Raw genomic sequence first — 56,984 nt, forward strand, 5'->3', positions numbered from 1 at the left:
TTTACTTCCCCCTGCGTTTCATTCCCCGGATGACCGCTTTGGTCCGGTCGTCCACACGGAAGGATTCCACGATTTTCTGCAGCGTTTTGTTATAGGTCCAGTCGTCCAGGCCGTCCGTGCGCAGATAAGCCATGGTCTTTTCCGGATATTTCACAAAACAGACGGACAGCGCCCACGCCACGCCCATTTTGACATAATAGCCGTCGTGGCGCACCCCGTAGTAGATTTTCAGGACCGGGTCGATGGTTTCATCCGTAATAAAATAATCCATCAGCATGATGACGGCAAAGCGCAGCTCGTATTCCCCGCCGCTTTGCAGATACGGCTGTAAAAACGCGAACAGCCTTTCCCGGTCCTTCGCGGCCGCTTTCAGGGTGGAGCAAAAGCCGTCGCACACCGCCCAGCTGTTGATTCTCGGGACAAAGTCCGCGATCCGGGCGAAAAGCTCGTCCTGCCCCATTTTGGCATAGCCGATGAGAAACCCGCGCAGCATGATTTCTTCCATGGAGGCGTCCCGCAGCCCCGTAAGGCAGGCGCGCCAGTCGCCCTTCCCGATCTGCCTTGCGAGCGCCCGCAGCTTCGGGACCCGCACGCCGAGGATATGCTCCACCCCGGGGACAATTTTATACTGCATTTTGCGGTATGGCTCGTCGGCCAGCGACAGAAGATGCTCCGAAAGCGCGGGATAACCGGTGTATACAAAATCGTTCATATCGTTTCCCCTGTTATGATTTGGTAATTCCATTATATATTCTTTTGAAGATAAAGACAACAGCCGCCGATCAAAATGGCCGGCGGCTGAAGAATCCTATCCGTTCTGCCTTTGATGAATCATGCTCCTGCTGCCGAAATAGGTCGTGAGGAAATAGCCCCCGTAAATCACAAGGAAAAACACGGCGGTAACGAGGGTGTTTCCCAAAATGTCCAGGTGGCCGAACTGCGACACCACCGAATTGGCGACATAGATGCCGACCGCCGAATGGACGGCCGCCAGAGAAAGCGGAAGCATAAAATAAATGGCGATCTGGACAAACAGGGAGTGATCGATCATGCTCTGCTCCGCGCCGAGCCGTTTCAGCAGCCCATAGCGCTCCAGATTCTCGGAGGCTTCGGAAAGCTGCTGCAGCGCAAGCACGGCGGCGCTGGTAATCAGGAAGACCAGCCCGATATAGATCGCGAGATACGAAATCATCGTCTTGATCCCCGTGCTCTGATCGTAGACCAGCTGTTTGGTAAGCGACGTGCGATAGGGGACGGAAGACTCGTCAGCCGATGCTTCGGGATAAGCCTTTTCGACCGCGACAAGGAACTGCTCGTCGGTGACGCCGTCTTTATACTGGAGGTTGAGAAAAGCGCTCTCTTTTTGCAGACCCTCCACCAGCGCGTCCGGCACGATCAGCGTTCCCGGATCGGCCATCATCATGCTTGTCTGGAAGGCGGTGTCCAGATACCGGCGGCTCTGCGCCTTCAGCGTTTTCCCGTTCAGCACAACCGTACCCTTATGATTCAGAAAATACCCGATCACGGGCTTCATGTCGTCGTAGCTGCAGTTGATCAGAAATTCATCGTCCTTCAGGGAAACCGTGGGCCTCCCCTGCAGCTTCGCGGCCGCATTGTAGTCGCTTTGCGAAACGCAGACCACCGCGGCGTCCCCGCCCTGTTCCATCAGCTTGCCCTGTGACGGCGCGCCCGGAAGAAACAGCTCGGAGTATTTCAGACGATCGGTGTAATAAACAGTCATCTGCGCGTACGATCGGGTCAGTCCGTCCAAATCGACGCCATGGGCAATCATCTGCCCGGCGATATCCTCCGCCAGCGCATTGCGTTTCAGTTCGTCCTCCCCGTACGAATAATAATAGGTGTAGGTCGCGTCATACGGCGTAGCGCCCTTCAGGTCCTTGCTGAGCACGTCGGAAAGCCCGATCCCCGTGGACAGCGTCCCGATAGTGACCAGCAGCATGATGCAGATGACCGACATGGAGACGAAGGTCGTATTGATTTTGGAATTGATCTGGCGCAGCACGAACATGTTCAGGTTTTTGAGATACAGTTTTTTGTTCGCCTTCACCACGCGGAGCAGAAAACCGGACAGGGACATAAAGAACAGCAGCGTGCCGACGCTGCCCAGAACAATGGCCGCCGTAAACTCGGAATTCACCTCCAGCATACCGTTGTCGATAATCAGGTGATAGGCGGTGAGGATACAGACAAGCGACACCAGAAACAGGACCACCGAAAGCCAGAGATGCGTGAACCGCAGCTTCTGATTTTTCTTCGAAGCGTTCAGCAGATCGATCAGCTTATACCGCGAGACCGCAATCGTGTTGAAGACAATCACGATCAGGAAGATGATTCCGAAATACAAAACGGTCTTGTAAAACGCGTGGGCGGAAAACGTAAAGACGAACGCTTTCATGTCCACCTCGAACAGCTTCGCGGTGACGACGGAAAGCCACTGGGAGGCGAACACGCCGACCAAAAGTCCCGCCGCAAGCGAGAACACGCCGATAATCATCGTTTCCAGAATCAAAATGCGCGATATCCTGCCTTTCGCCATGCCGAGCGTCATATAAACGGCCAGCTCTTTTTTCCGGCGCCTGATCAGGAACTGGTTCGCGTAAACAACCAGAAATCCCAGAATCACGGAGATAAAAACGGACACATAGTCGATCATGGTAACCAGCGACGCAAGGATTTCCGCCTGCGCCTTGCTGACCTCCAGCAGCGCGGTCTGGGAATCGATGGAATTGAAAACATAAAACAGGCTGACGCCGAACGTCAGGGTCAGAAAATAGACGGTAAAGTCGCGGATGCTTTTCGTGACATTCTTGAAAGCGAGCTTACAGAACATTGGCGTTGTCACCTCCGAGCAGGGTCACGACCTCAATGATCTTATTGAAGAACTGCCTGCGGGTGTCGCCGCCGCGGACCAGCTCGTTGAAAATCCTGCCGTCCTTGATGAACAGGATCCGATGGCAGTAGCTGGCGGTAAACGCGTCGTGCGTGACCATCAGGATGGTCGCTTCCAGATTGCTGTTGAGCGTTTCAAAGCTTTCCAGCAGCATCCGGGAGGATTTGGAGTCCAGCGCGCCGGTGGGCTCATCCGCCAGAACCAGCGCGGGCTGGGTGACGATGGCGCGGGCCGAGGCGACGCGCTGCTTCTGCCCGCCGGACATCTGGTACGGATACTTTTTCAGGACATCCTCGATCTCCAGCTTTTTCGCGACCTGACGCACGCGCACGTCGATTTCCCCCGCCGGGGTCTTGATAATGGTCAGCGCGAGCGCGATGTTTTCATACGCGGTCAGTGTGTCCAGCAGGTTGAAATCCTGAAAGATAAACCCGAGCTGTTCGCGGCGGAACCGGGACAGCCTTCCGGAATTCAGCCGGGTAATATCCTTTCCGTCGATCAGGATATGGCCGGCCGTCGGGGAGTCGATGGTGGAAATGCAGTTCAGCAGCGTCGTTTTTCCGCTGCCGGAAGCGCCCATGATGCCGACGAATTCCCCTTTTTCCACCTCAAAGCTGATATCGTCCACCGCTTTGGTCAGGTTGCCCTTATTTCCGTAATATTTTTCAACATTCTCAACCGTCAGAATTTTTTGCATCAACTTTTCTCCTTTTCAAATTGTATTAACAGTATAATACAATTTTACGGAACAAACCATTGATTTCCCTTACGGCAGACTTACAGTTTTGTAAGCTTAAGGCGGATCATTCAAACATGTTGCTTCTCGGGAAGACGATGGAAACCAGCGTCCCCTTTCCCTCGGTGGACGCGATCGAGATGCCGAGGTTCAGCTTGTCGCAGAGCTTTTTGCACAGATACAGCCCGATCCCGGTCGATTTTACGGCGGTTCTTCCGTTTTCACCGGTAAAGCCCTTTTCAAACACCCGGCCCCGATCCTTTTTCGAAATTCCGATCCCGTTGTCCGAAATCATCAGCGTGACGCTGTTCGGATTCTGAAGCCCGTAAATCTTGATTTCCGGCTCCCGGCTCCGGTACTTTACGGAGTTCATCAGGATCTGGCCGATAATAAAGTCCGTCCACTTTCCGTCGGTAAACACTGTTTTGTCCAGCGCGGAGGTTTCCACATGGGTCCTGCTTTCGATCAGCGCGGCGGAATTCTTTTTGAGCGCCGAGCCGACAAGCGCTTTCAGCGTGGTGCTTTTGATGACGTAATCCTTTTCCACATGGTTGCTTCTGGAATAGAAAAGCGCCTGCTCCACATAATTCTCTATTTTGGACAGTTCCTCGTTCAGGCTGAGCGTAATCCCGTTTTTGTTGTTTTCAATCATCAGCCTGCTGGAGGAAATCGGCGTTTTGACCTCGTGCACCCATGTTTCAATGTATTCCCGGTATTCGCGGGAAGCGCGGCGGTACCCGGCGATCTCGTCGTTCATCGCCTTGCCTGCCGTCTTCACGCATTCGCAAAGAAGCTTTCCCTCAAGAAAGGACGGCTCGTCCAGCATTTCGGAAATCAGATATTTTTTGTCCAGCTTTTCCAGGTTTTCAAGCATTCCGTTATAAAATTCCCTTTTTCTGAAAAATTCCAATGCCAGCGCAGCCGCTTCCCCCGCCAGAAACACCAGCGGAACAAAAAGGGCGGCATAAGCGCCCACCCTCAGGACGGACAGCAGCACGGCCGCAAAAAAGGCCGTCAGCAGCACAAAGAGCAAATGATAAATCTTATCCGCTAAAAAATTCTTCACACTCATACCAGATACCCCAGTCCCCGTTTGGTCGTCAGATAACCGCGCACGCCGATGCCGTCCAGCTTTTTGCGCAGCCGGTTGATGTTGACCGTCAGCGTGTTGTCGTCCACGAATTCCTCCGACTGCCACAGGTCGTTCATGATTTCCTCCCGGGAAACGATACGGCCCCGGTTGCACAGAAGCATGTGCAGGATGCGCAGTTCGTTTTTGGAAAGCTCCGTCTCGTTTTCCCCGAAACGCGCGGTCCCGCGGGAAAGGTCGAGCTCCAGCCCCCGGTGGGAAAGGACGCTGGCCGGTTCCGACGGATAAGCGCGCTTTAGGACGGAGGCGATCCGCGCGAGCAGAATCTGCGTATTGTAGGGCTTCGTGATAAAATCGTCCGCGCCCAGGCTCATGCTCATCAGTTCGTCGACGTCGCTGTCGCGGCTGGTCACGATGATAATGGGAAGCTGGGAGCTGCGCCGGATTTCCCGGCAGATATGGTACCCGTCGTAGACCGGCAGGTTGATGTCCAGAAGCACGAGTTGTGGATTTTCCTTCAGGATCACCTCCGGCATATGGGCAAAATCATCCGACGAAGCACAGGCATAGCCGTATTTTTCAAGGAGCCTTGTCAGCTCCTGTCTGATTTTCACATCATCTTCCACAATAAAAACAGAGGACACGCAAATCCCGTCCTTTCTACCAAAATATCATTGGTCCCATTTTTCTGGTTTTCATTATAAGGCATTCCGTGTTGGGAAGCAATTGGGCGGTTTTGTAGAAACTGCGCGAAAAAGCTTGGAGAATGCGCCTGATTTTAGAGATCGCTTCATTTACTTTCCATGCTATTAATGATAGTATATTGTAAATTATGTTCATCAATATAACCGGGGTGTTACCATGAATCAATTACTGCTGATTACCACCGGGGGGACCATCGCCTCCGAACCGACGGACGAAGGGCTTGCGCCGTCGCCGAGCAGCCGGCAGCTGGCCGACTTCATCGGCGGGCTGACCACCGAATACGACGTTGACGTTGAAGATTTATTTCAGCTTGACAGCTCCAACATACAGCCCGAGGAGTGGCAGTGCATTGCGCGCACCATTGCCCGAAAATACCGTAATTACGACGGAATCGTTCTGACCCACGGCACGGACACCATGGCGTACACCGCCTCCGTACTTTCGTTTATGCTGCGCAGCATCCCCATTCCGGTTGTTATCACCGGCTCCCAGCTGCCGATCGGCCACCCTCTGACGGACGGCGTGGAAAACCTGCGCTGCGCCTTCGCGATGGCCTGCTCCAAAAAGCCGGGGGTCTTTCTCGCGTTTGACCGCAAGGTCATTCTGGGGACGCGTGCGGTGAAGGTGCGCACCACGGGCTTTGACGCCTTTGAAAGCGTCAACTGTCCCCCCGCCGCGACCGTCGACGCGGGCGGCTTAACGTTCAACGAAAGCATTCTGCCGCAAACGGGGGGCGAATTTTCTCTGGAGGATTCGCTTTGCACCGATGTTTTTCTGATCAAGCTGACCCCCGGCCTGAACCCCGAAATTTTCGACATGCTGCTGAAAATGAACTATAAGGGAATCGTGATTGAAGCGTTCGGAGCGGGCGGGCTGAATTTTATCCGCCGCGATCTGACCGCGCAGCTGCAAAAGATCGTGGAGCGCGGCATTTCCGTTGTCGTATGCAGCCAGTGCCTGTATGAACGAAGCGACTTCACCATTTATCAGGCCGGACAGAAAGCGCTGCGGAGCGGAGTCGTCCAGGGATTCGACATGACGACGGAGGCGGCTGTCACAAAGCTGATGTGGGCGCTGGGCAAAACAGAAGAATCCGGGGAAATCAAGCGGATTTTCGCCACAAATTATGTGGGAGAGATCCGCCTTACATAATATTCTGCACTCTTTGCGTAATAATATTGACATATCACTCATTATGTTATATAGTATTTAATACTATATAACAGATTTACTGTCATTACCAAAGGAGTGCTGTTATGATTCAATCCGTATGCGTATTCGGCGATTCCGTGGCCAAAGGGATTGCTTTTGACAGTGTCCGCAAGAAATATATTCTTCTGAAAGACAGCTTTGTCAGCATGGTTGAAAAGAACGATCATATTGTGATCCGAAATTTTTCAAAATTCGGCTGTACCGTCACCAAAGGCGGCGAGGTGCTCAAAAAGCACATGTCCGAGCTGGGCCGGTACGACTACACAGTGCTGGAATTCGGCGGAAACGACTGCGATTTCAACTGGGCGGAGGTCTCGGCTTCCCCGGAAAGCAACCATGTACCGAACACCCCGGTTTCCGTATTTGAAGAATATTATTCCCGGATGATCGACGAAGTGAAAGCGTGCGGCGGCAAGCCGGTGCTGCTTTCCCTGCCGCCGATCGACGCGAAACGGTACTTTGACTGGATTTCGCGCGGGCTGAACCCGGAAAATATCCTCCGCTGGCTCGGCGACGTGGAATTTATCTACCGCTGGCACGAAATGTATAACCTTGCCGTCAACCGGCTGGCGATCCTGCACCATGTCCCGCTGATCGACATCAGCAGCGCGTTTCTGAAAACCGGAAATTATCAGAACCTGATCTGCGAGGACGGAATCCATCCCAATGAAAACGGACACCGGCTGATCGGCCGGACCATTGAAAAATACGCACTTATAAACGCATAAGACAGAGAAAAACGCCTAATCCCGTTCTCAGGGATAAGGCGTTTTTGTATTGGTCAGGCCAGCCAGATAATCCACGCTCACCCGATAATACCGGGCAAGCCTTACCATCAGGTGCAGTGGAATCTCCCTTTCCTCCCGTTCGTATTTGGAGTACAGGGACTGGTCGCACATTAAGTAGTCGGCTATCTGTTTTTGGGTAAGGTCCCGGTCTTCTCTGATATCACGGATTCTCAATTTCATGATGATCACCAAATGCATTATACTTTAGTACAATCTGGCTGTCTATTGACATTATGGACGATTTTTGAATACCGTATCCCTGATTTTCTTTTCGGCAAGGCCGAGCGCCTCCGCGCTGATTTTGGAAACCATCCCCTTCTGCACTTCGTCGTAATATCGTTTCGCGCGGGCCAGCTGTTTGGTCGCCTTTGCGACTTCCGCCTTATAATCCACCATAACGGCCGTGATCTCCGCGCGGTATTTTTCGTCTGTTTTCTCCGCGACCGCGGCTTTGTAAATATCAATGACCTCGTCGTCCGGTCGGGAGGGGAAATACTCGTGCGGGGAAGTGCTGTCAAACAGGGCCACGCTCAGCTCCCGCAGAATCACCATATCCAGGCTGTTCGGGTCAAACGCGCAGTGGTAAATTTCCGTATCGAATCCCGCCGCGGCGGCATACTCCGCAATTTTCCCCAGGAAAGTCGACTTCCCGGTGCCGGGCCGGCCTTTGATAAAGTAGCGTTTTTCAAGGTCCTCCGTCAGATTGTCAATGTAATCGTAAGCGCCGTTCACGGTTGCCGCGCCGAAGTAACGGTGAACCTGCGCCCCCCTTTTTCCCAGTGTTTTTTCCCCGATCACCTTTTCAATTGTCCGGGCCGTCAGCCTGTTGGCGGCGTCGAAATCCATATTGGAAACATAGATTTGCTCCCATTTGTCGTGGATGGCGCGCGCGGCGGAAAAATGCCGGACCGCGCCCGCCAGGCAGGAATGGGTCTGGCTCAGATTGTCGTCATTGAGAATTGCCGCCACGGGATATTCTTCCTCCCCGTAAAGCGGGAAATTGATCATTCCCGCGTTTCTTTCCGGGATAATGACCCCTTCCATGGAATTGTCCAGACAATTATGGATCAATTGCGCGTGACAGCCGCCGTCACGCGCGGCGGAACAAAGCCCGCTCACAATATCCGACACGACGACGGACGGATAGCCGCTGAGACGGACGACCGTTTTCAGGCGGCCAAAATTCGATTGAAAAAAGCTGACATATCCCCTTGAGCTGTTGGAACCGATAAAATAGTTCAAAGAAAAATCCGGCAATGAAACATCCTCCCTCCACATATTGTTTATCACATTATATGATTGGATTTTTAAGACATTCATAAAAGCGGCAAACCCGCCGGAGGGGTTTGCCGCTTTTCGAGCTTTCAAAGAATTCAGTTCCGCTTGTTCGCGATATCCCTCGCGACCACAACGCCGGTTACGGAAGCCTGCATCAGCCCGCGGGTAATGCCGGCACCGTCGCCGATGGTGTACAGGTTTTCGATTTCGGTCTCAAAATTCTTTTTGACCGATACCTTGGAGGAATAGAACTTGACCTCCACCCCGTAAAGCAGGGTGTTCTTGGAGTAAAGCCCCGGGGCCAGCTTGTCAAACGCGCGGAGCGATTCCACGATACTGGTCAGATGACGGTGGGGCAGCACAAAGGACAAATCGCCCGGCACCGCGTTTTTCAGGGTGGGCACCGTCGTGGACTTTTTCAGTCTGGTGTAATCCGTGCGCCTTCCCATCAGGAGGTCGCCCAGCCGCTGCACCATGATGCCGCCGCCCGTCAGCATGTTCCCCAGCTGCGCGATATACCGGCCGTACTCGATCGGCTGATTGAACGGCTCGGTAAAACGGGTGGAAACCAGCATGGCAAAATTGGTGTTTTCGCTGTGCTTGTCTTCGTCGGCGTAGGAATGGCCGTTCACAACCGCGATGCCCCCGCCGATGCCGCCGTCGTAATGCTCCTCGCTGACAATGCCGCCCGGATTCATGCAGAAGGTACGCACCTTATTTTCAAATGTATCCGAATAATAAACCAGCTTCGCCTCATACAGGTTCTTGGTGAGGTGGTCCATCACCGCGTTCGGCACTTCCACACGCACGCCGATGTCGACCTCGTTGTTGGTGGTTTCAAGCTTGTTTTCCTGGGCAATGCGGGCCAGCCACTCGGCACCGCCGCGTCCCGGCGCGGCCACCACGTAGGGCGCGCGGACAAGGGTGCGCCCGCCGGAACGGTCAACCAGCCACACGCCCTCCGCTTTGCCGTTTTCCACAAAGATGGAATCCGCCGTGGTGTGTTCCCTGAACTCGAAATTCGGCCTGCCGGAAAGGTAACGGTACATACCCCTCAGCACTTCAAAGGAGTATTCCGTACCCATGTGGCGTACCGGGCAGGGGATCAGCTGGATATTTTCCCTGCGCGCCTCGTAGGACACCTTTTCCGCAAATTTGTCGCTTTTCCCGAAAATCTTGTCCGGCGCTCCGAAATGCAGATAAATATCGTCGGCGTAGCGGATGAGCTCCCGCGCCTTTTCCACCGGCATGTAATCCGTGATGTTGCCGCCGACTTCCTCCGAAAGGGACAGCTTTCCGTCCGAAAAGGCTCCGGCGCCGGCCCAGCCGTTCATAATGTTGCAGGTCTTGCAGTGGGCGCACTGCCCGGAGGTTCTTGCCGGGCAGGCGCGCCGGTCAATCGTGCTGCCGCTGTCTACCACCAGCATCTTTTTCCCGGGCGCGAGCTTATCCATCTCCAGAGCCGTAAAAATGCCGGCAGGGCCGGCACCGATGACAATCAAATCATAATCGTACATATTTTCAACCTCACAATATTCGTGTTAATCGCTATTTTTTAACTACAGCATTTCCAGTGGATTCTGCAAACAAGGTTACATTTCTCCCCCGCCTTCGGCGGGGGAGAAATGTATTTTATCTCGCAAACGGAAATGGATTTGCTATATGATTTTTTGCTTCAGGCAAAACAATGGTATTATAACATATCCATTCCGTTTGTCAAATATTTTCTTCCAGCATACGGGAAAGGACCCGCTCAAACGATTCGTCGTCCTGCCTGCTTCTCTTTTTGAACTTTCCGGTCCTTGCGCCCGCGCGGCGCATTTCCTGGCCGAGCGCGCGTTCAAACAAAAGGCGGTCCATATTGGAATCGTCGTAGACCATGCCGTTCTGGTTCAGCGCCTTTGCGCCCTTGGCGAGCGCCATGGCCGCCACGCCGAAATCCTGGGTGACGACAATGTCCCCGCTCCCGGCCAGATTGACCAGGCGGATATCCGCGCTGTCGCGGCCCTTGTCCACCGTGATCACCTTGCTGTACCCGTCGTCGAGCAGATGGCTGGTGTCGGTCAGCATGATGACGGGCACCTTCTGTTTTTTCGCCAGCCGGACAATGATTTCCCTGACCGGACAGGCATCGGCATCCACCAGAATATTCATCAAATAACCGCCGCCTTCTAAAATTCCCCAATTTCGGCGCCCGAAGCTTCGCTCCGGTTTGCGCTACGAGGTTATTATAGCACGAAACCGCAAAAGATGGATGGATGGATTGTATTAAAATATAACAGAATTGTAATGATTTATTACAATTTTTACATCATAATTGACTTTTACAAGCACCCGGAATATGATGTAGCTGTAAAGTTATGCCCGAATGGAGGAGATTTATGAGGAAACTGAAGCTTTTCATACCGCTACTATCGGTTCTGCTGGTTTTGCTGACCGCATGCGCGTCAAAAACGGAGGCTCCCGCCGTCATGTTTGCGGAAACCGCCCCGTCTGAAATCAGAGCCAAAAGCAACGCAAAAAGCAGTGCTGTTCAGAAATTTTATACAAACGACAAACTGAGTTTTTCACTTGCGGTCCCCGACAGCTGGGAGGATAAGAATTATACCCCGGCGGTTTCTGCGGAAACCATGTCGGACGGCGGCACAAAATATACGAAAGTGGATTTTCTTTTTCAAAATGACAAAAACTGCTCGCTGCTTACGATTTTCCTTGTTTCCAAGGACTGGTGGGAGAAAACAAAGGGCGAAACGCTCGATCCCAAACCCACCTATCTGGGAACAAAAGAAGACGTTGTTTATTGCTTTACTCTGCCGAAGAGCTCCCCTTACGAAGTAGGAGAAAAGTCGGACCTGTTCAACAGTATGGTTCTGCCGGACAGCGACGTCCTCAACCGGTTCAAGATTCTGGACGCGAACGCTTCCTCCGGCGGTATTTCCACCTTGGAAGGAACGCTGGAAGAAATCATGACGCAGACCATTACCATCAAGACGGACGACGGCCGCTCGATCACCTTCCTCAGGGACGGAACCGACGCGGATGCTTCCGGCAATAGTCTGCAGCTGGGGCGCAGGCTGAGAGTCTATTATGAAGGCGCCATAGACGGCGCGAACACCAGAAGCGTAACCGTCACCAAAATCGAAAGGCTGAACTGAACACGCGAAAAGGGGCTGTTGCAAAACAAATTTGTAACAGCAAGTTGCACAAAGCAATCGTTTTTAAGCAAAAAAATGCACCTCGAAACGGCTTTGAAGGCCCAATCGCGGCGCATTTTTTGTGCATTATTTTCCTTTTTTCAGGTCCTCCAGCAGCGGAATGACGCCCCGGAGAGTGGGGACGCACGCAAAGAGCATTTTCTCCAGTTCCGGATTCGTGGGAACCGTGTCCGGTATCATCACGGTTTTCATCCCCGCGCGGTAAGCGGAGAGAATTCCGTTCGGCGAATCCTCCAGCGCCATGCACTCCTGCGGCGGAACCTGAAGCGCCTGGGCCGCTTTCAGATAAATATCGGGATCGGGTTTGCTTTTTTCAATCATGTCGCCGCAAATGATCTGATCGAAATAACCGGTTATCTTTGTATTTTCAAAATGGCTCATGGTGCTGCCGCGCGAAGAGGACGTTGCGACCGCGATCCGGTAGCCTTCCCGTTTCAGATAGTCCAGCAGCTCAAACAGCCCCTCTTTTACCGGGACGCCGTTTTTTTTGATATAGTCCCTGCTGTAATCCTCACTGATCTTTCTGAACTCCTCATACGGAAAATCGGGTCCGTATTTTGTTAAAAACAATTCTTCTATGGCGGCGGTGGTAATTCCCGTCGCCTGCTCCGTCAATTCCATCACATCACCGCGCCCGAGCGCTTCTCCGGCCTTCTTCCAGCCGTCGATCGAAAGGCGTTCGGTGTCGAACATGGTTCCGTCCATATCCAGTACCACTGCTTTCATCATGCGTAAACCTCACTTATTCCTTACTGATTCATTTCATTGGGGGAAAAAGCGCTTCCCCGCCCTGTACCTTTGCGTAATTCGTCAACACACCGTCATCCGGATCAATCCGGATTTTCTTTTTCGCGGCAATTTCCAGCCGGATTCCGAAATCCCGCAGCCGGGTAAGCTGCTCCGCCAGTCTTTTCTGCTGCTTTTTGGTCAGTCCCTCCTTTTCCGCATATTTTTTAAGCCCGGACTGCGTTTTCCGCAGAAAATCCAGCCCGCGGGCGAAGGTGTTTTCATCATAGGCATGCATATAACAAAGCGCCCGAAAAGCGCCGCCGTCAATCATCCAGTAAATCGGCCTCTTTTTATAAATACGGATATGCTCGCGGTAAAATTCATTCCCGTAATAGTTTCGGATAACGTCCACCGCGCTGCCGCTCCCGCCGAGTGCGGAAACAATAAAAGAGAGATTCTCTTCCAGCGTTTTTTCACCGAACACAAGCTTTACAAAGGAAACCAGCCGCACGGCAAGGTCGTTTTCCAGATACGGGGTAACGGGCAGGAGGTCCGTCCCACCCCGCGGATCATAGCCGGGAACGGCGTACCGCCCGAACATGCAGCCCAAGGCGAAGCTGAGGAAGCTGCGGATATCGCGGGAAAGCTCCGCGCGGCGGATGGTGACGTCCCCGTCCTCCACCTGCGGCTTCAGCTCGTTTTGCAGACCGTAAAGGCTGATAAAAATCCGGTTGAGCTCTTCCTCGTTTTCCTTCATCCGCTGAAAACGGAGGTCGGTAAAATCCTTCCACGCCGCAAAGGCATCGGCAATTTTACAGTCTTTTTCCTCCGTCCTGAAACGAACCAGCGGATGAATCCGGAAATTCCAGCTGGTTTCAAAGGAATCCCAGTCTTCCCTGGAAATTTCGATATTTTCAGCGACCAGCACACCGACCCGCCGCTTCACGGTTTCATCCATCCGCAGCGGAAGTTTGGCAATATTGCCCGCCTGATAGTTCAGCGTGGGATTCATCAGGTTCAGCATGGCAAAAGCGCAGCTGCTGGACAAAAATCCAAGAATATAATAGAAATCGTCCTCCCGGTTCGGGAAAACGGAGGACCCGGCGATGTCGAACACAAAGCCCCGCGGATAATACCGCACGCCGAATTTGGAGGAGCTGACGAAGGACCAGGATACGCTCCGCTCAAAATAAAAGCCTTGGCCGGGAAAGGAAGCGGATTGTCCCGACTTTACGCGGAACTCGCTGATCTCCCGCCCGAAATGCTGAAAATTGACCACGTATTCCTGATTGCCGTACCACTTCCGGAAATCGCCGCCCTTGTTATAAGGGTACCATTTCCGGCTGCTCTGCAGGCAGTCGGCCCGGTCGGTGCAGTGGAAATGGATGTTTTCAGGAGCTACCTCGTACCAAAAACGAAGAAAGCGCTGATTGTCACAGGTAAAGAGCCCGTTCGTAACCGCCGCGCTTTCGGAAAGGGGCGGAACGGAGGAGAAGATCTCCCCCGGCTTTTCGCCCGCCCAGTAGGCGATCGGCATGCCGGGAATCCGGGCGAACTGCTTTGCCGGAGTCTCAAAGCGGTAGGAGCAGCGCGGGTTCCGCACCGCTTCTTTTACCTTTTGTTTCTGCACCTCCATGCCGCCCCGGAAGTCGGAGAGCTTCAGATACACGCCGGGCCTGCTTTCCGGCCCGTTTTTCAGCACAAAGGTACAGATCGGCACGGTGGCCTCGTCAAAAGCGGAATACTCCAGCTGAATCAGCGAGGAGATCGATTTTTCCCGGATGATGTATTCCCTCAGTTTTTGATACGATTTGATGAACATCCAGACAAACGGCGACATAAACGCGCAGTAGCCGTCCGGAACGCAAAAGCCGAAGCTGCGGTAAATAAATACGGAGAACAGGTCCCCGGCATAGTCGCGGTAATGCTGATTGATATAGGATTTCAGCTTTTTGTTCATCCGGTTCAGATAAGGCGGATTCGTCGCAACCACCGTGTATTTCCCCGCCATTGCGCGGGCCTGCCGCAGCAGCGGCAAAAGCTTGCGGACGGTATCTTCCCGGTACGCGAGTGCGAACAGGCTGTCGCACGGCTGCCGCCTGATTTCCTCCACCCGCCGGAAAATCCGGTCAAAGCCGGCCGGCGCCACACGGAGCAGGCTGCCGTATTCGGCGGCCCCGTGAAGGGCCGAAAGAAGATTCTGCAGATCCGCTTCGATCTGCCCGTCGCCGTCCGCTACAAAGGACAGCAGGTCCCCGCCGATCCCCGACCCTTCCCGGATGACATACAGGTTCAGCGGTATTTTGAGCGTCAGAATATCCTCATTGTATCCGCGCGCCTTCATCAGCAGCGCGAAGCAGGCCAGCTGCCAGGAACGCCTGTCGATGTCGAACCCGTAAAGGTTGCGGCGAAGGATCAGCTCCGCCGCGTCCCGCCCGCTCACCCCGCGTTCCCGGTAAATTTCAATCAGCAGGTCAAACGCGTAGACAAGGATATGCCCGCTGCCCATGCACGGGTCGAGAAGCTTCAGCTCCTGCGGCGATACGTTTTCCTCTGCGGCGGCATTTTCCGCCCCAAGATAAAATTCCAGCTTTTCTCTGAGCGCGCTGTCCGGATTCCGCTCCAGCCAGTACTGGCCGAGAGAATTGTCCACCATGCTGCGCACGACCCAGTCCGTGGTAAAAAACTGCGTGGCCGCCGGGACGTCCTCTTCTTTCACTCTGCCGCCGTAAAGGCTGATGACCTCACTGCGGCGGGCGTCGTTGTAATACTGGTAAAGCCAGCCGATGATTTCGACCGCTTCCCGGAAATCCTCCTCGGAAATCCCGTCCACCAGGCTGCGGACAACTCCATCTTCCTCCCGGAAGGACAGCTGCAGCAGCGGCTCGAGATACTCGCATTCGCTTTCAAAATACTCCGGGAGGATTTTGGCAAGGGACCGGCAGACAGAAATAAAAAGCGCGGTAAAGCGCTCGTCCGACCGGTCCTCCGGCGGCTCCGCCGCCAGGATATCCGGAAGAATCCGTCCCGGCTGCCCGGAAGAAAGGACGCGCACCTTTCCCGGCAGATAGCCGTTGACCTCCATGAACCGGATGCCGACGATACGGATAAACCACGTATACGATACTTCCTCCACCACGGCCTGAAAGCCGGTGTTTTCAATGTCCTGTGTCAGTCCGGGAAACGGGTTCCGTTTCTGCGCCGCCAGTTCGGCGGCGCGCCGAGAGACGGACGCGATGAGCTTTTCTCTGGCGCCAACCGCAAAGGCCCGGATTGCCGCCTTGTTCACCTTACCATCCCCCTTCTCTTCGAATGAGACTATCATACCATATCTTCGCCAAAAAGTTAATCTTATTGACACCGATTCCCAAAATGATATATGATTAGAACCATATGAAGAAACGGGAAGTGCTGAAACATGTTAGGGACCATTGTCAACGCGCTGGCCATTGTGCTGGGAACGGCGCTGGGATTGATTTTAAAAAGCGGTATCCGGGATCATTACCGTGAAACCATTATGGACGGGGTCGCGCTGTCCGTCCTGCTGATCGGAATCATGAGCGCCGTCAAAACAAACGATCTGGTGCTGCTGATTTTCAGCCTGGTGATCGGCAGCATCCTCGGCGAGGCGCTGAAAATCGAGGACCGGCTCGCGGGGCTGGGCCGGCTGATCGAAAGCAGGACTTCGAGCACGGACGGCAGCGTCTCAAAAGCCTTTGTGACCGCCAGCCTTGTGTTCTGCGTCGGCTCCATGGCGATCGTCGGCTCCATTGAAAGCGGGCTGACCGGCAATCACCAGACGCTGTTCGCCAAATCGGTGCTCGACGGCATCGTGTCCATTTTTCTCAGCTCGACCATGGGCTTCGGCGTGATTTTTTCCGCCGCGGCCGTGTTCGTTTATCAGGGGATTATCACGCTGCTGGCGTCTTCCCTCAAAGCCCTGCTGACCGACGAAATGATCCGGGAGATTTCGGCCATCGGCGGCGTCCTGATTATGGCGATCGGGCTGAACATGCTGAAAATCAAAAAAATAAAGGTCGGCAACATGCTGCCGGCCATTCTTCTTCCTTTCCTGTATTATTTTATTAAAAAAGCGATCGGGATCGCGTAAGGTTTTCCCGATGAAGGCGTATCGACGAAAAGGCCGCCGCCGGATTTCCGGCGGCGGCTGTTTGTTGAGTGCTTCAAAAGATGTTCAGCATCTGGATTTGAATACCCCGTCCTGATAGACCTGTGTTACGGTGTCGTCAGGGTAATAGCAAAGGACGGCGCCGTTGTGCTTGCTGACAATGATGGACGGCTCTATGGACTCGTTTTTGTCGGAAATTAAAAACTGGTAGTACTGGTTTCCCTGATATTCAAAATTTCCGTTGATCAGGTCGATTTTGTATTTTGTATAATCCATACGGATCATATTTTTGACGGCGTTCCTTGCTTCGTTCCGGTCGATGTTCTGTACCGACTGCGCGGGCTGAAGGATCTCCGGGGTACCGTTCTGAGCCGTTCCGGCTTTTGAGCAGGCGGTCAGAATTGTCAATAAAGCCACCAAAACGATCGCAGCCGCAAACTTCCCTGTTTTCATTGAAATTCCTCCCTATCATTTTCACTTTACAAATTTATCATAGTACCCGCCGGCGGTGAAAGCAAGAAAAGCAACAGAACTGTAAGTGGTTGCTACAAAACTGTAAACGACGGCGGTAAAAATGAAGGATTGTAAGCCGGCGATTTTATGCTATAATAAATCCATCATTACAGGCTTATCCTTCGCCGCGCCGGATACGAAATCCTGCGGCCGGCTGTAAAATCATTTCAGGTTGTGAGGAAAATTCATGAAGCAAAACAGAAGATACCCTAAGATCACCCTGACCCGCAAGGCGGAAAACAGCATCCAGTCCGGGCACCCGTGGGTCTACAACACGGAGATCCTCAAAATCGAGGGCGCGTATGAAAACGGCGGGCTGGCCGACGTGTTCAGCATCCGCGAAAAATATCTGGGCACCGGGTTTATCAACGACCACTCCAAAATCAGGATCCGGCTGATTTCCCGCAGCGCCAACGACGTCTTTGACGAAGCTTTTTTCGAGCGCCGCCTTCGCCACGCATGGGAGTACCGAAAAACCGTGATGGGGGACGACGTCTCCTGCTGCCGGATCATTTTCGGCGAGGCGGATCTTTTTCCCGGGCTGACGGTGGACCGCTTTCAAAACATACTGGTCGCGCAGACGCTTTCTCTCGGCATGGAAAAGCTGAAGCCCGTCCTCTTCCCCCTGCTGTGCAAAATCCTGAGGGAGGACGGCCAGAGCATAGACGGCGTCTACGAGCGAAACGACGTCGCTATCCGCGAGCTGGAAGGGATGCGGCAAAATAAGGGTTTCTTCCCCATCGCCGGGCTGGAAACGCCGCAGACGACCCGGACAACGATCACGGAAAACGGGATCGAATACGCCGTCGACTTTGAAAACGGGCAGAAAACCGGATTTTTCCTCGACCAGAAATACAACCGGCAGGCGGTCGCGAAAATCAGCCGCGGCAAGCGGGTGCTGGACTGCTTTACCCACACCGGCTCCTTTGCGCTGAACGCGGCGAAGGGCGGCGCGGAACACGTACACGCGGTGGACATTTCCGCCGACGCGGTCGCCATGGCGGAGGAAAACGCCGGGCGCAACCAATTGCAGGAAAAAATGAGCTTCCAGACGGCCAACGTGTTCGACCTGCTGCCGCAGATGCCGATGGGCAAAAAGGACGGCTACGACCTGATCGTACTCGACCCGCCGGCCTTCACCAAATCGCGCCAGACCGTCGACCACGCGATGAAGGGGTACAAGGAAATCAACCTGCGCGCCATGAAGCTGCTGCCGCGCGGCGGCTACCTCGCGACCTGCTCCTGCTCCCATTTCATGACGGAACCCCTTTTTTGCAGCATGCTGCGCAGCGCGGCGTTTGACGCCCAGGTGTCGCTCCGCCAGATCGAAGCGAGGCAGCAGTCCCCCGACCATCCTGTTTTATGGAATGTGCCGGAAACCAATTACCTCAAATTTTATATTTTTCAGATTACCTGAATCACCCTGCGCCCCGGTATCAGGAGCTTTCGCGCCTGATACCGGGGCGCTTTTTTAGAAAAAAGCCTTGACATTTCTCCTTTCACGTAGTACTATGTCAACAATATATATTACTAATTCGATATGAATTATAATATTACCATAAAAGGAGGAGCCCTATGAAGACAAAGTACCACTCTTTTCACAAGCCGAATCGTTCCCTCTTTCCGTATGACCGAATGTGCGCCTCCTATTGTTGCAGCAGGAAATCGATTTTGTAATTTCCCGGGATACGGAAATAAAGATGCAGAAGGAGCAACGACAATGAGCGAAAGAAAATACAGGTTTGAGACCATACAGGTACACGCGGGACAGGAAAAGCCGGATTCCGCAACGGATGCGAGAGCGGTTCCGATTTACCAGACCGCTTCCTTCGTGTTTAAGGATTCCGCGCAGGCTGCGGGCCGCTTCGGCCTGACGGAAGGCGGCAACGTCTACGGCAGACTGATGAACCCCACCTCCGATGTGTTTGAACAGCGCATGGCCGCCCTAGAAGGCGGCGTAGCGGCGCTGGCCACCGCGTCCGGCGCGGCCGCCATCACCTACGCGATTGAAAATGTCGCTCACGCGGGCGACCATATCGTCTCCGCCAACACCATTTACGGCGGGACCTACAATCTGCTGGAACATACGCTCGCGGCTTTCGGCATCACCACCACGTTTGTCGACCCCGACGTGGAAGGAAGCTTTGAAAACGCGATCCGGCCCAATACCAAGGCGATTTTTATCGAGACCCTCGGCAACCCGAATTCCAGTATTGTCGACATCGACGCGGTCGCCGCGGTCGCGCACAAAAACGGGATCCCCCTGATTGTGGACAACACCTTTGCGACGCCGTACCTTCTGCGCCCCATTGAGCACGGCGCGGACGTAGTCGTCCATTCCGCGACAAAGTTTATCGGCGGCCACGGCTCCTCCTTGGGCGGAGTCATCATCGACGGCGGCGGCTTCGACTGGGAGGCCTCCGGCAAATTCCCGTGGCTGAGCGAGCCCGATCCGAGCTACCACGGCATCAGCTTTACAAAAAACGTCGGCGCGGCGGCTTTTGTGACCCGAATCCGCGTAATCCTGCTGAGAGATACCGGCGCGACCATCAGCCCGTTTAACTCCTTCCTGCTGCTGCAGGGCCTTGAGACCCTCTCCCTTCGCGTGGAGCGCCATGTTGAGAACGCTCTGAAGGCAGTGGATTTCCTTTCCAGACACCCGAAGGTGGAGCGCGTCAATCACCCCGCCTTACCGGACAGCAAATACAACTTTTTATATAACAAATATTTTCCCAACGGCGCAGGCTCCATCTTTACGTTTGAGATCAAAGGCGGCGCGGAAGAGGCGAAGGACTTTATCGACCGTCTTGAAATTTTCTCTCTGCTGGCAAACGTGGCCGACGTGAAATCGCTGGTCATCCACCCGGCGAGCACCACTCATTCCCAGATGAACGAAGACGAGCTGCTCCGGTCCGGCATCAAGCCGAACACCGTCCGTCTTTCCATCGGCACCGAGCACATCGACGATATTCTGTACGATCTTCAGCAGGCGCTGGCGTAGCCCCGCGTTTTGCAAAGCAGTTTTTTAAAAGAGCGGCAGTCCTGTTTTGCAGGGCTGCCGCTCTTTCCCGTTTGGGCCGTGTCTTTTATTCTTCGGGCTTTAAGTGGACATCGAGCTGATTGTGAGGAATCCGGATGCCCGCCTCGTCAAACGCAAGCTTTACCTTTTCCTGCATGTCAAAATAAAGGGTCAGGTAATCGTCCGTTTTACACCACGCCCTCACCTCCACAGCGACGCCGTTTTCCCCGTGTTCACCGACCACGACCAGCGGAGCGGGGCTGCCGACCACCATGGAATTCCGTCCGGCCAGATTTTCGAGCAGGCTTTTCACCTTTCCGATATCCTCGTCGTAAGCGACGGTGTATTTCAGGTCCAGGCGGCGGGTCGCCATGGCGGAATAATTGACGATGACGCCGGAGGTGATTTTGGCGTTCGGAATCACGACCTCTTTATTGTCGAAGGTCCTGAGCGTGGTAAACATGGTTTCGATCCGCTCCACCGTTCCTTCCGTTTCCTCAAAGAGGATGTAATCCCCGACGCGGAACGGCTTTGTAAAGATGATCTGCGCGCCGCAGGCGATGTTGGCCATATTGTCTTTCACGGCAAGGCCGATCGTCAGGCCCGCCGCGCCGATCGCGGCGATAACGGAACCGACGTTCATGCCGAGCTGGGCCGCCGCCGTAATGCATACGATCGTTTTCAGCAGCACTTTGGCGAGAGAGCTGATAAAAGTGACGAGGCCCGTGTCCGTCTTTGAGCGCGACATCGCGCGGAACATCAGTCTGACCGCCTGGTTGCTGAGCCACCAGCCGACCCCTAAAATCAGCAGCGCGCCCAGGATTTTCGGCAGGGACGATTCCAGCAGCGAAAGGAACTGCTGTGCGTATTTTTCAAAGCTGAATTCCAAAAAAATGACCTCCCTTAACGGTTCAGTGATCTGTTTTCCTGTTTTTGGAGATGTCGAAGAATGACGCATTCTATTGAATTATACAGAAAAAGGTTATAAAATGGAAAGGATCGAAAAACTGTCAGGAATGATAGAAATAAAAGGTGTGATTCAATCCATGAAACAATTTCTCGCAATGCTGACCGTACTGGCAGTCTGCTTTTCTCTTTCCGCCTGTTCAAAAAACGACGGAAGTGAGTCCTCCAGTCAGTCGAGCAGCGCCGTGGTCAGTGAAACGGGTTCCTCCGGACCGGATACATCCTCCGGACCGGAGGACAGCTCTGGGGTTTCTTCCGTTTCCTCCCCGGCAGTGACCTCTTCCAAGGGGACATCCTCCCAAAAGCAGAGTGCTTCTTCCGCGCCCGCTTCCCCATCCCAGCCGGAAAAGGCCCAGACCGTGCGCGTGGTGATCCCCGAGGGATATACGCTGTCGCAGATCGGCGACCGGCTGGAAGCGAACGGCGTCTGCAAAAAAAGCGAACTGCTGAGCACCGCGAATTCCTACGATTTCAGCTATTATTCCCTGATCGGCAAGCTGGGTTCCAACGCGAACCGCTGCTACAAGCTGGAAGGATACCTTTTCCCCGATACCTATGAATTTTATAAAGACATGAAGCCGCAGGACGCGCTCGGCAAAATGTTGAAAAACGCGGAAAGCAGAATCGGCGGCAGCTACAGCTATTCCGGTATGACCACCGACCAGATCGTCACCCTTGCCTCCATTATCGAAAAGGAATCGGGAAACGTAAACGAAATGGCAAAGGTGTCCTCCGTGTTCCACAACCGGCTGAAAGCCGGCATGAAGCTGCAGGCGGATGTAACGGTCATCTATGTGGAAAAATATCTGAAGCCCAACCTCACCGGCGATATCAACCGCTACAATTCCTATTATAATACCCGGAAATGCCCCGCCCTGCCGGTCGGCGCCATCTGCAACCCCGGCAAAGCCGCGCTGAACGCCGCGGTCAACCCGGCAGACACCGACTACCTTTACTTTGCCGCCGATTCCAGCGGAAATTACTACTACGCGAAAACCTATGAGGAACACAAGCAGAACCTGAACAAAGCGGGCATCATCGAGGGCGGCAGCATGCAGTAACCGCTCCGAACGGAAGGAGAATCGTATGAAAGCCGAAATCAGATATCTGTACAACAGCGGCTTCACTTTAAAAACAGACCGCCATTTTTTTATCTTCGATTATTACCTTGACTCCCCGAAGGGCTGCGGGCTAGCAAAGGGCGTCGTCGACCCGGAGGAAATCAAAGACCTCGACGTGGTCGTCTTTGTCTCTCACAGCCACCCCGACCACTATAACCCGAGGATTTTCAGCTGGCGCAAAACCGTCGGAAAAATCCGCTACGTACTCTCCGACGATATCAAAACCTCCGAGGACGTAATCAGGGTCGCTCCCGGAAGGGAATACGACCTTGGCAACCTGAGCGTGCGCACGCTCGATTCCACCGATATCGGCGTGGCGTTCCTCATTCAGGCGGACGGCCTGTGCATTTATCACGCCGGGGATTTAAACGACTGGTACTGGAACGGGGAGCCCGACGGCGACAACCGCGAAATGACCCGCCGTTACAGGGAACAGGTCGACACGCTGAAGGGCGAAGCGATCGATATCGCGTTTGTTCCGGCCGACCCCAGGCTGGAGGAACACGCGCTGCGCGGTCTGGACTACTTTATGAGAACCGTGGGCGCAGAGCTGGCGGTACCGATGCATTTCAGCGAAAACACCTCCGTGTTTGAGGAGCTGAAAACCGACAGCCGTACGGAAGGCTACCGCGGCCGGATCGCATTCTTTTCCCAAAGGGGAGATATGATTCCCTATCCGAACGCCGACAAATAAAGCGGGAACGCGTTCCTGACAGCGATCAAGCCGCACAGCCTCTTTTGGGCTCCCTCTTTGAAGGAGTTAACCCCCTCCGGCGCCCCGCTTCCCTCACGGAGGGAGGCTCATTGGATTTTCGCTTTCGCTTTAACACGATTTCTCATCTTTCGATACTCTCGGAGCGCTTTTCGGTTGAAAAGGCGCTCTTTTTTATACATATCGTTTTCCCTGCCAGGTATCCTTCTGGACAAGCGCACGGTCGATGCCGCCGAGCACGGCGATTTTATCCACACCCCAGAGCGGCGCGATCAGCTGATCGCGGGCGCCGTCCCCCGTGATCCGTTCGATCACCGTTTCGGGCGGCAGAACCTCCAGCTGGGAACAGACCACGTCGAGATACCCTTCCCTGGTCATGGGGACGACTTCTCCCGCCGCAAGCTGGCTCTCCATAGGAGTCCCCCGCATGACCTGCAGGAGATGGATTTTCACCGCGTCCGCCCCCAGCGCGCCGACCGCCCGGGCAGTGTCCAGCATCATTTCAGGGGTCTCCCCCGGAAGCCCGTTGATGATGTGTACGCAGACACGGATGCCGCGGGATTTGAGCGCCTGAAAAGCCTCTGTAAATACGGCACAGGAATGGCAGCGGTTGATTCTCCTGGCGGTGGCGTCATGGATGGTCTGCAAGCCCAGCTCCACCGTCAGATACGTTTTTCCGGACAGTCCGGCAAGATAATCCATCGTTTCGGCTTCCAGAGCGTCCGCGCGCGTGGCGATGCTGATCCCGCACACGCCTTCGGCGCCCAGGGCGGATTCATACAGCTCCCGCAGCCTGGGAAGCGGCGCGTAGGTGTTGGTATGCGCCTGAAAGTAGGCAATCACATCCGCGCCGGGTGTTTTTTCGCGCACCCGATTGAGCTCCATGCGCACCTGCTCGGCGACGCTCCTGTCCGCCCCGTGGGTAAAGTCCCCGCTGCCGGACAGGCAATAGGTGCAGCCGCCGAAGCCTTTGGAGCCGTCCAGATTCGGGCAGGTGAAGCCCGCGTCGATCACCGCCTTGAAAACCCGGCGGTCAAACCGCTTTTTCAGATGATAGCTCAGCGTATGATACCGTTTATTGTCATTGGAATAAAGGAAAGGACTTTTCAAACCGACGCTCCGTCCCGGGAGTTCAGATACATTTCAGAAAGATATTCCTTACCTGTTTCCGTTTTGAAATATTTTTGCAGAACGGACCGCGCCTGCGCTTCGGCCATACCGTCCTCATAAAGGTTGACCAAAAAATCCGCCTCGACCAGAATCTGATAATCCGGGCCGCTGATTTCGGTATAGGTGTGGTGGCGGCCGATCAGAAAACAGACTCGGTCGATCACCGCCCGCGGGATACCGGCCTCCAGAAGAATTTTTTCCGCGACCGGGGGGCCCTCCAGCTCCTGATATTTTCCGGAGGAGGAGCCGTATTTCCGTTCGCTGTTCCGGATTCCGATATCGTGAAGGATGGCGGCAAGCTCCAGAATCTCCATTGTATTTTCGTCCAGGCCTTCCAGCTCGCCGATGGACTTTGCAAATGCATATACCTTCAGCGCGTGCTGTACCCTTTTCGGGTCCCCCTCGTTGTAGCGGACCATGGCTTTCAGAATCCGGTTGTTTTGGCTGTTCATTTGTCTCTCCCCTTTCGTTTTCAGGTTTCTACTGCACAAAGCTTTTCAGCTTTTCCACGTCGAGCAGTTCGAAGCTGTCCCCGCGAAAGGCGAGGATTCCCTCATCGCGCATCCGGCCGAGCTCGCGGGACATGGACGGGCGGGAAACATTGAGAAAATCCGCAAGCTCATTGCGGTTGTACGGCAAAGTGAACCGCTGTTTTCCCGATTTGCGGTACTGCTCGAAAAGATAAGTGCAGAGCTTCCCGCGCATACTTTTGATCGTCAGAAAGTCGATCTTGCGGTTCAGATACAGCGCCCTGTCCGCCACAAGACGAATCAAATTTTCCGTCAGCAGGGTGTGCCAGCGGCAGGTTCTGCTGCACGGCGTTAAAATTTTAGACGGCAGGATAAACATCACCGTGCTTTTTTCCAGCGCGAAAATCGTCGCAGGGGAACGCTGAAGATCGGACAGAGCCGCCACTTCCCCGAAAATTCCCCCGGGCTGGATTTTATTGAAAACGATCCGTTCACCGAGCGGGGTTTCCTTCGTCACCGCGACCGCGCCGTCAAGCACGATTCCGATTTCCTGCATCGGCCCCGAGGCCTGAGCGACCAGACCGCCCTTTGCGTAATCCGCTCCGCGGGGAGAAAGGCAGTTCAGCATCTGTGCGATCTCGGCCGGGGTGATGCCCTTGAACAGCACGCACTTTTCGAGAACGCCGATGAATGTCTCAAAAATAAAATCACTTCCCCTTGAGGTTGTTTTCCCTTACTGTAAACCCGTATAGCCGCAGTCCTTACAACATTTCCAGTTGATTCTGCAACAAGATTTCGTTTCTTCCCCGCCAAAGGCGGGGAAGAAACGTGTTTTGTCTCGCAAACTGAAATGGAGTTGCTGTTGGGCATGGGCATATTGGAAATACTTAAAATGATTATAGCTTGATTTTATTAAAAAAACAACCGGAGCGCTCCGCTTTTGGACGAGCGGATCATTGAAAAGCAGCCCGATATGAAATATAATAAATCCATAAAAAGACGGAGGTGTTTTTATGAAAGCGAAATTTCTGCACAACAACCTGAATGTGTTTGATTTAGACAAAAGCATCGCGTTTTACAAAAAGGCGCTCGGGCTGACGGAAATCAGGCGCAAAACCGCCTCGGACGGCTCCTTTACCCTTGCGTTTTTAGGGGACGGGCAGACGGAGCATCAGCTTGAGCTGACCTGGCTGCGCGACCGTAAGGAACCGTACAACCTAGGCGACAACGAAATCCACATCGCGTTCGGTGTGCCCGACAAGGCGGAAGCCTACGCCCTGCACAAGGAAATGGGGTGCATCTGCTACGAAAACCACGACATGGACCTGTATTTTATCGCCGACCCCGACGGATACTGGCTGGAAATTCTGGCGGAAGACAGGAACTGAACCGACAGCCAAAAAACGCGCCCCGACCCGGATCAAACCCCCGGTCAGGACGCGTTTTTTATCTTTTCAATTTATGTAAACATGGAAGACAGGCGGAAAAATGCCTTCTTAAAAAATCAAGCTTCTTTCCGAACGCCGCAGCGTTTTACAAGCAGCTGGGCAAAACAAGCGGCCAGCACCTGCTGAAAGAGCGTCCCGATCATAACCGGGAACATGACCTCCGCCGGAAAATACGCCGCGGCAATGACCGCGCCCGCGCTGATATTTCTCATCCCACAGCCGAACGTCATGGATACGACCAGCTCCCGTTTCAGCTTCAGCACCGCCGCAAAGGCCCAGCCCAGCGCGTACCCCAGCACGGCAAGCAGCAGAATGGACCCGGCCACCGCAAAGAGACGCGGCGTCATGTTGCGGATAAAGGGCGCCACCTTGGACGAATTGGCGCAGACCACCAGCATCAGCGCGATTTTCCCGAACGGCGCGAGTTTGGGCGACAGGGTCTGTTTGACCGTACCCCCGGTCAGCTGATTCAGCGTCATCCCCACAAGCGCGGGGATGCCCACCATCAGCAAAAGCTCCTTCATCATGCCCACGGTGTCGACCTGCACATTCGAGCCGACGAAAAGACGTAAACTGAACGGCACGCTGAACGGAGCCAGAAGCGTATCGATCAGCAGAAGGGAAAGCGTGAACGGAGCGCTGCCGCAATAGATGGAAACCCACATGGTGCTGACCACGGCGCTCGGCACAACGAATTCCAAAACCATCCCGGTAACGATATACGGACTTTGTGGAAAAAACAGGTTCCCCGCGCTGAGCGCGAGAAGCGGCAGGACCGCGTGCAAAATCAAAACGGACAGAAACAGCGGCAGAGGGTGCTGCACCACCCGCCCGATATCGGAGAATTTTGACCCCAGACTGCCGCAAAAGGTCATAAACGCAAAAATGTAGGGCACCAGAAATAAGATCCGGCCGAACTGGGGCGCGAAAAGCACGCCCATAAAAAGGCAGAGCGGCGTAACCAGCGCCATCCATTTCTCAATAAACGCATTAAAGCTCCTCATAAAGCGCACAAGAGCCCCTCCAATACCGTATCCTCCGTCATCTGCCGAATTCCGCGAGGTTCAGGCCCCGATTGTGCTCCTGCGCCCAGCGGATGCTCCATTCATTCGCGAAAATCAGAAGGCGGCTGCCCTTCAGGTCCTGAATCCGTTTGGTGTCGGACGTCAGGTTCAGCGTCTTGGGGTCAAGCCCTTCGTTTTCGATCCAGCGGATATACTGATACGGCAGCCCTTCCATGCGGATGTCGACGTTATACTCGTTTTTCAGACGGTATTCCAGAACGTCGAACTGAAGGGTCCCCACCACGCCGACGATCACTTCTTCCATACCGCCGCCCAGCTCCTGGAAAATCTGGATGGCGCCTTCCTGCGCGATCTGAGAAATCCCCTTGACGAACTGTTTCCTTTTCATGGTGTCCACCTGCTGCACGCGGTTGAAATGCTCCGGCGCGAAGGTCGGGATCCCGCCGAACAGGAATTTTTGCGGCGGGGTACAGATGGTGTCGCCAATGGAAAAGATGCCGGGGTCAAACACGCCGATGATATCGCCCGCGTAGGCCTCGTCGATCACCTCGCGGTCCTGCGCCATCAGCTGCTGGGGCTGCGAAAGCTTCATCTTCTTTCCGCCCTGCATATGCATGACTTCCATGTTCTTCTCAAACCTGCCCGAACAGATGCGCATGAACGCGATTCTGTCGCGGTGCGCCTTGTTCATATTGGCCTGAATCTTAAAGACAAAAGCGGAAAACTCGTTGGTCAGAGGATCGATCAGGCCGGTGTCCGCCTCTCTGGGAAGCGGCGGGGTGGTCATATTCAGAAACTCCTCAAGAAAAGGCTCCACGCCGAAATTGGTGAGCGCCGAACCGAAGAAAACCGGCGAAAGTTTTCCGTTCCGGACGGCCTCCAGATCAAATTCGCCGCCCGCGCCGTCGAGCAGCTCGATATCGTCCACCAAAGTCCCGCGGTGATCCCCGCCGATCAGGGCTTCCAGCTTTTCATCGTCGAGCCCGACTTCCGTCGCCTCCACCTCCCGCTGGCCGTTGTTGGCGGTAAAGGCGATGATCTCCTTTTTATTCCGGTCATAAACGCCCTTGAATTCTTTTCCCGAACCGATCGGCCAGTTTATGGGAAAGGTCTGGATGCCCAGTTCCTTTTCGATCTCTTCCAGAAGGTCGAACGGGCTTCTGGCTTCCCTGTCCATTTTATTGATAAAGGTAAAAATAGGGATATGCCTCAGCGTGCAGACCTTAAAAAGCTTGCGGGTCTGCTTTTCAACGCCCTTGGAAGCGTCGATCACCATGACGGCGGAGTCCGCCGCCATCAGAGTGCGGTAGGTGTCCTCTGAAAAATCCTGATGCCCCGGGGTGTCCAGAATATTGATACAGTAGCCGTTGTAATTGAACTGCATAACGGAAGAAGTAACCGAGATTCCCCTCTGTTTTTCGATCTCCATCCAGTCGGAAACCGCGTGCTTCGCGGTCTTTTTCCCTTTGACCGAACCCGCCAGCGCGATGGCCCCGCCGTAAAGCAAAAGCTTTTCCGTCAAGGTCGTCTTTCCCGCATCCGGGTGGGAAATAATAGCGAACGTCCTTCTTCTTTCAATCTCATTTACATAACTTGACAAATTACTTCCTCCAACCAATACAGCATTTTCAGTTGATTCTACAACAAGTTTGCGTTTTCCTCCCGCCTTCGGCGGGGGGAAAACGTGTTTTGTCCCGCAAACTGAAATGAAATTGCTGTAAAAATACACTTGTCCATTGTAAAGCATTTACTGAAAATAATCAAATATAATTTTGCCGTTTATAATTTTGCCGTTCTTTTCGGCGGGAATAAAAAAGCAAAAGGGAATTTATCCCAAAAAGCAGGGGGCAAATCCGGGGCTTTTAAAACGCAATCCCAGAAATATTCAGGAAAACTGCCACTTTTTGCTCTTTCCGGTCCGTTTTGTTATTCTTTCAGGGGAATTTGACGTATTTTGGGGGATGGAGTTTTTTGGTGTATTTACTTGACATAATTAGTAATAAAAAATATAATTGAGATTGTATCGTTCCTGCTGTATTGTGCAGTGTTGCTACTTCAAAACCGAGAAGAAAAAATGCATGCCTTTTGCGAATTTCAGTGGGTAAAAACATGGTGGACCAACGAAAACAATTGGAGGAAAATTATGAAAAGAAAGCTCGTCTCTCTCGTATTGGCGCTCGCAATGATTGTATCGCTCTGCACAACTGCTGCTTATGCGACGGACACCGGCACCATTACCAACGCGGCCATGACTCTTGACAGCACCAAGCTGGCTTTAAGAGTCGGCGAAAGCGCTTCCCTGACGGCTTCCGTTATGGGATGCATCATGAGCGACGCTGTTCTGACTTCCAGCGACCCCGGCGTGGCGACCGTCGTAGGCAATACGGTAACGGGCGCCGGTCTGGGAAAGGCGGTCATTACGGCGACAACAAGCGACGGACAGACCGCGGCCTGCAACGTACACGTGGTCCTGAAGGGAATTGATGTTTCCGCCTGGCAGGGCGGCATTGACTGGAGCAGTGTAAAAAGCAGCGGCGTTGATTTCGCTATCATCCGCACCGGCTACGGCAGCGAGCAGTGGGATAAGCAGACCGACGCTTATTTTAACGCCAACTACGAAGGGGCCACCGCGAACGGGATCAAGGTGGGCGTCTATCACTTCAGCTACGCAACGACCGTGGCGGCTGCCGCTGAGGAAGCGAGAATGTGCCTCAGCATCTTAAATGGCCGCAAGCTCGATTACCCGGTCTTTTACGATATTGAAGACAGCACCCAGCGTGTTCTTTCGCGGGAGCTTCTTTCCAGTATCGCTCAGACCTTCTGCTCCGCGATCGAAAGCGCGGGCTACAAGGCCGGTATTTACAGTTCTCCCAGCATCTTCAACTCCAACCTCTCCAGCTCCGTTCTGGACCCCTACGACAAATGGGTGGCGCATTGGGGCGTGGACGTCGCCCGGTACAGCAATCCGTATACCGTATGGCAGTACGGTTCCGCGACTGTTCCCGGGATCAGCGGCGCGGTCGATCAGGACTACTCCTATGTGGATTACTCCTCCTCCAGCCAGCCCACCAATCCGGTGCAGGATCCTGCTCAGACGCCCTCTGCAACCACTTTCAAATCGGATACCACGGCGCCGTATTATTTCAGCGCCAACAGCTCCTATATCTATAAAATAACCACCACCTCATCCGTCATGCCGCAGGCGGTTTCATCCAACCCCTCGGCGGTTTCCGTGGCGTTTTACCAGAAAACGGCGGGCGGTTATCTTTATCGGATCACAAATGTGAACCAGGGCTCCGCTACTATTACCACCACCCTGGGGGACCTTTCCACCTCCTTCACCGCCAACGGCAAGGCGGCCGGGGTAATCTCCGACACGACCTATCCGTTCACGATCAAGCGGGGCGCTACTTATCAGTTCAAATTTACCGCCAACGGCACCAGCGACGTTCCGGCATTCGTTACGGGGAACGGCAGCGTGCTCAAGCCCGTCCTTCAGCAGAAGGTCGGCTCGAGCTACTATTATAAAATCAGCGGCCTGAGCGCGGGGTGCGCCGGCGTTTATTCCATACTGCCCGGCCAGCAGGCGGTCCGTCAGTGTATCGTGACCGTGGCGTAATATAGGAAAACGGGGCGTATCAGAAATCATACAAGGCGGCGGAGAATTCTCCGCCGCCTTTTTATCGCCTGTTTTCTCATGGAAAAACGGAATGGAAGGGCTCGCCGGCCGTTCACTGCCGGGCAAAAAAACGCCTGATTTCGATTTCCGCGCTTTCCGCTGAATCCGAGCCGTGAATCAGGTTCTGCCGGGTGCTGAACGCATAATCGCCGCGGATGGTTCCGGCGGCCGCGTCCTCAAAGCGGGTGGCGCCGATGATCTTGCGCGTTCCCTCAACGGCGTTTTCCCCCTCTACAATCATGGCGAGCACCGGACCGGATACCATGTATTTGACGATGTCGGGGAAAAAAGACTGGTCCGCAAGGTGGGAATAGTGTTCCCGCAAAACGGCTTCGTCCAGCCGTAGCATTCTGGCGTCCGCAATTATGTATCCCTTGTCCTCAATTCTTGCAATAATTCTGCCCGCCAGCCGCCGTTTCAACGCGTCCGGCTTCAAAATGATACAGGTTCTTTCCATCGTTTCATCCTCCTGTCGTCATTGATGATTCCTTTGATCTTTCATTCAGTATATCATAATTTCCGGAAGTTTTCATGGAAACGGATTTTTCTTTTCCTGCTTTTCCGTTTATGGAAAAGTCCGTCCATTGAATATCTTTAATAAAATAAATTTTCAGGCTGCTATAACGGAAATCCGCTGAATGATTTGACGCTGCGGGCTAACACTAATCCGGGAGGTGATAACGGTGGAGCTTCCGCTGGGTTTTGGCATGGCGCTCGCCCAAAACGTGCAGGCAATGGAACATTTTTCGGCTCTTCCTCAACAGAGGCAGGAGGACATTGTCCAGCAGACGCACGCGATCCAGTCCAAGCAGGAAATGCACGATTATGTGCAGAGCCTGATAAACAAATATTAACAGTCATATCTCTGCTGAGCGCGGAGAAGATATTAGCGGCGGGGCATTTATCATCTTTATAAAAACGTGCCTTGTGCATGGATATATACCCTGTTAGGGCGAGGCCCAAACCTCGCCCGGTCTACATATTGGATTCCCGCTACATGGGCGGGGCTTTCTCCTTGGTACGCTTTGCTTTCCCCTGAAGCTCCGGAACGGGCTGAACATCATTTTTCGGGATATGCGTCTTATGATTGCTTTCCGTTCCGTGCGGCTCCTTTGGGTCCGGCCGTCTCATCCCTGCTTTTGCCAAGATTCTTCCCCCTTAAACGTCGTTGTTTTTGATGGACTGTTTTTTGGCGTTTTTATTTTGATTCTGATTTTCCCGGGTAACCGGCGTCTGTCCGTTCGCCTTTTTCACCCGGCTTTCCTTGTTGTCCGGCTGGCTGTCCTTCGGCAATGCATCCACCTCCCTTTGCCGTTATTATGTGCATAGGGAAATACCTTATGCAGTTTTAAGAGGGCGCTATTTTACATACTCGTACCCCGCGTCCCTGCCGGTCAGGTCAAAGAGAAGCGTATTGCCCTCATACAGACGGAACCGTACGCCGGAGGACATGTTTTCGCGGATGATCCGGGACATTTCGCCCGACTGCGGCGCAAACAGCTTGTGGGCGGGCCGGGAGAGGATGTCCGCTTCCAGCAGATATTTCCCCTGCTTCAGAAGAAATCCCTGCTCCGTACAGCGAAGTATTCTGACGCCGAGGTAGGTGGCAAAACGGTATTCCCTGCCCTGAAAGCAGACAACGGCAATGCATCCCTGAAAATGAAACAGTCCAAACGGAATTTTGGCAATGGAAACCATTATGCTGCAGGAAGGATCGGGAAAACGGTTGCACTGCACCCAGAGATAGCTGGAGGGAAACGAAGTCCCCCAATCCTTTTCAATGTATCCGTCGCCCCCGCCAAAATCGATTTTTTCGCCGTTCAGGATCATGGAACCCGTCAGGGAATGTTTCATGCTGATGACGCCGTGATTGCACTCCATAAAGGGAACAAAGCGAAACGGACCCATAATGTCCGACGCAATCGGTGTAAGCGGACCGTAGCGGATATCCCCCGTGCAGCGGATGTCCGGGCCGGCCAGATCGATATGAACGCCCTTCTCGGTAAAAATATTTCTGCCGACGCGTACGGAAAAACGTTTCCGGCAGACGCGGAACGCGGAATACGGATAAGCCAGCTGAAAAGAGCCTTCCCGGGTAATCACCTGAAGGAAGGCTCTTTTTTCCCCCTGCGGGCTGAAGCTGACCCCCGGGATAAAGGCGGCGGCGCCGTCCGCGTTTTGGTGCTTGAAGTACCAGCCCTCGAAGAAGGAACGGGTTTTGTGAAGAGCGCGGTAATCAGTCATGCTTGATCCCCCTTAACGCGGGATCGCCGATCAGCTCTCCCTGCGCGGTAAATCTTGACCCATGGCAGGGGCAGTCCCACGTTCCTTCCTCCGGATTCCAGTGCAGGCGGCAGCCCAGGTGCGTGCATTTCCGTTCCGGCACGGAAAACAAGCCGGCCGTCAGTTCCACGGCGGAGGTTCCGAAGTCGGCCAGCATGTTTTTCGCGGACGCCGCCGCGTGGAAGCGCTGGGGAGAAAAGACTTCCGCTTCCCCGTTCCTTCGCCCGCAGATCATATCCGTAAGGATCATGGCGGAGGCCATGGAGGTCGTCATTCCCCATTTTTGAAAGCCCGTCGCCACATACAGGTTCGGGGTGGACGAAGCGTAGCGGCCGATATAGGGAAGATTGTCCCACGTCACGCAGTCCTGCGCGGACCAGCGACAAACCTCCTCGCTTTGCGGGAAAAACTGCTTGGCCGCGCTGCGGAGCTTATCATAGCAGCCTGTTCCCGGATGCTTGCCCGTGCGGTGCCCGGCCCCGCCCAGAAGGACATACTCCCCGTAGGTGCGGAACGAATAGCCGTCCGGGTCCGCGTCGATATACATCCCCTCGAGCCGGCCCGCATTTTTCAGCGCGATGACATAGGAGCGCTCCTGATGCATCCGCGCGAAGTACCAGCCGGGAACATTGACGATCGGGAAATGCGTGGCAATGACGATCTGGTCCGCCGTCACCCTGCCCCGGTTGGTAATAATCGTATCGCCGCGGACGATCAGCGCCCTGGTGTTTTCATAAACCGTAAGGTCCGCCGAGATGGATTTCAGGAATTTCAGGGGATGGAACTGAGCCTGACCGTTGAATTTCACCGCCGCCGGAACCGGAAACGGCAGGTCGGTCTCCGTTGTAAACTCCGCGTCGATACCCAGCTTTTCCGCCGCCTGCGCCTCGGACATCAGTTCCTCTTCCCTGTCGAGGGAATAGACGAAGGCGGGTTTTATTTCAAACTCGCAGTCAATGCCATTCTCTGTAATGATCTTCTCAAACTCGCCGATTGCCTTTTGGTTGGCAACGGCATATTGCCTTGCGGATTCTTCCCCGAAGTCCCGGATCATACTGTCATAAATCAGATCATGCTGCGAGGTGATCTTTGCCGTTGTGTTTTTGGTCACGCCGCCTGCGGTCTGCTCCGCTTCCAGCACAGCGACGTTTCGTCCCTCCTTCTGCAGAAGGTACGCGGTCAGAAGTCCGGCCATACCCGCCCCAATCACCGCGGTATCGACCACGATGTCGTTTTTCAGCGAATCTCTTTTCGGAAAGCCGCAGCTTTCGCTCCATATTGATTTCATTTCAGATCCCTCCGCCATTAAGGTTTACGAAAAGAAAAACAATATGCAAAAAGCCGCCTGATTTCCGGCGGCTTTTTTCACAGGGCGGATTTCTTTCCCGCTCCCGTTATCCCTCGCTCAATGCAAGGGGCAGACGGACGATAAAGGTGCTGCCCTTTCCGACTTCGCTTTCCACGCCGACCTCTCCGCCGTAAAGCGCGGCAAGGTGCTTGACGATGGACAGCCCCAGCCCGGTTCCCCCGATTTTCCGCGAGCGGCTGGCGTCCACGCGGTAGAAGCGCTCGAACAGCCGGTCAAAATGCTCCGGCGCAATGCCGATCCCGGTATCCTTCACCCGGATGACCGCCATCTGACGCTGGCGGCGCGCCGTCACGGAGACGCTGCCGCCGGACCTGTTGTATTTGATTCCGTTTTCGATCAGATTACCGAACATCTGCTGAAGCCGGGTCGGGGAACAGGCTACAAACAGCGTGCTGTCGGCGTCCAGCGTAAGTCCGATCTGATTTTTTTCCGCCAAAGGTCCGAGCCGCCCGATGCACTGCTCCAGCTCGTTCCGGACACTGCACCGGCGCACCGAAGGGTCTTCCTTCGCATTCTCAATCTGCGACAGCGCCAGCATATCGTCGATCAGCCGGTGCAGCCGTTCGGCTTCTATATCCAGTACGTCGTAGAAATAGCGCCGGGTCTCCTCGTCCCTGTCCGCGCTTTTTAAAAGCTCGATACTGCCGCGGATGGAAGTCAGCGGTGTTTTCAGCTCGTGGGTGACATTGGCCACGAACTCGCTTCGCATCTGCTCCAGCTTGTGCATCCGCGTGACGTCGGTGATGACGGCGAGGGTGGACTGCTCCTGCGGCCCCGCTACGGGAGAGACATAAACGGTAAACTGCTTTTCATTGGGTCCGCCCAGCACCGTCTCTTTTCCGGCCGCGGAGTTTTCAATGGCACGCTTCATCATCTTTGCGATTTTTCCGATCAGCAGGCTGCCCTCCAGCTTTCCTTTTTCGGCAAGGCTCTGCTTTTCCAGAAGGCGGCGGGCGCTCTGGTTCAGGAACAGGATTTCATTTTCGGCGTTGACCGCGAGCACTCCGTCGTCCATGCCCTGAAGCACGCCCTCCAGCTGATTCTGTTTGCTGACCAGCTGGGAAACGGCTGTCTCGGTGCTCTGCGCCATCGTGTTGAAGGAACGGGCAAGCTCCCCTACTTCATCCTTGTAGCTCCCCGTCACACGGCTCGAATAATCGCCGCCGGAGATTTCCCTCGCCGCGTCGGTCAGCTGCTTGAGCGGCTCCGTCGTGCGGTAAACAAGAACGCCGGTCACAACGCAGACAACGGCGATGCCCAGAAGCATGCTGAGAGCGGCGACCATCCACAGCCGGTACAGGACCCTGTCGAGGTCCGCGGTGGGAAGCGCGGCGCGGATAAAAAAGCGGTCCCTGATATAGACGGCCTCGTAATAATAACGCTGGTTCAGGCTTGCGCTGATGCGCGTATCGTATCCCCGGCCGTTTTTCCGCGCCTCGATGATCTCCGGCCGGCCGCTGTGGTCCTGATTGATCTCTTCCCTGGCGCTGTCGCCGGTCACCTTGCCGTCCAGGCCGATGATGCTGATGCGCATTTCCTGGCCGTTTTTTTCCAGCTCGACACCGACGTTGGTCGCGGCGGCCTCGGGGTCGCGCCCGATCTCTTCGAGCTGCGTGGAAAGGATGCTCAGCGCGGTGTCGAGCCGCCGGGTGAATTCGGTCTGATACTGCCGCTGGATCTGAAGCGCGGCAAGCAAAAAAGCCGCGATAAATCCGACCACGATAATGGCCGCATTGCCGAGCATCAATTTCCTTTTCATAGCCGCCTCCGATCAATTCTGTCCGCTGAATTTATATCCCACCCCGCGCACCGTCTGAATATAGGCCGGGTCGTCGGGATTATTCTCTATTTTCTGGCGCAGGTAGCGCACGTGGACGTCCACCGTCCGGGTATCGCCGTAGTACTCGATTCCCCACACCTTATCCAGAAGGGTGTCGCGGGTAAGCACCTTGCCGCTGTTTTTCATCAGCATGACAAGCAGGTCGAATTCCTTCACGGTCAGCTCGACCGCGGCATCTCCTTTGGTCACGCTGTGCCGGGTGATATCCACGGTCAGGCCGCCGCTTGTCAGCACCTGATCCGCCGCGGTCTCCTGCCGCGCCGCCCTGCGCAGAACGGCCCGCACGCGGGCGCAGAGCTCCTTGATGCTGAACGGTTTCACAATATAATCATCCGCGCCGATTTCCAGCCCCAGCACGCGGTCGATTTCTTCGCCCTTCGCCGTGAGCATCAGCACCGGCACGGCGCGCGTGCTCTCGTTTTCCCGCAGCATGCGGCAGACGGCAAGGCCGTCCGGCTGCGGCATCATCCAGTCCAGGATGATCGCGTCCGGCACCCGCTGCCGGACAGCGTTCATCAGCCGGGTCCCGTCCGGAAACTCCGCGGTTTCAAATCCGCTGTCCTTCAGCCCGAAAGAAACCAGCTTGCGGATATTCAGCTCGTCGTCCGCAATATAAATCAGAGCCATGTGATCCTCCTTAGCTTTCTTTGGTATTCAGGTCGGGATGCATCCCGGTCTCCATATAAATAACCCATTCGGCGATATTGGTGGCGTGGTCGCCCATGCGCTCAATATATTTTGAAATGAAGAGAAGGTCGACCTCGCGCATCACGTTCTGCGGATTCCGGGTGATGATGCCGCAGACCTCCAGTATGATTTTCGAGAACATGCCGTCGACGATATCGTCGCTTTCACAGACCGCCTGAGCCGCTTCCACGTCGCGGCTGAGGAAAACGTCCATTGCGCGGCGGAACATGTCGTGCGCCGCCTCCAGCATCTGCACCACGTGCGTGATGGCCAGGCTGTTGGTGTTCAGCTCCCCGATGGTAAGAATATCGCAGATATCCGCACACTGGTCGGCCTCGCGTTCAATATCCGTCAGGATTTTCAAGCAGGCCGCAATCACCCGCAGGTCCGTGGCGATCGGCTGCTGCATTGCGATCAGGTTCATGCACATTTTCTCGATATTGTGCTCGAGCCGGTCAATTTCATTGTCGCCGTTCGCAACCTCCGCGGCCTTTTCCAGGTCCATGGTGCGCAGGGCGGCAATCGTGTCCTCTATGCGCTGATTGACCGTGTTGCCCATGTCTGTCATCTGTGTGATCAGACTGGCAAGCTCCCGGTCAAAGATTTTTCTCGGCATGATATTTCCTCCTTTATTATACGATTTCCTTTCTGAAATAGCTATAGGCAGCCGGCTTTTCCGACCGCAAAATCACCCGAAACGTCCCGTAATATAGCGTTCCGTGCGCTCATCCTTCGGATTGTTGAACATGGAAAGCGTATCGGTGTATTCCACAATTTCCCCCAAAAGAAAAAACGCGGTCCTGTCGGCGATGCGCGCGGCCTGCTGCATATTGTGCGTCACAATAATCACGGTATACCTGGCGCGCAGATCGTCCATCAGGTCCTCGATTTTCAGCGTGGAAATCGGGTCAAGCGCACTGGTCGGCTCATCCATCAGAATAATGTCCGGCTCCACGGCCAGCGCGCGCGCAATACACAGGCGCTGCTGCTGCCCGCCCGAAAGGCCGAGCGCGGATTTTCTGAGCCGGTCCTTGACTTCTTCCCAGAGCGCCGCGCTTTTGAGCGACTGCTCCACGATTTCATCGAGCTTCTGTTTATTTTTAATCCCGTGAACACGCGGGCCGTAGGCGATGTTGTCGTACAGCGTCATAGGGAACGGGTTCGGCTTCTGGAACACCATGCCGGCGCGCTTGCGCAGCAGGGTAACGTCGGTGCGGGGGTCGTAGATATCCTCGCCGTCGATCGTTACCTTTCCCGTAATTTTGCAGTTTTCGATCAGGTCGTTCATCCGGTTGATCGTTTTCAGGCAGGTGGATTTCCCGCAGCCGGAGGGACCGATAAAAGCCGTTACCTGATTGCGGGGGATTTCCATATGGACGCTTTTCAGCGCCTGGAAATCTCCGTAAAACAAATTTAAATCCTGAATGGATATCTTCGTTTCCATATTTTATCCTTCTTATCCTTTCCTGAGAGTCCTGGAGAGCAGCGCCGCAAGCCGGTTGAGCAAAAAGACCAGAATCAGCAGCACGGACGCCGTGGCAAACGCGATGTGCATGGCGTCGGGCGAGTTGGCCTCCCGCGCGGTCTGGTAAAGGTGCAGGGTCAGCGTGCGGCCGCTCGCAAAGATCTGCCGGACAAATCCCTTCGGCATGTTATAGGACAATCCCGAGGTAAACAGAAGGGCTGCGCTTTCGCCCACGATTCTTCCCATGGCGAGAATCACGGCGGTCAGAACGCCGGGCATGGCGCAGGGCAGCACAATCCCCATCACGACGCGCAGCTTTCCGGCGCCGAGGGCCAGAGCGCCCTCTTTATAGCTGCCCGGGACGGACAGGAGCGACTCCTCCGTCGTGCGGATGATCGTCGGCAGAATGCACAGGGTCATGGTAAGGCATCCGGCCAGAAGCGAGGTCTGCAGGCGGAACAGGATACAAAAGACCGTATAGCCGAACAAACCGAAGATAATGGACGGAATCCCCGAGAGAATCTCCGTGGTAAAGCGGATCGCTTTGACCAGCCTGCCCTGCTTTGCGTACTGCGTCAGATAGATTGCCGAGGAAATGCCGATGGGGGCGGAAATCAGCAGAGTAATGACCACAATATACAGGGTGTTGATGATCATGGGCAGAATGCCCTTCAAGTCGTCATTCGTTTCCGAATAGGCTGTGGAAATGAATTTCCACGAAAGATAGGAGACGCCGTTGACCAGGATGTAGAAAATAATCCCCAGAAGCACGATCACCGTGACCGCCGCCGCGGTATCGATCAGCACCTTCAGGAGGGTGTCGAAGGGGCGCTTCCGTTTTCCGTAAAGAGAGCTACTCGGCATCCATCTGCACCCCCTTCCTTGAAATATAAGTAAAGCTGATATTGACGATCATGATAAACACAAACAGCACCAGACCGATGGCAAAAAGCGCCTGACGGTGCAGACCGGAGGCATAGCTCATCTCCATGGCGATACCGGTCGTCAGGAAGCGCACCGTTCCCAGAAGGGACGGCATATTGGCGACGTTTCCCGCCACCATGATGACCGCCATCGTCTCGCCGACCGCGCGGCCGACACCCAGAATGACGCCCGCAAGGATTCCGGACCGGGCAGCCGGGATACTGACCTTGAAAATCGTGGCGGTGGGCGTTGCGCCCAGAGCGAGGGACGCCTCCCGGTAAGCCTGGGGCACCGCTTTTAACGAGGTCTCCGTTACGCTGACGATGGTGGGAAGCACCATGATCGCAAGAATCAGGATCGACGCCAGCAGGCTGTCGCCGATGGTGTTGTTCCGGAACGGCGGAAAATCGCGGATAGCCGGAACAATGACCAGCATCCCGAAAAAGCCGTAGATGACGGACGGAATCCCGGCGAGCAGCTCGATCGCCGGGTGGACCAGACGGGCAAGCCGCGGTTTCGCCGTTTCCGCAAGGAAAACAGCCGTCAGAATCCCGACGGGAACCCCCAGCAGAATGGCTCCCACCGTCCCAGCGATGGAGGAAAGGATCAGCGGCAGGATGCCGAAGATGTTCGCCTCCGCGTTCCATTCCCTGCCGAACAGGAACTGCCCCAGGCCGATCTGCAGAACGGCGGGAGAGCCCGCGGCGAAAATGTACACGGTAATGAGGACGACCGAGCCGACGGACACACAGGAAAAAACCAGAAAAACGGATTCCGCAAGCTTTTCCGTCCCCTGCGTCCAGATGGACAGGACCGCGCACACGATTCCGCCGACCAGCACGTAAATGGACGGCCAGAGGTAGGCAATCGAAATTTCGCTGATATTCAGCTGCGTGACCGCCGTCTGGATGCCGGAGGTGGTAATCAGGACGATCAGGGGAGTAACCGCGGACAGCACAAACGCCGTTCCGGCCATCACCGGTTTTTTGAGCAGAAGCAAAAGGATCCCGGCGGCCGGAAGAAGCACCCCGGCGATCACCGCAATTCTGGTCAGAAGCGGAATCGTGACAAGGCCGCTGAGCTCCTCCCCCCGTACGCGCATCCCCCTCACCGTCGCCAGCTGGAAAGCGCTGAGGACATATGTTGTATTTTTAAACACAAACTGAATGTATGGAAGAAAAAACGCAAGGACGGAAATAAGGCCGAACAAAATTGCCAGGCCTTTTTTCACACGATTCTTTTTTTTATTCTTCAGCGCGTTCTCCGCGCTGTCCATCGCTATGCTCATTTTGCCAGTACCAGCCCGACTTTCTTGATAACATCCTGTCCTTCGTCCGATTTGATGAATGCAAACCACGCCTTCACAAGATCGCTGTCGATGCCTTTTTTATAGATTTCAAGGAAGGGTCTCTGCGCTTTGTAGCTTCCGTTTACAATATTTTCCTCATTCGCTTTGACGCCGTCGACGTCGACCGCTTTTACGGTATCGTTTACCGAGTCGAGGGAAACGTAGCCGACCGCGCCCTTGTCGCTGCCTACTTTGGTAACCACTTCACCGGTGGAGGAAAGCTCCGCGGCGTATTTGCACTTTTTCTCCACCTTGAAGATGCTTTCAAAGCCGTCGCGCGTACCGCTTGCCGCTTCACGGCCGAGCACCGTGATTTTGGCGTCGCCGCCGCCGACATCTTTCCAGTTTGTAATTTCGCCCGTGAAGATTTTGGAAATCTGTTCGGAGGTAAGGCCGCTGACCTTGTTGTCCTGATTGACCGCGATGGCGATCCCGTCTATGGCGATCTGTACGATCTCATAATCTTCCGGTTTTTCTTCGTCCTTCATTTTTCTGGAAAGGTCGCCGATCAGGGCCGTACCCGCGCTGACCGCCTTTGCCGCGTCACCGGAACCGGTTCCGCTTTTTTCAACCGTTACGCCCGGGTATTTCGCCTGGAAAGCTTCTCCCAGAGCCTGGCAGACCTTCGCCATGGAAGTGGAACCGTTGAGTGTCAGCTTGCCGCTCAACTGCTCTGCGGCAGACGGCCCGCTTTCGGATACCGCCGTATCGGGTACATTTGCGGCGGAAGAAATTCCTTCCACCTCCGAACTGCACCCCACAAATACAGACCCCAGAATCGCAGCTGTTAAAACAGCAGATATGATTTTCTTCATTTTGGACAGTCCTCCTGCAAAATTATGTTTTCGGTTCTTTGATACATTGCCATTTTACGAATCCAATGTTAAATCCCTGTTAAGCTTAGTTTAGATTGAATTTAAATAAATATGCCGCCCATAATCGGCTTTGAAATTCATTTTGCAAAAACATATTTTATCCGCCTGTCACGATTCATTTGAAAGCCTTTTTCAGCCGCCGGAAAGAATTTTGATCGATTTACCGTCACCCGCCGGACATATTTTTTGAAATTAACGATTGACGAACGGGAAAAAATATAGTAAAATTAAGAAATCAATTTAAAGCGATAAAGTATTTATAGCTTTAAAGCAATAAAATCCGAAATAGGCGAGAGGATGGGTATTTCATGAAAAAAACACTCGCATTGCTGTTGGCCGGTGTGATCGCGCTTTCCGCGGCGGCTTGTACTTCCAGTACTTCCGCTTCTTCCGCCGCAGGCCCGGCGGCCGGTTCGCAGGCGGCTTCCGGAGCGGCTGAAAAGAAACTGAAAATCGGCATTGTCCAGCTTGTGGAGCATCCCGCGCTGGACGCGGCGTATAAGGGCTTTGTCGACGGGCTTGCGGAAGCAGGCTATGTCGACGGGAAAAACATTACGCTGGACTACCAGAACGCGCAGAACGAGCAGGCAAACTGTCAGACCATAGCAAGCAAGCTGGTCAACGACAAATCCGACCTGATCCTTGCGATCGCGACCCCGGCCGCTCAGGCGGTCGCGAACACGACCAAGGACATTCCGGTCCTGGTGACCGCGGTGACCGACCCCGCGGACGCGAAGCTCGTCGCTTCCAATGAGAAGCCGGGCGGAAACGTGACGGGTACCTCCGACCTGACCCCGGTGGCCGAGCAGATGAAGCTGTTGAAGCAGCTGGTACCGAACGCGAAGAAGGTTGCGATGCTGTACTGCTCCAATGAAAGCAACTCGAAATTCCAGGTGGAAATCGCAAAGAAGAGCGCGGCCGGGCTCGGGCTGGAAGCGGTGGACGCGACGGTTTCCAATTCCAACGAGATTCAGCAGGTGGTCCAGTCGCTGGTCGGCAAGGTCGACGCGATTTACACCCCGACCGACAACATGATCGCCTCCGGCATGGCGACGGTTTCCATGGTTGCGCAGCCCGCGAAGCTGCCGGTCATCGTGGGCGAATCCGGCATGGTGGAAAACGGCGGGCTCGCTACATACGGCATCAATTACTACAACCTCGGGCTGCTTACCGCGAAACAGGCGGTAAAAATCCTGAAGGACGGCGCAAAACCGGCGGATATGCCGATTGAGTATTCCACCGACTGCGACCTGACCATCAATAAAGAAGTCGCCGAAAAAGTCGGCGTGACCATCCCGCAGGAGCTGCTGGATAAGTCGGGTGCCGCAAGCACCGCCAGCAAATAAACACCAAAAACAGAACAGCACGGCGATAGGAGGAAATCCCCCTATCGCTCATGTTGCGTTAAGGAGAATTTACAATGGGTCTGTTACAGGCAATGCAGGGCGCGGCGGCGCAGGGTGTTCTTTGGAGCATTATGACGCTGGGCGTCTACATCACCTTCAAGGTACTGGATTTTGCCGATCTGACGGTCGACGGCAGCTTTGCCACCGGCGGCGCGGTCACGGCGATTTTGATTTCTCACGGAATGAATCCCTTCCTCTCGCTTTTACTCGCTTTGGCCGCCGGCATGGCCTGCGGCTTTATCACCGGCTTTTTGCACACCAAACTGGAGATTCCGGGGATTCTGGCGGGGATCCTGACCATGATCGCCCTCTACTCCATCAATATCCGCATCATGGGGCAGGCAAACATTCCCCTTCTCGGCATCTCCACCATCATCACCACGATTTCCGGGCTGTATCCGGTGCTCAGCGTGAACATGATCTCGCTCATGATCGGCCTGATTTTCACCGCCGTGGTGATCCTGTTCCTGTACTGGTTCTTCGGTACGGAAATCGGATGCTCGGTCCGTGCGACCGGCAACAACGAATACATGGTCCGCGCGCTGGGCGTCAATACCGACAAGACAAAAATTCTGGGGCTGGTACTGAGCAACGGCCTTGTCGCGCTGTCCGGCGCGATGGTGGCTCAAAGTCAGGGGTACGCGGACGTCGGCATGGGCACCGGCACCATCATGATCGGCCTTGCTTCCGTCATCATCGGCGAGGTGCTGATGGGCAACCGGTTCTCGTTCGCCTACAAGCTGATTTCGGCGGTCGTCGGCTCCGTGATCTATCGCGTGATTATCGCCCTTGTGCTGTGGTTCGGACTGAAATCCACGGACCTGAAGCTTCTCACAGCGGTCATGGTTGCGGTGGCTCTGGCCATTCCGGTTGTGAAGCGAAAGCTTCCCGCCTTTTTTCATAATCTGGCGGAGAAATGGCAGGGTTTCTTCAGCCGCTTCAGGAAAGGCAGAAAAGCATCCGCCGCGAACGGAGGGGAAACAAGATGATTCAACTTACAAATGTGAACAAAACCTTCAACGCCAACACCATCAACGAGAAAAAGGCGCTGGTCGATTTGAACCTGACCATTGAGACCGGCGATTTTATTACGGTCATCGGCGGAAACGGCGCCGGAAAATCCACGCTGCTGAACCTGATCGCGGGCGTTTTCCCCTGTGACGGCGGACAGATCCTGCTGGATGACATCGACCTGACCAAGCAGCCCGAATACCGCCGGGCAAAGCTTCTGGGCCGTGTGTTTCAGGACCCGATGATGGGCACCGCCGCGGACATGGGCATTGAGGAAAATCTGGCCATGGCGTATCGCAGAGGAAAGAAACGCGGTTTGGGCTGGGGAATCAAAAAAGGCGAACGGGCCGTTTATAAAGAAAAACTGGAAACGCTGGAGCTCGGACTGGAAACCAGGCTTTCCAGCAAGGTGGGACTGCTGTCCGGCGGCCAGCGCCAGGCGCTGACCCTGCTGATGGCTACGCTTCAGAAGCCGAAGCTCCTGCTGTTGGACGAGCACACCGCGGCGCTGGACCCCAAAACCGCGCGCAAGGTGCTGGAGCTGACCGACGAGATGGTCAGCCGGGACAGCCTGACCACGCTGATGGTCACACACAACATGAAGGACGCGATCCGGCTGGGCAACCGCCTGATTATGATGCACGAAGGCAGAATTATTTTCGATATCAAGGGCCAGGAAAAGAAGAACCTGCAGGTAAAGGACCTGCTTGAAAAATTCGAGACCGTGAGCGGAGACACCATGGACAACGACAGAATGCTCCTGTCATAACCCCAGGTAAGAACCAGCCGCGTTTCAGGCTTTTTTGTCTCCCTCTTTGAGGGAACCGGCAGGCAACGGGGTACTCCCTCCGGCGCGCCGAGCGCGCCGCCTCCCTCAAGGAGGGCGGCTCATGAGGTCTGTGCTTGTTTTTCGCACGATTTTCCGAAACCTGACAGTTTTTCGATGTTCCTGGGCGCGGCGGATTTTACGCCGCGCCCTCTCTGTGCCTTTTTTCTTTTCCGATCGGTATATTTTGTCCATATCGCGGGGAAAAGAAGCGGGATTTCCGGTTATCCTTCGTACAATATCCCCAAATTTTTAAATACCTCTTTACTTTAGCGTGCTAATAAGGTAAAATACTGATATCGGAGAGTCCAACGAGAAGAGAAGCGGGGTATTTAAAATGAAAAAAATATTGTCTTTATTATTAGCGGCGGGCATCGCCCTTTCCTGCGCCGCCTGCGGCGGCACAGCCGCCGGCAGCGCGGGTACCGCGTCGGGAGCGGACGAATCCTGGACCAAGGTTGAGAAAGCGGGCAAGCTGGTGCTCGGCCTTGACGACGCCTTCCCCCCGATGGGGTATGTGGACACCAAAACGGGCGAGCTGGTCGGTTTTGATATCGACCTTGCCAGGGAAGCCTGCAAACGCCTCAACATCGAGCTGAAAACACAGCCGATCGACTGGGACAGCAAAACCGCCGAACTGAGCAACGGCAACATCGACTGCCTGTGGAACGGTTTCAGCAAAACCGACGAGCGCGAAAAGGAATTCCGGCTGAGCATCCCTTACATGAAAAACGAGCAGATCATCCTGATCAAGACGGATTCCGCCTATCAGGGGCTTGAGTCCCTGGCCGGAAAGACCATCGGCGTGCAGTCGGATTCTTCCGCGGAGGCCGCCCTGAACAAGAACGAGGATTTCAAGAAAACCTTAAAATCCGTCGTACAGATCGACGACTATTCCAAAGCGGTCATGGAGCTGCAGAACGGCACCATTGACGCGATCAGCATTGACGAAGTGGTTGCGCGTTACTACCTGACCAACAACCCGGGCGCCTATAGGGTGCTTCAGGACAAGGACGGCAAGGACGCTTCTCTCGCCACGGAGGATTATGTCATCGGCTTCCGAAAGGCGGACAGCGCGCTGACGGAAAAAATCAACGGCGCCTTGAAGGAAATGACGGCGGACGGCACTATGGCGACGATTTCCCGAAAATGGTTCGGCGAGGATGTTACCACCGTAGAAAAATAGAGTGATTTCACGTTGTATTCTGAGGGATAACCGAAAAATCCATGTTATAGCTGTCGTCTGGGACACTCTCTTCACTCAGAAGGACAGATTCAGATTTTTCCCCTGCGCGGCATAGAGCCGGACTCCGTCCGGTTCTGTGCCTTTGGCTTTTTTACACAAACACGTTATGGAGGTCGCGTTCATGAATTATCAGGCGCTTTTGACACAGATGCTGGAAGCAACCCTTATGTCGCTGCGTATCTTTTTCGTCACGCTTATTTTTTCGCTGCCGCTCGGGCTGCTGGTGGCCAAAGGACGCATGACGAAGGTCAGGGTCGTCAATCTTCCGGTCAAGATTTACATACTGCTGATGCGCGGAACACCGCTGATGCTGCAGCTTCTGTTCTTCTTTTATGCCCTGAAGCCCCTGTTCGGGATTCAGCTGGACCGCGTTCTGGCGGCGGAAGTCGCCTTTGTCCTGAACTACGCGGCGTATTTCGCGGAAATCTTCCGCGGGGGGATCGAGGGGATTCCCCGCGGTCAGCACGAGGCGGCAAAGGTGCTCGGTTTTACGCGCGGCCAGACCTTCTTTCGCATCATCCTGCCGCAGGTCGTCAAGCACATCATCCCGCCGATGGGAAACGAGTTCATCACGCTCGTGAAGGACACCTCCCTGGCGCAGGTGATCGGCATTGTCGAGCTGCTCAAGGTAACCTCCAACTGGGTCTCCTCGGCGGTCAACATGACGCCGCTGGTGATTGCCGGCGCGTTCTATCTTGTGATGAACGGCGTGGTCACCCGGTTCTTTACGATGGCTGAAAACCGGCTGAACTATTATCGTTAGGAGGATGAAAATGCATATCTTAACCGCTAAAGACATCTGCAAAAGCTTCGACGGCACAAAAGTGCTGAACGGCATTTCAATAGAGGTAACCAAGGGGCAGGTACTCGCGGTCATCGGGCCGTCCGGCTCGGGAAAAAGCACCCTGCTGCGCTGCGTCACCCAGCTGGAAACGGTGGATTCCGGCGAGATCACCATCTGTGGAGATACGCTGGTGAAAAACGGCGAAAACGGTAAAGCCGTGTATTCGGACAAGGCCGCATGCAGCAAAATCGGGCTGCATATCGGGTTGGTTTTCCAGAATTTCAACCTTTTCCCCCACCTGTCCGTGATGCAGAACATTACGGAAGCGCCCATCCGCGTACTGCGCCGTTCGAAGACGGAAGCGGAAACTGCCGCAAAAGAGCTTCTGAAGAAAATGGATCTGGCGGATAAGGCGGACGCCTACCCCTGCCAGCTTTCCGGCGGACAGCAGCAGCGCGTATCCATTGCCCGCGCGCTCGCAATGAATCCGGATATCCTGTTTTTCGACGAGCCGACCAGCGCGCTCGATCCGGAGCTGACGGGAGAAATCCTCAAGGTCATCCGCGAGCTCGCGGCGGAGCATATGACGATGGTGGTCGTCACCCACGAAATGAAATTTGCCCGGGACGTGGCCGACTACGTGGTCTTTATGGACAACGGAACGATTGTTGAGCAGGGAAATCCGGAACAGCTTTTCGGCAATACGCAGAACGACCGCACCAAAGCCTTCCTGTCCCGTTTCAATGAAAATTAAGGAACGTTAAAAAAGACGACAAAACGAATTTGCAACACAAATCGCAAAGCAGCGCCTCAAACGAAAAAATGCGCCCTGAAACGGCTTTGAAAGCCCAATCAAGACGCATTTTTGATTTTTCTGTAATGCTGTTTTCAACCGCTTCTTCGCTTTATGCCCTTTCGACCGGCCGGGTATGGTCCTTCAGCCACTGGAGCTCTTTTCCGGAAAGGCCCGGGGAAAGCTTTTCGCAGACCGTCCGATGGTAGTTGTTCAGCCATTCCAGCTCGTCGTCCGTCATCAGTTCGGTCAGGATCCCCGCGGTATCGATCGGAAAATAAGTAACGGGTTCAAATTTTAAGAACTGCCCGTACTCGTTATTGACAAAATCGGTGACAAGAAGAATGTTTTCAGTGCGGATCCCGTGCTTGCCCTCTTCATAAATACCGGGTTCGTCGGTGATGGTCATGCCCTTTTTGAAGACGACATTGTTGTTGATCCTCAGGTTCTGCGGGCCCTCGTGCACCCCGCTGAACATGCCCACGCCGTGGCCCGTGCCGCAGCGGTAGTCGATGCCGTGCTTCCAGACCTGCTCGCGGCTGAGGATATCGATGTTCCCGCCGGTGCAGCCCTCCAGAAACACGGCCGCAGCCAGCGCGATATGCGCTTTCAGCACGTAGGTGTAATGCTCCTTTTCCTCCCGGCTGAGCGGTCCTAAAACGAAGGTGCGGGTGATGTCGGTCGTCCCCTCCAGATACTGCCCGCCGGAATCGATCAGCAGGAAGCCCCGGTTTTTCAGGGTGCTGCAGGTTTCCGGCTTCGGGCTGTAATGCATCATCGCGGCGTTCGCGCCGTAGGCCGCAATGGTGCCGAAGCTTTCGCCCTTATTGTTCGGCTGCTTTGCCCTGCACTCCCGCAGCAGATCGCAAACGGTGCATTCGGTGACGGTCTCCCCGTTCTTCATCCTGTCCTCGAACTGGACGCAGAACGCAACGAGCGCGTGGCCGTCCCTGATATGCGCCTCCATGATATTTTTAATCTCCGTTTCATTCTTGACCCCCTTGAGGGCAATGACGGTATCGCCGCCTTCTTTGACGGTCACATGCCTGTTCTGCTGCAGCAGCTGATACAGGTCGTAATTCACGTTGACCGGGTCGACCAGAATCGTCTTATCGGAGCTGATTTTTTCCAGAGCGCGGTCGATTTCCTCGTATTCCCTGACCGTGACGCCGTTTTCCTTCAGATAGGCAAGCGTTTCCGGCAGGACGCGGCCGGTATTGATAAACAGGTATGCGGAATCGGTATAAACCATCGCGTAGGAAACCGCGAGCGGGTTATATTCGATGTCGTCCGCGCGGATATTCATCAGCCAGGCGACGCAGTCCAGTCTGGTAAAGATTTCCCCGTCGGCATGCTGCTTTTTCAGCTCAGCGCGAACCTGTTCCAGCTTTTCTTGGCAGGTATAGCCCGCGTACTTTACGTCGTGGACAAACACCTTGCTCGCGGGCATTTCCGGCCTGTCCGTCCAGATATCCTGAATGAGGTCGACCGCCTTGATCTTCAGCTTTTTCCCGGCAAATTTCTCCTGCATTTCCTCGACGGCGGCGGCGGAAAGCATCTTGCCGTCAAATCCGACCGTTGCGCCCTCGTCCAGCTCCTCGGCCAGAAATTCGGTATAGGTCGGCACGCCCTTGACCGCCATGCGGTACAGGGTGATTTCGCTGCCCTCCAGCTGGTGCGCGGCCTGGATAAAATACCGCCCGTCCGTCCAGAGCCCGCTTTGCGTTTCTGTAACCACCAGCGTTCCCGCGGAGCCGGTAAAGCCGGAAAAATAGCTTCTTGCCGCCCAGTAAGCGGGCAGGTACTCGCTCATATGAGGGTCGGCGGAAGGCACGATACAGGCCTGCACGCCGTTCTGCTGCATCTGGCGGCGCAGCGCGGCAAGCCTTTCATTTACGCTGTTCATGATTCATTTCCCCTTCTATCTTAAAATGGCATCTTCCCTGAATCTGTATTACAGATTTCCAGTCGATTCCGCAGCAAGTTTCTGTTTCTCCCCCGCCGAAGGCGGGAGAGAAACGTGTTTTGTCACGCAAACTGAAATAGAATTGCTGTAGTGCGAATATTAAAAATTATAGGCTCAATCCCAGGGATTGTCAAGCCGATCCCCCGCGGGCCGCTTTGCCATTCCGGAAGTTTTCCCCGGACAGCAAACGCCGTCCGGGAGCTGACCCGGACGGCGTTTGTTCTTCTATTTTGCTTCGGATTTCTTTTCGTCCCAGCTGACGACCGGCACGGCTCCGTTCATGGCAGCCTGCTCCATCAGCTTGAGCATTTCCAGGGCGCTGCGAAAATGAAGCGTCTGATTCTGTTCAACCCAGGTGATCGTACCCTGCCAGGTGGCGTTCTTGCGGTACTGCACGTTTACGGCAAAGGTCGCCGGTGTTTCACTCATGATTTTATTCATTGTCTCTTCCACAGCGTCATCCACCCTTTTTATTTTTAGTTCTGCCTTTTTTACTGTAAATTCCCGTTCCTGAAAAGAAGCCTGAGGAAAGGAAATGCTGTCAAACAGATCGTCCATTCCGCGCAGAAGCTCACATTCATTGCGAAAAGACAGGATCCTGTTGTAGTACTCACTGTAGACATACCCTCTCAGCGTTGCGTTTTTGATGGGATTCAGATAGATAATGCTTCGGGAGTTGGCAGGAGCCTGTCCCCTTTGCCCGTTTTGCATCTTTATCACCTGTGTTTCAAATATGTTCTGCTCCGTTCCGGCCGTCTGCCGGTATCCATCGCAGACAGGATCAAACAAGGCCATTTTAACATAACTGTGTAAAATAATCAAAGAGTTTTCAGCGTTTTTTTATAAAGCCGTGTATAAATCAGGATACTCGCCGCCATCGACACCATCTCAGCGATTGGGAAGGCATACCAGACGGACGGAAGATTGATTTTTGAAAGCAGAAACGCCGCAGGAAGCAGTACGACCAGCTGACGCAGCACGGAAATAAACAGGCTTTTTAAGCCGCTGCCCACAGCCTGAAACACCGTTGAAAACATAATGCCGAGCGCCGCCGGCACAAAGCAGATGCTGATGGTCCGCAGCGCGGGGATGCCGATTTCGAGCATAACCTGAGAAGCGTTGAAAATCAGCAGGAGCTTATCCGTCGCCGTCCAGAACAAGATCGTTCCCAGCGCCATAATCACCGCCGCAATGACGGAACCGATCTTAACCGCGGACAAAAGGCGGCCGCGATTGCGCGCGCCGAAATTGTACCCGATAATCGGCATAACGCCCTGCGTCAGGCCGAACACCGGCATAAAAACAAAAGACTGCAATTTAAAGTAAACGCCGAACAGGGCGACGGCCGTTTCCGTAAATCCGATTAAAATCGCGTTCATCCCGACCACCATGACGGAACCGATCGCCTGCATAATGATGGAGGGGAAGCCGACTGAATAAATATTCTTTATCGTGGTAAAATCCAGTCTGAAATTCCGGAAACTGATCACTACCTGATGATCCTTTTTCACAATGATATAAATAAGAAACAGCATCGCGAAAATCTGGCCGATCACCGTCGCAATCGCCGCACCCGCGACGCCCATTTTGGGTACGCCCAGCAGTCCGAAAATAAAAATCGGATCCAGAATAATATTTGTTACCGCGCCCAGAAGCTGCGACAGCATGGGATAAATCATATTCCCGGTAGCCTGAAGTGTTTTTTCGATGTTGATCTCGATAAAAACGCCGACAGAGACGACGCACACAATGCTCATATATTGAGTACCCATTGTCACAATTTCCTGATTCGCCGTAAAGCTGCGAAAGAACGGTTCTGAAAAAAGCAGCCCTACCAATGCAAAAACAACCCAGTTGAACGCTCCCAACAAAATCCCGTGCGTAGCGGCCGAATTGGCCTCCTCCTGCTTTTGTTCCCCCAGCCGGCGCGCTACCAGCGAATTGATTCCTACGGAAGTTCCCACCGCCAGCGCAATCAGCAAACTCTGAACGGGAAACGCGAGCGAAACCGCGGTCAGCGCGTTTTCACTTACTTTTGCCACAAAAAAACTGTCGACTACGTTATACAGAGCCTGTACCAGCATCGACAGCATGGCCGGTACCGACATGGACACAATCAGGGGGAATACCGACACCGTACCCATTTTATTTTCCGTTTTCTCCAAAAATTTCACTCCTTCATTCATTGTTCCCATTTTACACGATCATCCGACTTTTTTCAACTCCGTTTACGGAAATAAAAGGGCCGCAAAGCCCGCCGGACTTGCAACGGACAGGCGCCCGACGGCATATAATGGCAAACGACGATATAAAGGAGTGGTTATATGCTTGGTGCCGTACTTGGATTTGCGTTCTCCGGACTGCTGTTTTTTATTCTTCACGTCACAGGCTCGGGTTCCTTTCCCAGACCGCTTACGGCACAGGAAGAGAGAGACTGTCTGGAGCGGCTGAAAAACGGGGACATGAAGGCCAAAAACGAGCTGATCGAACACAACCTCCGCCTGGTCGCCCATATCATCAAAAAATACTACGCTAACTCAAACGATCAGGACGACCTGATCTCCATTGGAACCATCGGTTTGATTAAAGCGGTAAACACGTTTGACAGCAGCAAGGGAATCCGCCTTTCCAGCTACGCGGCCCGGTGTATTGAAAACGAAGTGCTGATGTTCTTCCGTTCTTCCAAAAAAACCGCGCAGGATATCTCCATCAACGAGCCGATCGACACCGACAAGGATGGAAACGCGCTGACGCTGATGGACGTGATGGCTACGGAGGACAACATCGTTGACAACCTCGACTGTAAAATCAAATCGGAGCAGCTCAAACGGTATATCCGAGAAGTCCTGTCCCCCCGGGAGCAGACCATTATCGAGCTGCGGTACGGCCTGACCGGACGCGGTCCGCTGACGCAGCGTGAAGTGGCGCAGAAGCTGGGCATCTCGCGCTCGTATGTATCGGGGCATCCGATTTAGAAACAATGGGTAAATAAGAAGCGCCTCCCCAACGCCCCGGAAAAGATTCGCGCACACAGAAAAGAGCATCCGCCGTTTCCGACCGATGCCCTCTGTGTGTTGCGCCCGTTAGATCTCCTTTTCTATTTGAGGAGGAGGTCTTTCTTTTCGAGGATCGCCGCGCCGGCCGAGCAGGCCGGGCAATCGCAGTATTTCGCTCCGGCGGACTTGAGCTCCCTTGCGTGCGCCGCGATTTTCCCGGCGGTGTCCGCTCCGAATTTTTGGATTCCGATATCAGATTCCGCCAAAGCGATCAACCCGTCGAGCGGCGTAACGTCGGCCTCCAGTTCATCCAGATATTTTTTGGTTTCCGCGGCTTCCCTCCCGGTCCCGATCGCGTCAAGCCAATCCTGAGCCGCCGCTTTTGCCCCGCCGCTGCAGGACGGCGCGTTCATCAGCTCATGTGTGTGTTCAACGGTTTCACGCAATACTTTTTGATCCATAAGGATATTCCTTCTTTCTTCGGCATTTATCTGTATTTTACCACGGTGATCCGGTTTTTACAATTTCAGAGGTGCGGAACCGTTGGAAATTTTTTGATTGTTTTAAGCCCAAATTGCGTTTATTCCGTTTTAAGGAACGCCGATTCGTAGATTTCCTCCTGCTCCGGCAAATGGGTCACATATCCGACGGGAATCTTATTCTCAGTCGCGCCGATTACTTTTTTAGCCCCTTCTTCCCCGAACGCCCCGCAGAGCTCAATACAACCGATTCCTTTTTCACAGAGCGTCTTCGCCGCGGCGCACGCCTCACCAATATTTGACACGCCGACGATTTGTGCCGTTCCGTCATGGATCGCGGCTCTGTCGCGCCGCGCGTCAAAGTCACCCATAATGATAAATGCAAATTTCATGTCAAACCCTCCCTGCGTTTTTGTTGATTGTCAAGATGGATTTTTATCCACAGAAAATCACTATTCCCATTTCTTTTTTATTATATATCGAAAGCCCGGTTTTTTCAATTTCCCTGATTGGGGAAAAATCACAAGCCGGGAGTACCCGTGCGGGAATGATCCTGACGCGCGGGCAAAAAACCTGCGCGCTGTCATGCGGACAAACGGACGCAGCGTAAACATATGGGAGGGGGTGTTTACATGAATCGGGAAAAAGGGAACGGACGTGTAAAAGTCACCTGCCGCTATGATGAGAACGGAGAAGACGTCGGAAATATTTTAGCGGAATGTTTCGCTTCATTCCTGGCCGGCGAAGCCGAAAAGAGTGAACTTGACCAAAACAGGCGGCTGCTTGCCGGAGGTGCGGAATGTATCCCATAATAAGCAATCCGACGGATTACAAAACCGCATTTTACATTCGTCTTTCAAAGGAGGATGACCATGACAAGGAATCCGAAAGCGTAACCAATCAGCGCAGCCTGCTGACGGAGTTTGCCAGAGAGCAGCGGCTGGATGTTTTCGGCACCTATATCGACGACGGATTTTCGGGCACCAACTTTGACCGCCCCGATTTTCAGCGGATGATTGCCGATATCGAGGCAAAAAAGATCAATATGGTAGTTACGAAAGATATGTCGCGTCTGGGCAGGGATTATATTCAAACCGGCTACTACCTGGAAAAATACTTTCCAATGAACGGCGTCCGCTATATTTCCCTGCTGGACGGTGTCGACACGGGAGTCGACAGCAGCGTCAACGACATCACCCCGTTCAAGGCCATCCTGAACGACCTGTACGCCAAGGACATCAGTAAAAAAATCACCAGCGTCAAGCGGGATAAGCAGCGCAGGGGGCAGTTCATCGGCGGCAAGGCTGCGTACGGCTACAAGCTTTCGGAGAAACACAAAAACACGATTGAAATCGACCCGCCCGCCGCCGAAGTCGTCCGCAGGATGTTTTCGCTGGCGCTCGAAGGAAAATCCTGCCATAATATTGCCGTTACGCTCAACAAGGAAGGAATCCCGACGCCGTCGCAGTACGCGAATCTGACCGCAGCAAAAAAAGGGGCGTACAACGGGAAATGGAGTTCCGAACGCGTGACGTTCATGCTTAGAAACGAAGTCTACATCGGCAACATGGTGCAGGGGCGCACCCGCAAAATCAACTACAAAATCAACGGCTGCAGAAGGCTCCCGCCCGAGGAATGGACGGTGGTGGAGGGAACCCACGAACCGATCATCGGCCGCGAAACCTTCCGCAAAGTGCAGATGATGGTTGCAAGCCGGGTGCACACCCACTCCTGCACCCATGACTTCCTGCTCAAGGGGCTGATCTTCTGCCACGAATGCGGGCATCCGCTGGGCGTTCTGGAGCGCACGCTTGCGGGCAATAAAAAAGTCCTTTACTTCTTCTGCCGGACCTACCAGCGCTTCACGAGGGCCGGAAAATGCACCTGCCACTGCATGCGCGTGGATACCGTCACCGAGGCGGTTCTGAATAAGGTGCGGGAAGTCTGCACGGAATCCCTCGACCGCGGCAAATGCGCCGAGGAAGTCAAAAATGCAAAGGCCGGGGCGGCGCGGAAACGCAGCCCGGGGGAAGAAATCAAGCGGACGGAACAGCAGATTGACAAACTGACCGCCCGTCTCGATCAGGTTTACGACGACAAGCTTTCCGGCGCGCTGGAGGAAGCGGATTTTCAGCGTATCTACGAAAAGATCAGGAAAGAACGCCTTTCCTTGAAAAGCAGGCTGAAAAAACTGCACAATCCGGCGGAAAACGTTTCTTCCCCCGAATTTGACGCGGAACCGCTGATGAAAAGATTTATCGAATCCGCGGATGCCAACCGGGAACTGCTGGTCAGCCTCATTTCCCGCATCGAATACAGTGAAAAGAAAGAAATTATCATTTATTTTCGATTCAAGGAATGAAATGCAGATCATACGATTAAGCTTGTGTGAATATTTCTATAAAATGAGTTTGGAAGTATCCCGCATTGAGAAAAAATCGCTCGGCGCTTTGTATAAGCGCTTTACAAAATAGCCTGGACGATACATAAATATTCTCCGTTTGTTTAAGCGTCTCCCGTTCCGGTTTTTATCTGTTGACTTGACACGGCAAAACGGGCATGATATAGTAAGAACGATAAAAATAAGAACTGGAGCTGAAAAGATGCGCAATTTTTCTTGCTGACTATGAATTGAATAGTGTACTTCAAAAGAAGCGGCGTTCGGGCTGTTTGTTTTGTTGTGCGTAAGCAGGAAAGTTGCAAATCTCATACCCCGGAATTCGGAATAAAGTTCAGAACATCTCCATGCTTTTATGCGTGGAGTGGCTGTATTTTCGGTCCGCAGGAATTGACTTTCCTGCGGACCTTTTATTTTTATCGGAGGTGTATGCTTATGTCGCTGATTCAGATCAGCAGCCTGACCTTCTGCTACGACGGAAGCTATGATCCCATATTTGAAAACGTCTCCTTCCAGATCGACACCGACTGGAAGCTTGGATTTACAGGCCGGAACGGACGGGGAAAAACCACGTTTCTGAATCTTCTGATGGGAAAATACGAGTATGCCGGAACGATCTCGTCTTCCGTGCCGTTCGACTATTTTCCCTTCGACGTTCCCGACAAAACACAGGACACGCTGGACGCGGTCAACAGCATCTGCCCCCGGGCGGAGCTCTGGCAGCTGAACCGGGAGCTGTCCCTGCTGGACGTTTCACAGGACGTCCTGTACCGCCCATTTAAGACACTGAGCAACGGGGAGCAGACCAAGGTCCTGCTGGCCGCGCTGTTTCTGAACGACCATCATTTTCTGCTGATTGACGAGCCGACCAACCATCTGGATATGGAAGCCCGCAAAATCGTCGGCGATTATCTGAACGCAAAAAAGGGATTTATTCTGGTTTCCCATGACCGTGCGTTTCTGGACCGCTGTATCGACCACGTCCTGTCGATCAATAAAACCGATATAGAAATCCAGAAAGGGAATTTTTCTTCCTGGCTGCATAACAAGGAAATGCGGGACCGGTTTGAAACCGAGGAAAACACGAAGCTGAAAAAGCAGATCGGCCAGCTTTCCGCCGCCGCGAAAAGAACCGCCGGATGGTCGGATAAAGTGGAAAAAACAAAAATCGGCAGCCTGAATTCCGGGCTGAAGCCGGATAAAGGCTATATCGGCCACAAGGCGGCCAAAATGATGAAGCGGGCGGGCGCGATTGAAGCGCGTAAGGAACAGGCGGCGCAGGAAAAGGAAAAGCTCCTGAAAAATATCGAAACAGCCGAAAGCCTGTCCGTCAAGCCGCTGGAATACCCCAAAAACAGGCTGATAGAGTTTG

56 protein-coding genes (1 of these 56 running past the window's edge) are annotated in these 56,984 nt (G+C 54.1%); 21 read left to right on the forward strand and 35 right to left on the reverse strand.

The annotated features are described in order from the left end of the window. Position 1: 1 nt before the first annotated feature. From ACQGQ5_RS01710 to ACQGQ5_RS01730, 5 genes are all read right to left on the reverse strand, one after another. Positions 2-712, reverse strand: a complete 711-nt coding sequence (locus ACQGQ5_RS01710; RefSeq protein ID WP_455734875.1) for a DNA alkylation repair protein — start codon at positions 710-712, stop codon at positions 2-4. A gap of 96 nt (positions 713-808) precedes the next feature. Next, the gene (locus ACQGQ5_RS01715) at positions 809-2,851 is read right to left on the reverse strand and encodes an FtsX-like permease family protein (protein WP_455734876.1); all 2,043 of its coding nucleotides are present in this window, start codon (positions 2,849-2,851) and stop codon (positions 809-811) included. After that, positions 2,841-3,608, reverse strand: a complete 768-nt coding sequence (locus ACQGQ5_RS01720; protein ID WP_455734877.1) for an ABC transporter ATP-binding protein — start codon at positions 3,606-3,608, stop codon at positions 2,841-2,843. The genes ACQGQ5_RS01715 and ACQGQ5_RS01720 overlap by 11 nt, the downstream gene beginning before the upstream one ends. A gap of 106 nt (positions 3,609-3,714) precedes the next feature. Beyond that, on the reverse strand, positions 3,715-4,719 hold the full coding sequence (locus ACQGQ5_RS01725; protein WP_455734878.1) for a sensor histidine kinase: 1,005 nt from the start codon (positions 4,717-4,719) through the stop codon (positions 3,715-3,717). After that, positions 4,716-5,381, reverse strand: coding sequence for a response regulator transcription factor (locus ACQGQ5_RS01730; RefSeq protein WP_455734879.1), 666 nt, complete (start codon positions 5,379-5,381; stop codon positions 4,716-4,718). The genes ACQGQ5_RS01725 and ACQGQ5_RS01730 overlap by 4 nt, the downstream gene beginning before the upstream one ends. 217 nt (positions 5,382-5,598) lie before the next feature. Between ACQGQ5_RS01730 and ACQGQ5_RS01735 the strand changes: the two genes are divergently transcribed. Further along, complete coding sequence (locus ACQGQ5_RS01735; RefSeq protein ID WP_455734880.1) at positions 5,599-6,594, forward strand: asparaginase; 996 nt, start codon at positions 5,599-5,601, stop codon at positions 6,592-6,594. A 104-nt stretch (positions 6,595-6,698) separates the two neighbouring features. Next, complete coding sequence (locus ACQGQ5_RS01740) at positions 6,699-7,382, forward strand: SGNH/GDSL hydrolase family protein (RefSeq protein ID WP_455734881.1); 684 nt, start codon at positions 6,699-6,701, stop codon at positions 7,380-7,382. Positions 7,383-7,409: 27 nt separating this feature from the next. Here the strand turns inward: ACQGQ5_RS01740 and ACQGQ5_RS01745 are convergent, their stop codons facing one another. The 4 genes from ACQGQ5_RS01745 to ACQGQ5_RS01760 all read right to left on the reverse strand — a co-directional run bounded on the left by ACQGQ5_RS01745 (position 7,410) and on the right by ACQGQ5_RS01760 (position 10,874). Next, complete coding sequence (locus tag ACQGQ5_RS01745; RefSeq protein ID WP_455734882.1) at positions 7,410-7,622, reverse strand: helix-turn-helix domain-containing protein; 213 nt, start codon at positions 7,620-7,622, stop codon at positions 7,410-7,412. Between the two features lie 51 nt (positions 7,623-7,673). Further along, positions 7,674-8,699, reverse strand: coding sequence for a hypothetical protein (locus tag ACQGQ5_RS01750; protein WP_455734883.1), 1,026 nt, complete (start codon positions 8,697-8,699; stop codon positions 7,674-7,676). 116 nt (positions 8,700-8,815) lie between these two features. Further along, positions 8,816-10,237: an NAD(P)/FAD-dependent oxidoreductase gene (locus ACQGQ5_RS01755; RefSeq protein ID WP_455734884.1), complete on the reverse strand. Its 1,422-nt coding sequence runs from the start codon at positions 10,235-10,237 to the stop codon at positions 8,816-8,818. Between the two features lie 199 nt (positions 10,238-10,436). Then, positions 10,437-10,874, reverse strand: coding sequence for a YaiI/YqxD family protein (locus ACQGQ5_RS01760; RefSeq protein WP_455735134.1), 438 nt, complete (start codon positions 10,872-10,874; stop codon positions 10,437-10,439). A gap of 227 nt (positions 10,875-11,101) precedes the next feature. Between ACQGQ5_RS01760 and ACQGQ5_RS01765 the strand changes: the two genes are divergently transcribed. Then, the gene (locus tag ACQGQ5_RS01765; protein ID WP_455734885.1) at positions 11,102-11,875 is read left to right on the forward strand and encodes a hypothetical protein; all 774 of its coding nucleotides are present in this window, start codon (positions 11,102-11,104) and stop codon (positions 11,873-11,875) included. 126 nt (positions 11,876-12,001) lie between these two features. Here ACQGQ5_RS01765 and ACQGQ5_RS01770 read toward each other — a convergent pair whose 3' ends face one another. Together ACQGQ5_RS01770 and pglX are read right to left on the reverse strand one after the other, a co-directional pair. Further along, the gene (locus ACQGQ5_RS01770) at positions 12,002-12,664 is read right to left on the reverse strand and encodes an HAD family hydrolase (protein ID WP_455734886.1); all 663 of its coding nucleotides are present in this window, start codon (positions 12,662-12,664) and stop codon (positions 12,002-12,004) included. A 28-nt stretch (positions 12,665-12,692) separates the two neighbouring features. After that, positions 12,693-15,953 (reverse strand): BREX-1 system adenine-specific DNA-methyltransferase PglX, encoded by a 3,261-nt coding sequence (pglX, locus tag ACQGQ5_RS01775; RefSeq protein WP_455734887.1) that lies wholly within the window; start codon positions 15,951-15,953, stop codon positions 12,693-12,695. 129 nt (positions 15,954-16,082) lie between these two features. Between pglX and ACQGQ5_RS01780 the strand changes: the two genes are divergently transcribed. After that, entirely contained in the window at positions 16,083-16,775 is a 693-nt protein-coding gene (locus tag ACQGQ5_RS01780) for a DUF554 domain-containing protein (RefSeq protein WP_455734888.1), read from the forward strand. 84 nt (positions 16,776-16,859) lie between these two features. Here ACQGQ5_RS01780 and ACQGQ5_RS01785 read toward each other — a convergent pair whose 3' ends face one another. After that, positions 16,860-17,246, reverse strand: a complete 387-nt coding sequence (locus ACQGQ5_RS01785; RefSeq protein WP_455734889.1) for a hypothetical protein — start codon at positions 17,244-17,246, stop codon at positions 16,860-16,862. A 247-nt stretch (positions 17,247-17,493) separates the two neighbouring features. Between ACQGQ5_RS01785 and ACQGQ5_RS01790 the strand changes: the two genes are divergently transcribed. Then, positions 17,494-18,723, forward strand: a complete 1,230-nt coding sequence (locus ACQGQ5_RS01790) for a class I SAM-dependent rRNA methyltransferase (protein WP_455734890.1) — start codon at positions 17,494-17,496, stop codon at positions 18,721-18,723. A gap of 303 nt (positions 18,724-19,026) precedes the next feature. Beyond that, positions 19,027-20,307, forward strand: coding sequence for an O-acetylhomoserine aminocarboxypropyltransferase/cysteine synthase family protein (locus ACQGQ5_RS01795; RefSeq protein WP_455734891.1), 1,281 nt, complete (start codon positions 19,027-19,029; stop codon positions 20,305-20,307). An 85-nt stretch (positions 20,308-20,392) separates the two neighbouring features. Here the strand turns inward: ACQGQ5_RS01795 and ACQGQ5_RS01800 are convergent, their stop codons facing one another. Next, positions 20,393-21,214, reverse strand: a complete 822-nt coding sequence (locus ACQGQ5_RS01800; RefSeq protein ID WP_455734892.1) for a mechanosensitive ion channel family protein — start codon at positions 21,212-21,214, stop codon at positions 20,393-20,395. 157 nt (positions 21,215-21,371) lie between these two features. Between ACQGQ5_RS01800 and mltG the strand changes: the two genes are divergently transcribed. Together mltG and ACQGQ5_RS01810 are read left to right on the forward strand one after the other, a co-directional pair. Beyond that, a complete protein-coding gene (mltG, locus tag ACQGQ5_RS01805; protein WP_455734893.1) occupies positions 21,372-22,352 on the forward strand; it encodes an endolytic transglycosylase MltG in 981 nt (326 codons plus the stop codon). 25 nt (positions 22,353-22,377) lie between these two features. Beyond that, a complete protein-coding gene (locus ACQGQ5_RS01810; protein ID WP_455734894.1) occupies positions 22,378-23,106 on the forward strand; it encodes an MBL fold metallo-hydrolase in 729 nt (242 codons plus the stop codon). A gap of 192 nt (positions 23,107-23,298) precedes the next feature. Here the strand turns inward: ACQGQ5_RS01810 and ACQGQ5_RS01815 are convergent, their stop codons facing one another. Genes ACQGQ5_RS01815 through ACQGQ5_RS01825 form a run of 3 tightly spaced genes read right to left on the reverse strand, consistent with a single transcriptional unit; the run spans position 23,299 to position 25,431 of the window. Continuing rightward, complete coding sequence (locus tag ACQGQ5_RS01815; protein ID WP_455734895.1) at positions 23,299-24,234, reverse strand: TIGR01212 family radical SAM protein; 936 nt, start codon at positions 24,232-24,234, stop codon at positions 23,299-23,301. After that, the gene (locus tag ACQGQ5_RS01820) at positions 24,231-24,746 is read right to left on the reverse strand and encodes an HD domain-containing protein (RefSeq protein WP_455734896.1); all 516 of its coding nucleotides are present in this window, start codon (positions 24,744-24,746) and stop codon (positions 24,231-24,233) included. The genes ACQGQ5_RS01815 and ACQGQ5_RS01820 overlap by 4 nt, the downstream gene beginning before the upstream one ends. Before the next feature lie 28 nt (positions 24,747-24,774). After that, complete coding sequence (locus ACQGQ5_RS01825; RefSeq protein WP_455734897.1) at positions 24,775-25,431, reverse strand: Crp/Fnr family transcriptional regulator; 657 nt, start codon at positions 25,429-25,431, stop codon at positions 24,775-24,777. 346 nt (positions 25,432-25,777) lie between these two features. Between ACQGQ5_RS01825 and ACQGQ5_RS01830 the strand changes: the two genes are divergently transcribed. Beyond that, positions 25,778-26,152 carry a VOC family protein gene (locus ACQGQ5_RS01830; RefSeq protein ID WP_455734898.1) on the forward strand — a complete coding sequence of 125 codons (375 nt, stop codon included), beginning with the start codon at positions 25,778-25,780 and terminating at the stop codon, positions 26,150-26,152. Positions 26,153-26,268: 116 nt separating this feature from the next. Here the strand turns inward: ACQGQ5_RS01830 and ACQGQ5_RS01835 are convergent, their stop codons facing one another. After that, positions 26,269-27,216, reverse strand: coding sequence for a bile acid:sodium symporter family protein (locus ACQGQ5_RS01835; protein ID WP_455735135.1), 948 nt, complete (start codon positions 27,214-27,216; stop codon positions 26,269-26,271). 37 nt (positions 27,217-27,253) lie between these two features. Further along, positions 27,254-28,837 carry a peptide chain release factor 3 gene (locus tag ACQGQ5_RS01840; RefSeq protein WP_455734899.1) on the reverse strand — a complete coding sequence of 528 codons (1,584 nt, stop codon included), beginning with the start codon at positions 28,835-28,837 and terminating at the stop codon, positions 27,254-27,256. A gap of 543 nt (positions 28,838-29,380) precedes the next feature. On the opposite strand from ACQGQ5_RS01840, the gene ACQGQ5_RS01845 reads away from it, so the two are divergent. Then, the gene (locus ACQGQ5_RS01845) at positions 29,381-30,856 is read left to right on the forward strand and encodes a GH25 family lysozyme (protein WP_455734900.1); all 1,476 of its coding nucleotides are present in this window, start codon (positions 29,381-29,383) and stop codon (positions 30,854-30,856) included. A gap of 112 nt (positions 30,857-30,968) precedes the next feature. On the opposite strand, the gene ndk is transcribed toward ACQGQ5_RS01845, so the two are convergent. Continuing rightward, a complete protein-coding gene (ndk, locus tag ACQGQ5_RS01850) occupies positions 30,969-31,373 on the reverse strand; it encodes a nucleoside-diphosphate kinase (protein WP_455734901.1) in 405 nt (134 codons plus the stop codon). Between the two features lie 226 nt (positions 31,374-31,599). Here ndk and ACQGQ5_RS01855 point away from each other — a divergent pair, with 226 nt between their 5' ends. Beyond that, on the forward strand, positions 31,600-31,770 hold the full coding sequence (locus ACQGQ5_RS01855) for a hypothetical protein (RefSeq protein ID WP_455734902.1): 171 nt from the start codon (positions 31,600-31,602) through the stop codon (positions 31,768-31,770). A 139-nt stretch (positions 31,771-31,909) separates the two neighbouring features. Here ACQGQ5_RS01855 and ACQGQ5_RS01860 read toward each other — a convergent pair whose 3' ends face one another. The 11 genes from ACQGQ5_RS01860 to ACQGQ5_RS01910 form a co-directional block, all read right to left on the reverse strand. Continuing rightward, the gene (locus ACQGQ5_RS01860; protein WP_170949883.1) at positions 31,910-32,062 is read right to left on the reverse strand and encodes a hypothetical protein; all 153 of its coding nucleotides are present in this window, start codon (positions 32,060-32,062) and stop codon (positions 31,910-31,912) included. Positions 32,063-32,074: 12 nt separating this feature from the next. Further along, positions 32,075-32,209, reverse strand: coding sequence for a hypothetical protein (locus ACQGQ5_RS01865; RefSeq protein WP_455734903.1), 135 nt, complete (start codon positions 32,207-32,209; stop codon positions 32,075-32,077). 66 nt (positions 32,210-32,275) lie between these two features. Then, positions 32,276-33,160: a tocopherol cyclase family protein gene (locus ACQGQ5_RS01870; protein ID WP_455734904.1), complete on the reverse strand. Its 885-nt coding sequence runs from the start codon at positions 33,158-33,160 to the stop codon at positions 32,276-32,278. Beyond that, on the reverse strand, positions 33,153-34,487 hold the full coding sequence (locus ACQGQ5_RS01875; protein ID WP_455734905.1) for an FAD-dependent oxidoreductase: 1,335 nt from the start codon (positions 34,485-34,487) through the stop codon (positions 33,153-33,155). The genes ACQGQ5_RS01870 and ACQGQ5_RS01875 overlap by 8 nt, the downstream gene beginning before the upstream one ends. A gap of 106 nt (positions 34,488-34,593) precedes the next feature. Then, the gene (locus tag ACQGQ5_RS01880) at positions 34,594-36,327 is read right to left on the reverse strand and encodes an ATP-binding protein (RefSeq protein ID WP_455734906.1); all 1,734 of its coding nucleotides are present in this window, start codon (positions 36,325-36,327) and stop codon (positions 34,594-34,596) included. 12 nt (positions 36,328-36,339) lie between these two features. After that, the gene (locus ACQGQ5_RS01885; protein ID WP_455734907.1) at positions 36,340-37,035 is read right to left on the reverse strand and encodes a winged helix-turn-helix domain-containing protein; all 696 of its coding nucleotides are present in this window, start codon (positions 37,033-37,035) and stop codon (positions 36,340-36,342) included. A 10-nt stretch (positions 37,036-37,045) separates the two neighbouring features. Further along, complete coding sequence (gene phoU, locus ACQGQ5_RS01890) at positions 37,046-37,711, reverse strand: phosphate signaling complex protein PhoU (RefSeq protein WP_455734908.1); 666 nt, start codon at positions 37,709-37,711, stop codon at positions 37,046-37,048. 72 nt (positions 37,712-37,783) lie between these two features. Further along, positions 37,784-38,539, reverse strand: a complete 756-nt coding sequence (gene pstB, locus ACQGQ5_RS01895) for a phosphate ABC transporter ATP-binding protein PstB (protein ID WP_455734909.1) — start codon at positions 38,537-38,539, stop codon at positions 37,784-37,786. Between the two features lie 12 nt (positions 38,540-38,551). Beyond that, the gene (pstA, locus tag ACQGQ5_RS01900) at positions 38,552-39,424 is read right to left on the reverse strand and encodes a phosphate ABC transporter permease PstA (protein ID WP_455734910.1); all 873 of its coding nucleotides are present in this window, start codon (positions 39,422-39,424) and stop codon (positions 38,552-38,554) included. Continuing rightward, entirely contained in the window at positions 39,414-40,772 is a 1,359-nt protein-coding gene (gene pstC, locus ACQGQ5_RS01905; RefSeq protein ID WP_455734911.1) for a phosphate ABC transporter permease subunit PstC, read from the reverse strand. The genes pstA and pstC overlap by 11 nt, the downstream gene beginning before the upstream one ends. Further along, positions 40,769-41,647 (reverse strand): phosphate ABC transporter substrate-binding protein, encoded by an 879-nt coding sequence (locus ACQGQ5_RS01910; protein WP_455734912.1) that lies wholly within the window; start codon positions 41,645-41,647, stop codon positions 40,769-40,771. Before ACQGQ5_RS01910 ends, pstC begins: the two co-directional genes overlap by 4 nt. 368 nt (positions 41,648-42,015) lie before the next feature. On the opposite strand from ACQGQ5_RS01910, the gene ACQGQ5_RS01915 reads away from it, so the two are divergent. From ACQGQ5_RS01915 to ACQGQ5_RS01940, 6 genes are all read left to right on the forward strand, one after another. Further along, complete coding sequence (locus ACQGQ5_RS01915; RefSeq protein ID WP_455734913.1) at positions 42,016-43,053, forward strand: ABC transporter substrate binding protein; 1,038 nt, start codon at positions 42,016-42,018, stop codon at positions 43,051-43,053. A gap of 74 nt (positions 43,054-43,127) precedes the next feature. Continuing rightward, a complete protein-coding gene (locus ACQGQ5_RS01920; protein WP_455734914.1) occupies positions 43,128-44,102 on the forward strand; it encodes an ABC transporter permease in 975 nt (324 codons plus the stop codon). Continuing rightward, complete coding sequence (locus ACQGQ5_RS01925; RefSeq protein WP_455734915.1) at positions 44,099-44,893, forward strand: ABC transporter ATP-binding protein; 795 nt, start codon at positions 44,099-44,101, stop codon at positions 44,891-44,893. The genes ACQGQ5_RS01920 and ACQGQ5_RS01925 overlap by 4 nt, the downstream gene beginning before the upstream one ends. A gap of 394 nt (positions 44,894-45,287) precedes the next feature. Continuing rightward, positions 45,288-46,136: an amino acid ABC transporter substrate-binding protein gene (locus ACQGQ5_RS01930; RefSeq protein WP_455734916.1), complete on the forward strand. Its 849-nt coding sequence runs from the start codon at positions 45,288-45,290 to the stop codon at positions 46,134-46,136. Between the two features lie 181 nt (positions 46,137-46,317). Then, on the forward strand, positions 46,318-46,959 hold the full coding sequence (locus ACQGQ5_RS01935; RefSeq protein WP_455734917.1) for an amino acid ABC transporter permease: 642 nt from the start codon (positions 46,318-46,320) through the stop codon (positions 46,957-46,959). Between the two features lie 10 nt (positions 46,960-46,969). Further along, entirely contained in the window at positions 46,970-47,734 is a 765-nt protein-coding gene (locus ACQGQ5_RS01940) for an amino acid ABC transporter ATP-binding protein (protein ID WP_455734918.1), read from the forward strand. A gap of 151 nt (positions 47,735-47,885) precedes the next feature. On the opposite strand, the gene ACQGQ5_RS01945 is transcribed toward ACQGQ5_RS01940, so the two are convergent. The 3 genes from ACQGQ5_RS01945 to ACQGQ5_RS01955 form a co-directional block, all read right to left on the reverse strand. Beyond that, positions 47,886-49,679: an aminopeptidase P family protein gene (locus ACQGQ5_RS01945; RefSeq protein WP_455734919.1), complete on the reverse strand. Its 1,794-nt coding sequence runs from the start codon at positions 49,677-49,679 to the stop codon at positions 47,886-47,888. 285 nt (positions 49,680-49,964) lie between these two features. Then, positions 49,965-50,450, reverse strand: coding sequence for a hypothetical protein (locus ACQGQ5_RS01950; protein WP_455734920.1), 486 nt, complete (start codon positions 50,448-50,450; stop codon positions 49,965-49,967). A 107-nt stretch (positions 50,451-50,557) separates the two neighbouring features. Further along, positions 50,558-51,934, reverse strand: a complete 1,377-nt coding sequence (locus tag ACQGQ5_RS01955; RefSeq protein ID WP_455734921.1) for an MATE family efflux transporter — start codon at positions 51,932-51,934, stop codon at positions 50,558-50,560. 129 nt (positions 51,935-52,063) lie between these two features. Here ACQGQ5_RS01955 and sigK point away from each other — a divergent pair, with 129 nt between their 5' ends. Then, the gene (gene sigK, locus ACQGQ5_RS01960; protein ID WP_455734922.1) at positions 52,064-52,714 is read left to right on the forward strand and encodes an RNA polymerase sporulation sigma factor SigK; all 651 of its coding nucleotides are present in this window, start codon (positions 52,064-52,066) and stop codon (positions 52,712-52,714) included. Between the two features lie 122 nt (positions 52,715-52,836). Here the strand turns inward: sigK and ACQGQ5_RS01965 are convergent, their stop codons facing one another. Further along, entirely contained in the window at positions 52,837-53,196 is a 360-nt protein-coding gene (locus ACQGQ5_RS01965) for a molecular chaperone Hsp90 (protein ID WP_455734923.1), read from the reverse strand. A 119-nt stretch (positions 53,197-53,315) separates the two neighbouring features. Continuing rightward, a complete protein-coding gene (locus ACQGQ5_RS01970) occupies positions 53,316-53,606 on the reverse strand; it encodes a DUF6506 family protein (RefSeq protein ID WP_455734924.1) in 291 nt (96 codons plus the stop codon). Between the two features lie 240 nt (positions 53,607-53,846). Here ACQGQ5_RS01970 and ACQGQ5_RS01975 point away from each other — a divergent pair, with 240 nt between their 5' ends. From ACQGQ5_RS01975 to abc-f, 3 genes are all read left to right on the forward strand, one after another. Next, positions 53,847-54,026 carry a hypothetical protein gene (locus ACQGQ5_RS01975; RefSeq protein ID WP_455734925.1) on the forward strand — a complete coding sequence of 60 codons (180 nt, stop codon included), beginning with the start codon at positions 53,847-53,849 and terminating at the stop codon, positions 54,024-54,026. Next, positions 54,014-55,576, forward strand: coding sequence for a recombinase family protein (locus ACQGQ5_RS01980; RefSeq protein ID WP_455734926.1), 1,563 nt, complete (start codon positions 54,014-54,016; stop codon positions 55,574-55,576). Before ACQGQ5_RS01975 ends, ACQGQ5_RS01980 begins: the two co-directional genes overlap by 13 nt. Positions 55,577-56,047: 471 nt before the next feature. Beyond that, on the forward strand, positions 56,048-56,984 hold the 5' portion of the coding sequence (gene abc-f / locus ACQGQ5_RS01985; protein WP_455734927.1) for a ribosomal protection-like ABC-F family protein. The gene runs 542 nt beyond the window's last position; the window shows 937 of its 1,479 coding nt (coding positions 1-937); the start codon lies at positions 56,048-56,050; its stop codon lies beyond the right edge, outside the window.

It is taken from the genome of Caproiciproducens sp., assembly GCF_053840905.1.

Coding starts and splice junctions, on each gene's coding strand:
- ACQGQ5_RS01715 (WP_455734876.1), bottom strand. CDS start 2,851: ATGTTCTGTAAGCTCGCTTTCAAGAATGTCACGAAAAGCATCCGCGAC.
- ACQGQ5_RS01820 (WP_455734896.1), bottom strand. CDS start 24,746: ATGAACAGCCAAAACAACCGGATTCTGAAAGCCATGGTCCGCTACAAC.
- ACQGQ5_RS01915 (WP_455734913.1), top strand. CDS start 42,016: ATGAAAAAAACACTCGCATTGCTGTTGGCCGGTGTGATCGCGCTTTCC.
- ACQGQ5_RS01950 (WP_455734920.1), bottom strand. CDS start 50,450: ATGCAAAACGGGCAAAGGGGACAGGCTCCTGCCAACTCCCGAAGCATT.
- ACQGQ5_RS01970 (WP_455734924.1), bottom strand. CDS start 53,606: ATGAAATTTGCATTTATCATTATGGGTGACTTTGACGCGCGGCGCGAC.
- ACQGQ5_RS01845 (WP_455734900.1), top strand. CDS start 29,381: ATGAAAAGAAAGCTCGTCTCTCTCGTATTGGCGCTCGCAATGATTGTA.
- ACQGQ5_RS01795 (WP_455734891.1), top strand. CDS start 19,027: ATGAGCGAAAGAAAATACAGGTTTGAGACCATACAGGTACACGCGGGA.
- ACQGQ5_RS01725 (WP_455734878.1), bottom strand. CDS start 4,719: ATGAGTGTGAAGAATTTTTTAGCGGATAAGATTTATCATTTGCTCTTT.
- phoU (WP_455734908.1), bottom strand. CDS start 37,711: ATGCCGAGAAAAATCTTTGACCGGGAGCTTGCCAGTCTGATCACACAG.
- mltG (WP_455734893.1), top strand. CDS start 21,372: ATGAAACAATTTCTCGCAATGCTGACCGTACTGGCAGTCTGCTTTTCT.
- ACQGQ5_RS01790 (WP_455734890.1), top strand. CDS start 17,494: ATGAAGCAAAACAGAAGATACCCTAAGATCACCCTGACCCGCAAGGCG.
- pstB (WP_455734909.1), bottom strand. CDS start 38,539: ATGGAAACGAAGATATCCATTCAGGATTTAAATTTGTTTTACGGAGAT.
- ACQGQ5_RS01765 (WP_455734885.1), top strand. CDS start 11,102: ATGAGGAAACTGAAGCTTTTCATACCGCTACTATCGGTTCTGCTGGTT.
- ACQGQ5_RS01735 (WP_455734880.1), top strand. CDS start 5,599: ATGAATCAATTACTGCTGATTACCACCGGGGGGACCATCGCCTCCGAA.
- pstA (WP_455734910.1), bottom strand. CDS start 39,424: ATGCCGAGTAGCTCTCTTTACGGAAAACGGAAGCGCCCCTTCGACACC.
- ACQGQ5_RS01945 (WP_455734919.1), bottom strand. CDS start 49,679: ATGAACAGCGTAAATGAAAGGCTTGCCGCGCTGCGCCGCCAGATGCAG.
- ACQGQ5_RS01880 (WP_455734906.1), bottom strand. CDS start 36,327: ATGAAAAGGAAATTGATGCTCGGCAATGCGGCCATTATCGTGGTCGGA.
- ACQGQ5_RS01720 (WP_455734877.1), bottom strand. CDS start 3,608: ATGCAAAAAATTCTGACGGTTGAGAATGTTGAAAAATATTACGGAAAT.
- ACQGQ5_RS01955 (WP_455734921.1), bottom strand. CDS start 51,934: ATGGGAACAATGAATGAAGGAGTGAAATTTTTGGAGAAAACGGAAAAT.
- ACQGQ5_RS01785 (WP_455734889.1), bottom strand. CDS start 17,246: ATGAAAACAGGGAAGTTTGCGGCTGCGATCGTTTTGGTGGCTTTATTG.
- ACQGQ5_RS01965 (WP_455734923.1), bottom strand. CDS start 53,196: ATGGATCAAAAAGTATTGCGTGAAACCGTTGAACACACACATGAGCTG.
- ACQGQ5_RS01940 (WP_455734918.1), top strand. CDS start 46,970: ATGCATATCTTAACCGCTAAAGACATCTGCAAAAGCTTCGACGGCACA.
- ACQGQ5_RS01760 (WP_455735134.1), bottom strand. CDS start 10,874: ATGAATATTCTGGTGGATGCCGATGCCTGTCCGGTCAGGGAAATCATT.
- pstC (WP_455734911.1), bottom strand. CDS start 40,772: ATGAGCATAGCGATGGACAGCGCGGAGAACGCGCTGAAGAATAAAAAA.
- ACQGQ5_RS01830 (WP_455734898.1), top strand. CDS start 25,778: ATGAAAGCGAAATTTCTGCACAACAACCTGAATGTGTTTGATTTAGAC.
- ACQGQ5_RS01780 (WP_455734888.1), top strand. CDS start 16,083: ATGTTAGGGACCATTGTCAACGCGCTGGCCATTGTGCTGGGAACGGCG.
- ACQGQ5_RS01835 (WP_455735135.1), bottom strand. CDS start 27,216: ATGAGGAGCTTTAATGCGTTTATTGAGAAATGGATGGCGCTGGTTACG.
- ACQGQ5_RS01975 (WP_455734925.1), top strand. CDS start 53,847: ATGAATCGGGAAAAAGGGAACGGACGTGTAAAAGTCACCTGCCGCTAT.
- ACQGQ5_RS01875 (WP_455734905.1), bottom strand. CDS start 34,487: ATGAAATCAATATGGAGCGAAAGCTGCGGCTTTCCGAAAAGAGATTCG.
- ACQGQ5_RS01930 (WP_455734916.1), top strand. CDS start 45,288: ATGAAAAAAATATTGTCTTTATTATTAGCGGCGGGCATCGCCCTTTCC.
- ACQGQ5_RS01980 (WP_455734926.1), top strand. CDS start 54,014: ATGTATCCCATAATAAGCAATCCGACGGATTACAAAACCGCATTTTAC.
- ACQGQ5_RS01810 (WP_455734894.1), top strand. CDS start 22,378: ATGAAAGCCGAAATCAGATATCTGTACAACAGCGGCTTCACTTTAAAA.
- ACQGQ5_RS01885 (WP_455734907.1), bottom strand. CDS start 37,035: ATGGCTCTGATTTATATTGCGGACGACGAGCTGAATATCCGCAAGCTG.
- ACQGQ5_RS01935 (WP_455734917.1), top strand. CDS start 46,318: ATGAATTATCAGGCGCTTTTGACACAGATGCTGGAAGCAACCCTTATG.
- ACQGQ5_RS01870 (WP_455734904.1), bottom strand. CDS start 33,160: ATGACTGATTACCGCGCTCTTCACAAAACCCGTTCCTTCTTCGAGGGC.
- ACQGQ5_RS01770 (WP_455734886.1), bottom strand. CDS start 12,664: ATGATGAAAGCAGTGGTACTGGATATGGACGGAACCATGTTCGACACC.
- ACQGQ5_RS01740 (WP_455734881.1), top strand. CDS start 6,699: ATGATTCAATCCGTATGCGTATTCGGCGATTCCGTGGCCAAAGGGATT.
- ndk (WP_455734901.1), bottom strand. CDS start 31,373: ATGGAAAGAACCTGTATCATTTTGAAGCCGGACGCGTTGAAACGGCGG.
- ACQGQ5_RS01920 (WP_455734914.1), top strand. CDS start 43,128: ATGGGTCTGTTACAGGCAATGCAGGGCGCGGCGGCGCAGGGTGTTCTT.
- ACQGQ5_RS01755 (WP_455734884.1), bottom strand. CDS start 10,237: ATGTACGATTATGATTTGATTGTCATCGGTGCCGGCCCTGCCGGCATT.
- sigK (WP_455734922.1), top strand. CDS start 52,064: ATGCTTGGTGCCGTACTTGGATTTGCGTTCTCCGGACTGCTGTTTTTT.
- ACQGQ5_RS01910 (WP_455734912.1), bottom strand. CDS start 41,647: ATGAAGAAAATCATATCTGCTGTTTTAACAGCTGCGATTCTGGGGTCT.
- ACQGQ5_RS01745 (WP_455734882.1), bottom strand. CDS start 7,622: ATGAAATTGAGAATCCGTGATATCAGAGAAGACCGGGACCTTACCCAA.
- ACQGQ5_RS01925 (WP_455734915.1), top strand. CDS start 44,099: ATGATTCAACTTACAAATGTGAACAAAACCTTCAACGCCAACACCATC.
- ACQGQ5_RS01710 (WP_455734875.1), bottom strand. CDS start 712: ATGAACGATTTTGTATACACCGGTTATCCCGCGCTTTCGGAGCATCTT.